Genomic DNA, 55577 nt, shown 5'->3' on the forward strand with positions numbered 1-55577 from the left:
ATCACGTGCTGCTCCAGGCCGATCTGACGGCGGTCGCGCCCGGCCCGCTGGAGAAGCACCTCGCCGACATGCTCGGGGTGCTCGCGGACGTGGAGTCCAAGGGCGGGGCGACCGTCTACCGGTTCACGCCCGGCTCGGTGCGGCGCGCCCTCGACGCCGGGCAGGCCGCCTCCGACCTGCACGCCTTCCTCGCCGCGCACTCCCGTACGCCGGTGCCGCAGCCGCTCGCCTACCTGATCGACGACGTGGCCCGCAGGCACGGACAGCTGCGGGTGGGCGCGGCCTCGGCGTACGTGCGCTGCGACGACGACGCCGTGCTCAGCGAGATCCTCGCCGACAAGCGGGCCGCGGCGCTGGGGCTGCGCCGGCTCGCCCCGACCGTGCTGGCCGCGCAGGCCGACCCCGCGGGGCTGCTGGAGGGGCTGCGCGCGATGGGGTTCGCTCCGGCCGCCGAGTCCGCCGAGGGCGATGTGCTGATCACCCGTGCCCTCGCCCACCGCACCCCGCCCCGCACCGCGCCCGAGCCGGTCCCGGACGGCCCGCCGGTCCCCGACGACACCCTCCTCGCGGCGGCGCTGCGCGCCATCCGGGCCGGTGACCTGGCCTCCACCACCCCGCGCAAGCCCGGCACGGCGCCCTCGGCCGACGGTGAGCTGCCCCGCACCGGTTCCGCCGAGACCCTCGCCACCATGCAGGCCGCCGTCCTGACCGGCGAGGCCCTGTGGATCGGCTACGTCAACGCCGAGGGCACCGCCAGCCAGCGGGTCATCGCCCCGATCCGCGTCGAGGGCGGCTTCGTCACGGCGTACGACCACACGGCGGACGAGGTCCGTACGTATCCGCTGCACCGGATCACGGGGGTCGCGGAGCTCGCCGACGACGTTGGCTGACGGCCGCCCCACCGGCCGGGCGTGTCTCACCCGTTCGGGTGTACGCCGGTCTTCATGCACGCCACGCCGGGGAGTTCCCTCCCTTGGGCGACCTTGCCGGGCGGGTCGCATCGCGCCGGGTGCCCGGGGGCAGCCACCGGGTGTCCTGTGAGCGCTGCCGAAAGGAAGTCCCAGCATGCGTGCTGCCCGTCGAGTCGCCGCCGTCCTGGCCACCGCCGCCCTGATGATGTTCGGCGGGCTCGCCACTCCGGCCGCGGCGGCCGGCATCGATGTCGCCGGTCTCGTCATCGAGACGCCGCAGATCTGACGCCGCGGATCTGAGCCGTCTCCGCGCACCCGTCGGGGCCGGTCCCCGCGTTCCGGGCCGGCCCGCGGTACGGCGTCCCCCACCGCTCCGTACGTGAAAGGGTCTTACGTGAAAGGGCCTGTCGTCCTCATGCGTGCAAAGCTCCCCGCCGTCGCTCTCCTCGCCGTCGCCGTCGTGGCCGTGTTCGCGCCGTCCGCCGCCGCGGCCCCGCCCGGGCTTCCGTTGCCCCTGCCGGGTGCCGGCCCCGAGTCCCTGGTCACGGAGGGTGTCTCCGTCGAGGGCCCGCTGATCAACAACGTCACTCTGCCCATGCCGAAGTAGTACGGCGTGTCCGGTAGCTGTCGCCGTCGAGCCGGACGAGTTCGGCGTGGTGGGCGAGGCGGTCCGTGAGCGCCGGGGCGGAGGCGCCGAAGACCTCGTCCCAGCGGCCGAGCGGACGGTCGCTGGTGACGATCAGCGAGGCCCGCTCGTAGCGGTGCGCGACCAGCTGGAAGAACAGGGCGGCGGTCGCCGCGTCGAAGGGCGTGTAGCCGACCTCGTCGACGATCAGCAGGGGGTGCGCGTCGAGGGCGGCCAGTTCCTCGTCGAGCCGGCCCGCGGCCCGGGCGCCGGACAGCCGGGCGGCCCACTCGGCCGCCGTCGCGAACAGCACCCGGTGCCCGGCCTGGCAGGCCCGCAGGCCCAGGGCGACGGCCAGGTGGGTCTTGCCGGTGCCGGGCGGGCCGACGAACACCACGTTGCGCCGGGCGGTGACGAAGTCCGCCTTGCCGAGCCGGGCCACGGTCTCGTGGTCGAAGCGCCGGGGGTGGTTCTGGTCGAAGTCCTCCAGCAACTTGCGCGCCGGGAAGCCGGCCGCGCGGATCCGGGCCTCGGCATCCGCGTCCCGCGCGAGTGGGTCCCGCGCGAGTGGTGGGGCCGCGACTGGCTCGGCCCGGCGCGGGGCGGGCAGCGCGACGGCCGGGGCCTCGGGCTGGTGCTCCTCGGGGGCGTGGCCGGTCCGGGAGGCGTCACCGGGAGAGCGGCCGGCTGCCGAACGGTCGGCATGTCCGCGATCGCTCTGCGCGGCCATCGGGCCCGACATGTACGCGAGGATCGCCGCCGAGACGATGAACGCCATGTGGATCACCGTCCCCCACAGCAGTGCGTGGTGGGAGGTGTGGTGGACGTCCACGAACATCTGGAGCAGGTGGACCGAGGAGATCCCGACGATCGCCGTGGCGAGCTTGACCTTCAGCACGTTGGAGTTGACGTGCGAGAGCCATTCGGGCTGGTCGCGGTGGCCCTGGAGGCCGATGCGCGAGACGAAGGTCTCGTAGCCGCCGACGATCACCATGATCAGCAGGTTGGCGATCATGACGACGTCGACCAGCTTGAGCACGGCGAGCATCACGTACGTCTCGGTGGCGTGCCCGCTCACGCACATCAGGATTAAGGTCCACAGCTCCTTGAAGAACTTGTAGACGTAGACGCCCTGGGCGGCCACCAGCCCGAAGTACAGCGGGGCCTGGAGCCAGCGGGTGGCGAACAGGGCGTATCCGAGCGTGGTCGTCGGCGTGTTCTGCACGGTTCGCCATTCTTCGTGGCCGCCGTCGAAAAACTGAATTCACACCACACGTTGGGATGAAAAGGCATTCAGTAGGACTGGAGCCGGTCCCTCGGCCGTGCACATCACACCACCCGAGGCGGACGATCAGGCACACTGGACGTTTGGCCGAGTCGTTCGAACCGTCCGAGCCGTCCGGCCACGGGAAAGGGTGCCGCGCGTGAATGGTCCGCTGATCGTCCAGTCCGACAAGACCCTGCTGCTGGAAGTCGACCACGAGCAGGCCGACGACTGCCGCCGGGCCATCGCCCCGTTCGCGGAACTGGAGCGGGCGCCGGAGCACATCCACACCTACCGGGTGACCCCGCTCGGCCTGTGGAACGCCCGCGCGGCGGGCCATGACGCCGAGCAGGTCGTGGACGCGCTGGTGCAGTACAGCCGCTACCCGGTGCCGCACGCGCTGCTCGTCGACATCGCCGAGACGATGGACCGCTACGGGCGGCTCACCCTGTCCAAGCACCCGGCGCACGGCCTGGTCCTGACCACCACGGACCGTCCGGTGCTGGAGGAGGTCCTGCGCTCGAAGCGGGTCGCCCCGCTGGTCGGCACCCGGATCGACCCCGACACGGTCGCCGTGCACCCCTCCGAGCGCGGGCAGATCAAGCAGACCCTGCTGAAGCTGGGCTGGCCGGCCGAGGACCTCGCCGGGTACGTCGACGGCGAAGCTCACCCGATCGAGCTGGCCGAGGACGGCTGGGCGCTCAGGCCGTACCAGAAGCAGGCCGTGGAGAACTTCTGGCACGGCGGTTCGGGCGTGGTCGTCCTGCCCTGTGGTGCGGGCAAGACGCTGGTCGGCGCCGGGTCGATGGCGCAGGCCAAGTCCACGACGCTGATCCTCGTCACCAACACCGTCTCCGCCCGGCAGTGGAAGCACGAGCTGGTGAGGCGGACGTCGCTCACCGAGGACGAGATCGGCGAGTACAGCGGGACGCGCAAGGAGATCCGGCCCGTCACGATCGCCACGTACCAGGTGCTGACGACGAAGCGGAAGGGCGTCTATCCGCACCTGGAGCTGTTCGACTCGCGGGACTGGGGGCTGATCGTCTACGACGAGGTGCACCTGCTGCCCGCGCCGGTCTTCAAGTTCACCGCCGACCTCCAGGCCCGTCGGCGTCTCGGCCTCACGGCCACCCTGGTCCGCGAGGACGGCCGCGAGTCGGACGTGTTCTCCCTGATCGGCCCCAAGCGGTTCGACGCGCCCTGGAAGGAGATCGAGGCGCAGGGCTACATCGCGCCCGCCGACTGTGTGGAGGTCCGGGTCAGCCTGACGGACGCCGAGCGGCTCGCGTACGCCACGGCCGAGACGGAGGAGAAGTACCGCTTCTGCGCGACGACCGACACCAAGCGGAAGGTCACCGAGGCGATCGTGCGCCGCTTCGCCGGGCAGCAGATCCTCGTCATCGGGCAGTACATCGACCAGCTCGACGAGCTGGGTGAGCACCTGGGCGCGCCCGTGATCAAGGGCGAGACGTCGAACGCGCAGCGGGAGAAGCTGTTCGACGCCTTCCGGGAGGGCGAGATCAGCGTGCTCGTGGTGTCCAAGGTCGCGAACTTCTCGATCGACCTGCCGGAGGCGACGGTCGCGATCCAGGTCTCCGGGACGTTCGGCTCCCGCCAGGAGGAGGCCCAGCGTCTCGGCCGGGTGCTCCGCCCGAAGTCGGACGGCCACCAGGCCCACTTCTACTCCGTGGTCGCCCGGGACACCATCGACCAGGACTTCGCCGCCCACCGGCAGCGCTTCCTGGCGGAGCAGGGGTACGCGTACCGGATCGTGGACGCGGACGAACTGCTGGCCGAGAGCTGAGAACGGCGGGTCCGCCGGCTCACTTGCGGCGGACCACGCCCACTTCCTCTCCGTACTGACCGAGGATGATCACGTCGAAGGCGGCGCCCGCGAAGACCTTGACGGCACGCAGGGCATCGCCGAGGCGGTGGCGGTGGCTGCCCGTCACTGCGGTGGCACCGGGCGGGCGGCCCGGGCCCGGGGCGGGGGAGACGGTTGCTGCGCTCATGTCTCCATGGTGCGTTTCCTCCCGTAAAGCCCGCGTCGGTCTCGGGACCGAACCTGCCCGCTCCGCCCGTACGCCTGCGGACCGACCCCAGCCCCTCAGGGAGAAGGCCCTCGCCCCCTAGGGGATGAGGGACGGGGGCCGGGAAAAAACCGTTGGCGGTCGTCTCCCCCGCCCGTCTAGGATCTCCGCTCTTGCCCGCCTCCCCGAGGGAGTGCCGCCGACCGGACGGAAACCGGCCGGCATCTCACCGCCATCTGTTCAGCAGGTCCTTTCGGAGGCACCCCCTTGTCCACGCCCGTCGACGACCCCCTCTCCCGCGAGCGCTCCCACCTCGCCGCCTCGCGTTCCGCCCTGCGTGCCATGCGCGAGGACGTCGAGGCCCTCGACATCAGCGACGTCACCGCGAACTGGGTCAACGCCGAGGTGCTGGCTCACCAGATCGAGGAACGCGTCAAGGCCCTGGCCGACCTCAGCGACACGCCGCTGTTCTTCGGCCGGCTGGACTATCTGCACGCGCCCGCGAGAGAAGAGGCGGAAGGGGCGGAAGGGGAACGCTTCTACATCGGGCGGCGGCATGTGCACGACGCCGACGGCGACCCCATGGTGATCGACTGGCGCGCACCCGTCTCGCAGCCGTTCTACCGCGCGTCCAAGAAGGACCCCATGGACGTCGCGCTGCGCCGCCGCTTCGGCTACACGGGCGGCGACCTCACGGCGTACGAGGACGAGCACCTGTCGGACCCGGCCGAGGCGGCGAAGACCAGCAGACTCCTCCAGCAGGAGATCGAGCGGCCGCGCGTCGGCCCGATGCGGGACATCGTCGCGACGATCCAGCCCGAGCAGGACGAGATCGTGCGCTCCGGCCTGTCCGGCACGGTGTGTGTGCAGGGCGGCCCGGGCACCGGGAAGACCGCCGTCGGCCTGCACCGGGTCGCCTTCCTCCTCTACGCCCACCGCGAGCGGCTGGCCCGCACCGGCACCCTCGTCATCGGACCGAACCGTTCCTTCCTGCACTACATCGAGCAGGTGCTGCCCGCCCTCGGCGAGCTGACCGTGCAGCAGGCCACCGTGGAAGACCTCGTGGCCCATGTGGAGATCAAGGGCACGGACGACGCGACGGCCGCCGTCGTCAAGGGCGACGCCCGGATGGCGCGGGTGCTGCGCAGGGCCCTCTACTCGCACGTCACGATGCCCACCGAGCCGGTCGTGGTGGTGCGCGGCTCGCGCCGCTGGCGCGTCCCGGCGTACGAACTGGAGGACATCGTCCGCCAGTTGCTGGACCGCGACATCCGTTACGGTGCCGCCCGCGAGGCCCTGCCGCAGCGCGTCGCGCACGCCGTGCTGGTGCAGATGGAACGCTCGGGGGAGGCACCGGACGACCGGGTGCAGGACGCGGTGGCCCGCAATACCGCGGTCAAGGCGGCGGTCAAAGCGGTCTGGCCGGCCGTCGACCCGGCGAAGCTGGTGCTGCGGCTGCTGTCGGACGCGGACTTCCTCGCCGAACACGCGGAGGGGATCCTCGACGAGGAGGAGCAGAAGGCGGTCCTGTGGGCGAAACCCGCGCGCAGCGTCAAGTCCGCCCAGTGGTCCGCCGCCGACGCCGTCCTCGTCGACGAGGCCACCGACCTGATCCAGCGCACGCACTCCCTCGGGCACGTCGTCCTCGACGAGGCGCAGGACCTTTCCCCCATGCAGTACCGGGCGGTCGGCCGCCGGTGCACCACCGGCAGCGCGACGGTCCTCGGCGACCTGGCGCAGGGCACCACGCCCTGGGCGACCCGCGACTGGCAGGAGGCCCTGGCCCACCTGGGCAAGCGGGACGCGGTGATCGAGGAGCTGACGGCCGGTTTCCGCGTCCCGACGGACGTCATCGCCTACGCCTCCCGGCTGCTGCCGCACATCGCCCCCGGTCTCACCCCGGTCGTGTCGATCCGCGAGAACCCGGGCCACTTCGAGGTCCGGAACGTCACCGCTACCGCCGATGTGGTCGGCGCCTGCCGCGAGTCGCTGCGGCACGAGGGCTCGACAGGCCTGATCGCGGCGGACGCCCGGGTCCCGGAACTGGCCCGCGCCCTGACGGAGGCCGGGATCCCGTACCTCGGCCCGGGCGAGGAGACCACGCGGGAAACCCGTCTGACCCTGGTCCCGGCGTCCCTCGCCAAGGGGCTGGAGTACGACTACGTGGTCCTGGACGAGCCGCGGGCCGTGGTCGACGGCGAGCCCGACGAGCGGACGGGGCTGCGGCGGCTGTACGTGGCGCTGACGCGAGCGGTGTCGGGTCTGATCGTCACGCACGCGGCGGGGCTGCCGCCGCAGCTGGCATCGCCCTGACCGCTCAGGTCGCGACGAGGCCGCCGTCGGCGTTGAGCACCGCGCCGGTGATGTAGCTGGCCTTGTCGGAGGCCAGGAACACCACGGCCTCGGCGATCTCCTCGGGCTCGCCGGCGCGGGTGAGCGGCGTGCTCCGGCTGAACTCGTCGAACATCTCGCCCACCGTGTCGACGGCCATGTCGGTGCGGATCGGGCCGGGCGCCACGGAGTTGACGCGGACGCCCGCCGCGCCGAACTCGACGGCCCACGACCGGGTCAGCGCGTCCATCGCGGCCTTGGAGGCGTTGTAGACGGAGCCGACCGGGGTGCCGATCTGCCCGGCGACCGACGACACGTTGACGATCGCGCCCTTGTTCCTGGCCACCATGGCCGGCACGAGCGCGGCCGTCAGGAAGTAGGTCGCACGGACGTTGATGTCGAACACCTGCGCGTAGCTGTCGAGCGACTGCTCGGGGGTCGTCGAGAACGGGAAGACGCCCGCGTTGTTCACGAGCACGTCCACCTCGCCGACCTCCTCGGCGAGCCTACGGACGTCGTCGATGTCGGCGACGTCCGCGACGACGAAGTGGCCCGTCCCGCCCGCCTGCTCGATCAGCTCGACGGTCTCCTTGCCGAGTTCGGCCCTGCGCCCGGTCACATAGACGGTGGCACCCGCCTCCGCGAGCTTGACCGCGATCGCGCGGCCGATGCCCGACGTGGCGCCGGTGACGAGTGCCTTCTTGTCCTGGAGTTCCTTGGTTGCCATGTCCGCCAATCTGGCCGTGCCAGATCGTCAGAGCATAATTTCCGTATATACGGCCTGGTCAGGTCGTGGGGAAGCCACCGTGTGCAGCCGCAGCCCGAAGTAGAAGCGCACGAACCGCGGCAGCCGGTAGCGGCCGAGTACGAGCGGCTCGATCAGGTGCACGCCCGCCAGTGACTCCAGCACCATCTCGATCTCACCGGGGTGGGCCCCGGACATCCGCGCCGCCTCGTGACTGTCGATCACCTCGGCGTCCTGGCGCGCGAAGCACGAGAGCATGTGCCGTTCCGGAGCGCTCAGTTGCTTCTCGGCCTCGATCAACGGGGCCAGCATCGCGGTGCAGTCGGGCGGGACCACGTCGGCGAGGCTGCTGTCCCGCTCCATCTGAAGCAGAACCATCCCGATCGTCCAGTGCGGACGCGAGGCGAGCCTGCCGCCCATCACCCTGATCGGGTGCGGCAGTCGCGAAAGGCGTTCCAGCAGTACCTCGGCCTGCTCGGGTTCCGCGTCCGCGCGTACCGGGCCGAGGATCTTGGCGAAGAACTCCCGCGCCTCCCGCTGGGTCAGCCCGGCGACCTCCAGCCAGGTCACCCCCGGCAGCTCGTTCAACCGGCGGACGCTCGTGAGGATCATCGCCGAGCCGGGCGTGGCGAGATCGCGGACGCTCGCCGCGTCCTGCACGTCGTCGACCACGACCAGGAACCGTTTGCCGCGCGCCTTCTCCCGCCACAGTGCGGCCTTGTCGCCGACGGGGTTCTCCACACCGACCGCGCGCAACAGCTCGCCCGCGACGTCCCTGCCCCTGACGAAGATCTGCCCGTCCGGGAAGCGGCGCTTGACGAGGTGGCCGATCCGGGTGGCCAGCGCGGTCTTGCCGCTGCCCCGCATACCGGTGATGCCCACGGTGCCCGGCAGCGTCCGCAGAGCCTGCGCGATCTCCTCGGCGCGGCCGGTGAAGTCGGGCAGATCCGGCAGCAGTTGCTCCGGCCTGCGCGGCAGGGTGAGGTCGCCGCCGAGGATCCGCGCGTGGACCTCGCGCAGCTCCGGCCCCGGTTCGAGGCCGAGTTCCTCGTTGAGGAGTGCGCGCACCCGGTGGTAGTGGTCGAGTGCCTCGCCCTGTCTGCCCTCCAGGTAGAGCGCGCGCATCAGGAGGGCGCGCGGTCGTTCCCTGAGCGGGAAGGCGGCGACGTGCTGCTGTAGCTCCAGCACGTCGAGCTCGCGTTCCAGGCAGTCCTCCCGCGCCTTGAGCCGGTGGTCGCCGAGCCGCACCCGTTGGGCGTCGAAGTAGGCGCTGCGCAGGCCCTCCAGGGGCTCGCCGCGGCAGTCGTCGACGATCTCCGCGCGGACCGTGTACCCGCCGTCCCTGGACTTCAGGTTCAGCTCCGGCAGCGTCTTGCGGATCTTGTACACGTACGTCCGCAACGCCATCACCGCGCTCGGCGTCGGGTCGTCCCAGACCATGCCGATCAACTGGTCGTTGCTCAGCCGGATGCCGTTGTTCAGCAGCAGCGCCGCCAGCACCGCCCGCTGCTGGCGCGGCCCCAGTCCGATCTCCTCGTCGTCGCGCCAGGCTCGTACCGGACCCATGAGTGAGAAGCGCAGGCTCATACAGCAGCACAACGCACGGGCGCATTCCCTGCTTCCCCGTATGACGCGGATGCGTTCGGCCGACGGGGTCGGGGTCACGCGGGGGTGGCGTCCAGGGCGGTCCGCCACCGGGCGACGGCTTCCGCCGACACCGGCGCCTCCCAGCCCTCCGGCCGGGCCGCACCGCCGATGTGGAAGCCGTCGACCCCGGCCGCCAGCAGCGCCGGCACGTGGTCGAGCCGGAGCCCGCCGCCCACCAGCAGGTGCTGCTCGTACCCCGGCTCCCCGCGGCGGGCCGCCTCCGCGAGCAGCACGGGGAGCCCGTCGTCGACCCCGTCGGCCGACCCGGCGGTGAGATACGTGTCCAGCCCGGGTATCCCGTCCAGCTGTTTGCGCAGGGCGTCGCGGTCGGCGGCCCGGTCGATCGCCCGGTGGAACGTCCAGGGGCAGCCGTCCAGGGCCCCGGCGAGCCGCTCCACCGCCGCCAGGTCCACCCCGCCGTCCGGGTCCAGGAACCCGAGCACGAACTCCCCGGCCCCGGCCTCCCGCAGCTCGGCGGCCACCCGGACCAGCCGGTCGACGTCCCCGGCCGCGAAGCCGTCGGCGAGCCGCAGCATCACCCGCAGCGAGAGGTCGACGGCCCGGCGGATCCCGGCGACGGTGGCGGCCGGCGGGGTGAGCCCGTCGGCCGCCATGTCGGTGACCAGCTCCAGCCGGTCCGCGCCTCCGGCCTGGGCGGCGACCGCGTCCTCGACGTCGAGGGCGATCACCTCCAGGACTGCACGCTTGCTCATGGGGCCCCTTCGTCGGCATGGAGTCGGCGTTCGGCGACAGGTCTAGTCCAATCAAAGACTACGCTGCCCAGTCGCGCCGCCTCCCACGCCCCGGTGAGGTGCCTCAGCCGAAGATGTTCAGCTCCTTCGCCTCCACCCCGGCCAGCTCGAAGCCCGGCGCCCCGTCGAGCGGCCGCCCGGTGTAGAGCCGCACCAGGGTCGGACCGTCCCCGATGAAGCGGCCCGGGGGCCGCTCGCCGCCGCTCTCCCCCAGCCGCAGGGGTTCGTCCTGGTCGTCGAGGTCGGCGTGCAGCGGCACGTGCCCCCGCTCGCGGGTGATCCGGGCGAGCAGCGCGAGCGCGTCCGGGAGTCCGGCCCCGCCGTACGCACCGGGCTCCCCGAAGGCCTCGCGCACGTCCCCGGCGTGCACCCACTCCCCCAGCGCGAGGCCGTCCAGTTTCCCGTCCGCCCGGGCGATCACGGGGCCCACCTCGAACAGACCGCGCTCCAGCTCGTCCACGATCCGCGCGTTGGTCCAGTCGTCGCGTTCGGCGATGTCCCGGTCGTTCGTGGCGGGTGAGAACACCCCCTCCTCGAACCGTTTCTCCACCACCCGGGTGAGCGCGGCCGAGCAGTGCGCCAGCACCGCCCGCACCGACCAGCCCGGACACGCGGCCACGGGCAGCGCGAAGTCCTCGTCGGCCCGGCTCCGCAGCAGCGGGATCAGCGCGTCACGCTCGATCGTGAGCAGCCGCCCGGGCTGCTCGGGGTCCCGTACGTCAGGCACATCAGCAGGAGTCGTCATGCCCCCACGCTAGGTGCCGTCCGGGGCCGGCGGGAGAATGACCCCATGGCCGACATCGACGCCCTCCGCGCCCGCTTCGCCCGCACCCTGGAAGCGGCCAGGGGCCCGGCCGCCGGTCCGGACCCGGTGCCCTACGCCGACAATCTGCTGGCCCGCTGGCAGGAGCCGCAGCGCCGCTACCACACGGTCGAGCACCTCACGGCGGTCCTCGACCGCGTCGACGTACTGGAGAAGTACGCGACGGACCCGGACGTGGTCCGGCTGGCCGCCTGGTTCCACGACGCGGTCTACCTCCCCGACCGCTCGGAGAACGAGGAACGCTCGGCCCGGCTCGCGGAACGCGCCCTCGCGGAAGCCGGGGTGCCCGACGCGAAGACCGCCGAGGTGGCCCGGCTGGTCCGGCTCACCGTCGGCCACGACCCGGCCGACGACGACCCCGACGGCCAGGTCCTGTGCGACGCCGACCTGGCGATCCTCGCCTCGCCCCCGTCGGTGTACGCCGCCTACACCACCGCCGTCCGCGAGGAGTACCACTTCGTCCCGAGTGACGCCTTCCGCACGGGCCGAGCCGCGATCCTGCGCCGACTGCTCGACCTGCCGAGGCTGTTCAGGACCCCGTACGGAGCGGCGGAGTGGGAGGCGACGGCCCGCTACAACCTGGCCGCCGAGCTGGAAATGCTGTCGCCCGGACCCCACGACCCCTCGTAGCCTGCCCAGCATGTGGACAACGGGTGCGGAACAGGTGGAGCGGGCCGTCGACGAGTGCGTCGGCCTTCTGGGGGCGGTCACCGACCGGGACTGGGAGGGGGTGCGGGCCGGGCGGCTGGAGTGGAGCTGCCGGGAGACGGCCGTGCACATCGCCGAGGATCTCATCGGGTACGCGGGGCAGTTGGCCGGGCGGGAGCCCGAGAGCTACACGCCCTTCGAGATGTCGCTGGAGGAGGGGACCGACAACGCGGGCGCGGTGCGGGTGATCCGCACGATGGGGGCCCTGTTCGCCGCCGCGATCCGCACGACGCCGCGCGAGGTGCGGGCCTTCCATCCGTATCCGTTCCGCAGCGCGAACCGTGAGGGGTTCGCGGCGATGGGCGTGGCCGAGGTGCTGCTGCACACCCACGACGTGGCCGAGGGGCTGGGCGTGGCGTTCGAGCCGGACCCGGAGCTGTGCGACTTCGTCCTCACCCGGATCTTCCCGCACGTGCGGCCCGGCCCGACCCCGTGGCGGACGCTGCTGTGGGCCACCGGCCGCGCCGGCCTGCCCGGCCGCGCCCCGGTCACCGCGTGGCGGTGGAACAACAACCACGTGATCCCCACCGACCGGCTCACGCTCCAGGGCGTCACCCCGGCGGCGGCGAACGACCTGGCCACCGTCGGCGACGGCGGCTTCGAGTGGATCGAGGGCGGCCCGATGGAGGGCACCCGGGTCGGTTCCGGCCTGGTGTTCAAGCAGTACGAGGACGGCGTCCACCGGCCGGAGTGGGGCACGTACGTACTGGTCCGCCGTGAGGACGGCCGCGCGCTCGGCGCCATGGGGTTCCACAGCGTCCCGGACGAGGCGGGCCGGGTGGAGGTCGGCTACGACCTGGTCGAAGCGGCCCGCGGCCACGGCTACGCCACCGAGGCGCTGATCGCGCTGTCGACGTGGGCGCTGAACCGGCCGGAGGCGCGGATCGTGGTCGCGAACGTCGAGCGGGACAACACGCCCTCGCACAACGTCCTCGCCCGCGCCGGGTTCAAGGCCGTCGCGGAGGACGACGAGCAGGTCACCTACGAACTGCGCGAACCCGGCGTCTGAGCCCGGCCCTTCGGCCGGCGCAGCCCCGCCCCGTGCAGCAGCCGCACCACCTCGCGGCTGCTGACCTCCACGGCCCCGGCCTCCACCGCGTCCGCGTACCGCCCGGCGGGGATGTCGTAGTGGTCGCGTTCGAAGGCGCGCCGGGGCACGCCGAGGCGTTCGGCGAAGGTGTGCAGTTCGTCGTAGGAGACGTCGCTGACCAGGTGCGACCACATGCGGCCGTGGCCCGGCCAGGTCGGCGGGTCGATGTAGATCGTCACCAGGGCCTCACGAGGACGCGGCCCCGCCGATGGCCTCGCCCAGCGATCCCACCGCGGCCACCTTCACGCCCGCCTCGCCGCACACCCAGTGCGGGTCGGGCCCCAACTCCGGCTGTACGTCCAGCGCGTGCGGGTCGCCGGTGCCGCACACCGGGCACAGCGGCCAGCGGCCGTAGCGCTCCAGCAGGGCGTCCTGCACGTCCTGGGCGACCAGACCGGCCACGTACGCGGCGCCTTCCGGCCACTGCTCGACCCACCAGCGCCGCTGCACGACGGACTCCTCCACCAGGGACACGACGTCCGCGTCGGCGACGCGTCCCGCCATGAGGTCGGCCAGCACGAGGGCGCGCGCGGCGTGCAGCGCCTGTTCCAGTGGGCTAGTGGGGTCCATGCCCCCATTGTGCGCACTCTTGACCGGGACACCGAGCCGAAAATATCTTTCAGGGGTGACCCGTGAAGTGAAGGAAACTTTCTCAGGTGGTCCCGGGCCCATGGTCGGCACGCTCGGCACCCCGCCCGCGCCCGCCGCCCTCGCGGCCAAGGTCCGCACCCTGGGCCCGTCGATGACGCGTTCCATGCAGCGCGTCGCCGAGGCCGTGGCGGGCGACCCGGCCGGCTGCGCGGCCCTCACGGTCACCGGCCTCGCCGAGCTCACCGGCACCAGCGAGGCGACCGTCGTACGCACCGCCCGGCTGCTGGGCTATCCGGGTTACCGGGACCTGCGCCTGGCCCTCGCCGGCCTCGCCGCGCAGCAGCAGTCCGGCCGCGCCCCGGCCATCACGACGGACATCGCGGTGGACGACCCGATCGCCGACGTGGTCGCGAAGCTCGCCTACGACGAGCAGCAGACCCTCGCCGACACCGCCGCCGGCCTGGACACCGTCCAACTGGGCGCGGCCGTCACCGCGCTGACCGGAGCCCGCCGCACCGACGTGTACGGGGTCGGGGCGTCCGGCCTGGTCGCCCAGGACCTCACGCAGAAGCTGCTGCGCATAGGACTGATGGCGCACGCCCACAGCGACCCGCATCTCGCCGTCACCAACGCCGTGCAACTGCGCGCGGGCGACGTCGCGATCGCCATCACGCACTCCGGTTCGACCGGGGACGTCATCGAGCCGCTGCGGGTCGCCTTCGAGCGCGGGGCGACGACGGTGGCGATCACCGGCCGCCCCGACGGCCCGGTCACCCAGTACGCCGACCACGTCCTCACCACCTCCACCGCGCGGGAGAGCGAGCTGCGCCCCGCGGCGATGTCGTCCCGGACCGGTCAGCTCCTTGTGGTGGACTGCCTCTTCGTGGGGGTGGCGCAGCGGACGTACGAGACGGCGGCGCCGGCGCTCTCGGCGTCGTACGAGGCGCTGGCCCACCGGCACCGTTCCTGAGGCCGCCGCCCCGCCCAGCACCGGAAAGACACGGAAAGAGCCGTCCATGACCTCCACCTCCGACCCCCGCGCCCCCCGCGACCTCAGAACCGAGCTGGAGTCCCTCACCACCGAGGCCTTCCGGCCCGAACTCGCGGACATCGACCGGCTGCCCACGCTCGACATCGCGCGGCTGATGAACGGCGAGGACGCCACCGTGGCCGGGGCGGTCGCGGCGCGGCTGCTGGAGATCGCCGCCGCGATCGACGCCGTGGCGGAGCGGATGGCCCGGGGCGGCCGCCTGGTCTACGCGGGCGCCGGTACGGCGGGCCGGCTGGGTGTCCTGGACGCCTCCGAGTGCCCGCCCACCTTCAACACCGACCCGTCCCGGGTGGTCGGTCTGATCGCGGGCGGTCCGTCCGCCATGGTCACCTCGGTCGAGGGCGCGGAGGACTCCCGGGAACTGGCCCGGGCCGACCTGGACGGCCTCGGCCTGGCCCCGGCCGACACGGTGGTCGGCATCTCCGCCTCCGGCCGCACCCCGTACGCCATCGGCGCCGTCGAGCACGCCCGCGAGCACGGCGCCCTCACCGTCGGCCTCGCCTGCAACGCCGCCAGCCCCCTCGCGGCCGCCGCCGACCACGGCATCGAGATCGTCGTGGGTCCCGAACTGCTCACCGGTTCCACCCGCCTGAAGGCGGGCACGGCACAGAAGCTCGTCCTCAACATGATCTCGACGATCACGATGATCCGCCTGGGCAAGACGTACGGGAACCTGATGGTCGACGTCCGCGCCTCCAACGACAAACTCCGCGCCCGCTCCCACCGCATCGTCGCCCTCGCGACCGGAGCCGACGACAAGGAGATCGAGGAGGCCCTCACCGCCACCGACGGCGAGGTGAAGAACGCGATCCTGACGATCCTGGCCGACGTGGACGGCCCGACGGCGGCGCGGCTGCTGGAGGAATCCGGCGGGCATCTGCGGGCGGCCCTGGCGGCGGCCGGCTGACTCGGCCGGTCCCGGCGAAGCGGCTGTTCCGGCGGAGCGGCCGGCCCCGCGTTCCTGGGCGCTCTACTGCCAGGTCGCGGTGTCGGGGTCGATGCCGTGGGCGCGCGCACTGGCGTCGACGATGCGACGGAACCACGTGGCGAGGCCGGGGCGGATGCCGTCGTAGTGGGCGGCGAATCCCGGATCGGCCTCGTACCTGCGCGCGAGGCAGACCTGCATCTCCCTGCTGAGGGGGAAGTACGAAGCGAACACCTCGCGGTGCCGCTCGACGAGCCGATCCGCTTCCGGGCTGCCCGGTGTGACGCCGGCGTCCATCGCGTCCCCGAGTGCGCGGTCGACGCCGGCCACCGCGTCGGTGACGGCCCGCCATTCCTCCGGACCGCGAGAGGCGGAGCGTTCGGCGTACTGCTGCCACTGCGTCGTGTCTCCGTAGCGCTGACGGGCTTGGGCGGGCCAGTCCGCGTTCCACTCGGGGCCGAAGAGCGCGGCCTGCTGCTCGGCGGTCAGCAGCAGGCCGCGCTCATGGGCGTCGATCATCCGGTCCAGCCCGGCGCTGAGCTGCTGGAGGCGCTCGATCCGTTCGGCGACCTGGCGGCGCTGCGCCCGCAACGCGCTCGGCACGTCCGCGGTCGAGTCGTCCAGGATGGCCCCGATCTTGTCCAGGCCGAGACCGATCTCCCGGTAGACGACGATGCGGTGCAGGCGTTCCAGATCACCCGTGGTGTAGAGCCGGTATCCGGCAGCGGTGCGCAGTGACGGTCGCGCCAGACCGATCTCGTCCCAGTGGTGCAGCGCGCGGACCGTCACGCCCAGCAGCGCCGAGACCTGACCGACGGTCAGGCCGTCGACGTCAGTGACTTCAGGCATGCTCCTCATTGTCGCCGCGACCGACGCCCGGTGGGGTGATGCCGACTGCTTCAAGGTCCTTCGCCTCCTGGCCGGCCGGATCGACGACCCTCGCCGCGGTGAAGACGATCCGTGCGTTCTCGGGGGTGATCACCTCCACGTCGCGGGTGGTCCAGGGGGTGTCCCGTGGACCGTCGACCGAGTCCGGCCGCAGCGCACGACAGGCCTCGGCGATGGAGTCGACCTGGTCGAGCACGCACGCGAAACTGACGCTCATCGCGGGTGCCCGCTCCGGAACGCTCTCCGCCGAGACGAGGAGTACGTCCTGGAACGCCCACCGGCGCAGGTGCACCACCGTGCCGGGGATGCTGAACAGCTGGAAGAACCCCAGCCCACCAGCCCAGAAGTCCGCCGAGGCCGCCAGATCGGTCGTGGGGATCGTCACGAACGCGGGCATCCCGTAGATGCCGCGGAACGGCTCCGGCGCGACCGCGTCGGGGCCGGGAGGGGGCACGGGACTCATCTCGAACGCGTTGTAGTAGTCGCTCATGCACCCCACCTTCCGGCCTCACGCAGCGTGAGGGTCAAGCCGGTTCGTGGAGCTGGTTCCGGGACCTCAGCCCCGGCGGCGCTGCCCGGCGTAGAAGGTGCCCGCGGCGACGAGCAGCGTCAGTGCGGCGCTGACCGCGAGCGTGATCTCGGTGGTGTTCCGCTGGTCGGGGCTGTCGGGCAGCCTGGGGTCGAGCAGCCCGAGGGGATCCTTGAGGATCTCGACGCGGTCGCCAGGCCGTGCCTGCCCGAAGCAGTTCTCCTGCTGGGACACCTCGTACGTCTTCCGGTCCCCGCCGAGCTCCCGAAGCGTGCAGAACATGTCCGGCCCGCGCCGCTGGTCCCGGTCGGCCACCCGGGTCACCACGGCGTCGACGGGCTCTCCGACGGCCTTCATGTACCCCTCGTACGCGGCGGGCCCGGCGAACAGCATCAGCGCGAAGCCGCCGAAGGAGACGAGCGTCGCCGCCCCGGCCCGGTGCCAGGATCCCCCGACGACACAGGCGGCGACCGCGATGGTCGCCAGCGCGACGACCACGCCGAGCCACGTCGCCCACTGCGCGAGCACGGAACCGAGCAGCAGCAGCGCCGGCACCAGCACGGCCCACAGCGCGGAACTGACGGCTTTGCGCCCACCGGACGGGACCGGCCCCGAAGTCCCCGTCCCTCCTGCGCCGTCGGCCGCCACAGCCGTGCTGGACGCGCTCATGTCCCGGGTCCCCCTGGTCACTCGGACGTTCGATGGCGCCCGCCACGATATACAACGCGGTCCGCGCCCCGGCTCACCGCAACCGCGCGAGCGTGCGGTCCCGCCGGAACGCCAGTTCCCGGGCAACGGCCCGGCCCGCCGCCACGCCGGCTGCTCGGACGGGTCGTCACGGTTCGCGGCTCCGGTGACGGCCTTCTCGTGGTCGACAATGGACGTATGAACCACGCCCAGCTCACCGCCCTAGGCCGTGCCCTCCGTCTTCTCGGGGAGCACGGCGAAGCTCTGGGGTCCGACACCCCGGACGCCAAGCTGCACGAGGTCAAGGCGGATCTGAAGCGGGCCTTGGAGCTGCTGGAGGAGAGCGTCACGGCCGCCAAGCCCACGACACGCTGCCCCGAGCATCCGAACGGCCCCGTCGACAAGGGCGCTCCCGACCTCTGTCTGCTGTGCGAGACGCGGCGCCGGGCCGCCCGCCGGGACGAGTTCAACGGGCCCGGCCCGAACCCCGAGCAGCCCGTCGAACCCGTGCAGTCCCGTTACGGCGTGCGAGGCGACCGCCCCCAGCCCCAGCAGCGCTGGCTGGCGGAGCTGTGGAACGGCCAGGCCTGGCAGTTGTGCGGCACCCCGCGCCGGGACCGCCGGGAGGCCGAGCTGTTCATCGCCGCGCAGCGCCGTGCGCCCCGGGCCGCGATGGCGTACCGGCTGGTGCACGAGTTCACCGACTACGAGGTGCTGCGGGTGTGGGGGACGCCGGTGCGGGTCGACATCGAGCCGATGGGCAACCTGTAGCGCGCCGCCGTTCCCGGGGGCCTGCCGGGTCGGTCGCACCGGCGGTCGGCCGGACCACCGGTGCGGGACTCCTCGGAGGAACCGCCCGTCACGGGCGGAACCCGGTCGTCGTCATGGATTCCGGGGTCAGCTGAGGGACTTCAGCGCCGCCGCGTCGTACGGCGCCAGCTCCTCGAAGCGGCCGTCGAGCACCTTCTGGGCCCACTGCGGGTCCTGGAGCAGCGCCCGGCCGACGGCGACCATGTCGAACTCGTCGCGCTCGAAGCGGTCGAGGAGGTTGTCGAGGTCGCCGACCTCGGCGCCCTGGCCCTGGAAGGCCTTGAGGAAGTCACCGTTCAGGCCGACCGAGCCGACGGTGATGGTGGGCTTGCCGGTGAGCTTCTTGGTCCAGCCCGCGAGATTGAGGTCGGAGCCGTCGAACTCGGGGACCCAGTAACGGCGGGTGGAGGCGTGGAAGGCGTCGACGCCGGCCGCCGCGAGCGGGGTCAGGATGGCCTCCAGCTCCTCGGGGGTCTCGGCGAGACGGGCGTCGTAGGCCTCCTGCTTCCACTGGGAGTAGCGGAAGATGACGGGGAAGTCGGCGGAGACGCTCTCGCGGACGGCCGCGACGATCTCCTCCGAGAACTTGGCGCGGGCGACCCGGTCACCGCCGTAGGCGTCGGTGCGGCGGTTGGTGCCCTCCCAGAGGAACTGGTCGAGCAGGTAGCCGTGGGCGCCGTGGAGCTCCACGCCGTCGAAGCCGATGCGCTCGGCGGCGGCCGCGGCCTCGGCGAACGCGCCGATGACGGCGTCGATGTCGGCCTGGGTCATGGCCTTGCCGGTGGGCTCCGTAGCGCCGATGCGCAGCCCGGAGGGGCCGACGGCGGGGGCGTCCGCGACCGGCGGCTCGCCCTGGTTGCGGACCATGCCGATGTGCCACAGCTGGGGCACGATCGTGCCGCCCGCCGCGTGCACGGCCTCGGCGACCTTCGCCCAGCCCGCGAGCTGCTCCTCACCGTGGAAGCGGGGGACGCGGTCGCTCTGGCCGGCCGAGTCGTGGCCGACGTAGGTGCCCTCGGTGACGATCAGGCCGACTCCGGCGGCGGCGCGGCGCGCGTAGTACGACAGCACGTCCTCACCCGGGACGCCGCCCGGGGAGAACATGCGGGTCATCGGTGCCATCACGATCCGGTTCGGGACGGTCAGACCGCCCAGCGAAACGGGCCGGGACAGGATCTCGGCGGCGCGGGATGCGGCGGAGGCAGAGACAGTCACGTGGGGACTCCTCGGGAGGTACCGGTCAGTATGTGCATACGCATTGGATGCACATTCCAACAGCCCCGCCCCGCCACGGCATCCCGCCCGTGCTGTGATCCCGCACACGCCCGAGGGCGGCACCCCCTGTCGGAACAGGGGGTGCCGCCCTCGGCAAGGACGTTGATCAGCCGTCAGGCGGATCAGAAGTCCATGTCACCGCCCGGCATGCCGCCGCCGGCGGGCGCGGCGGCCTTCTCCGGCTTGTCGGCGATGACGGCCTCGGTGGTGAGGAACAGCGCGGCGATGGAGGCGGCGTTCTGCAGCGCGGAACGGGTCACCTTCGCCGGGTCGATGATGCCCTCGGCGATCATGTCGACGTACTCACCGGTCGCGGCGTTCAGGCCGTGGCCGACGGTGAGGTTGCGGACCTTCTCCACGACGACGCCGCCCTCGAGACCACCGTTGACGGCGATCTGCTTCAGCGGGGCCTCCAGCGCGAGCTTCACGGCGTTGGCGCCGGTCGCCTCGTCACCGTCGAGCTCCAGCTTCTCGAAGACCTGGGAGGCCTGGAGCAGGGCCACGCCACCACCGGCGACGATGCCCTCCTCGACGGCCGCCTTGGCGTTGCGCACGGCGTCCTCGATGCGGTGCTTGCGCTCCTTGAGCTCCACCTCGGTGGCGGCACCGGCCTTGATGACCGCGACACCGCCGGCGAGCTTCGCCAGGCGCTCCTGCAGCTTCTCGCGGTCGTAGTCCGAGTCGCTGTTCTCGATCTCGGCGCGGATCTGGTTGACGCGGCCCTGGACCTGGTCGGCGGAGCCGGCACCGTCGACGATGGTCGTCTCGTCCTTGGTGATGACCACCTTGCGGGCCTTGCCCAGCAGGTCGAGCGTGGCGTTCTCCAGCTTGAGGCCGACCTCCTCGGAGATCACCTCGCCGCCGGTGAGGATGCCGATGTCCTGCAGCATCGCCTTGCGGCGGTCGCCGAAGCCCGGGGCCTTGACGGCGACGGACTTGAAGGTGCCGCGGATCTTGTTGACGACCAGGGTCGACAGGGCCTCGCCCTCGACGTCCTCGGCGATGATCAGCAGCGGCTTGCCCGACTGCATGACCTTCTCCAGGAGCGGGAGCAGGTCCTTGACGTTCGAGATCTTGGAGTTCGCGATCAGGATGTACGGGTCGTCGAGGACGGCCTCCATACGCTCCATGTCGGTGGCGAAGTACGCCGAGATGTAGCCCTTGTCGAAGCGCATACCCTCGGTGAGCTCCAGCTCCAGACCGAAGGTCTGGGACTCCTCGACGGTGATGACGCCTTCCTTGCCGACCTTGTCCATGGCCTCGGCGATGAGCTCGCCGATCTGGGTGTCGGCGGCGGAGATGGAGGCCGTGGAGGCGATCTGCTCCTTGGTCTCGACGTCCTTCGCCTGCTCCAGCAGGGCGGCGGAGACGGCCTCGACGGCACGCTCGATACCGCGCTTCAGGGCCATCGGGTTGGCGCCGGCGGCTACGTTGCGCAGACCCTCCTTGACCAGGGCCTGGGCGAGAACGGTCGCGGTGGTCGTACCGTCACCGGCGACGTCGTCCGTCTTCTTGGCGACTTCCTTGACCAGCTCGGCGCCGATCTTCTCGTACGGGTCCTCGAGCTCGATCTCCTTGGCGATGGACACACCATCGTTGGTGATCGTGGGGGCGCCCCACTTCTTCTCGAGGACGACGTTGCGGCCCTTGGGGCCGAGCGTCACCTTGACGGCGTCCGCGAGCTGGTTCATGCCGCGCTCGAGGCCGCGCCGCGCCTCCTCGTCGAACGCGATGATCTTGGCCATGTGAAGTGGTCCCTCCAGGACTGGGGGTGATTACTTCGGACCGCGCCCGCGCCCGCGACGGACGGCTCGCCAGCCTCGTGGTTCCTTCCCACCCGGCCTGCGGGCCTCACCGACCCGGTCCTTACGTTGTCACTCTCACCTTCAGAGTGCTAACGCAATGATTAGCACTCGGGCATGGCGAGTGCAAGCGCCTCCCGTGGATCGGGCGGGGCCGTCAGCCACCCGCGAACACCGCCCGGCAGCCCTTTCGAACAGGCCGAAGGGCCCGTACCCCGGGGGGTACGGGCCCTTCAGAGAAGACCTGCCGCTTGCGGTCTGTCGTGGTCGCGCGTTCAGGCAGCCACGCGAACCATGTCGGCCTGTGGGCCCTTCTGGCCCTGCGAGATCTCGAACTCGACCCGCTGGCCCTCTTCAAGGGTGCGGTACCCGTCCATCTGGATCGCGCTGTAGTGGACGAAAACATCCGCACCACCGTCGACCGCGATGAAGCCGTACCCCTTCTCCGCGTTGAACCACTTGACGGTGCCCTGAGCCATGCCTAACTCCCCTATTACTGGCCCTTGCACAGACCCGCACTTCGCGGATCCGGGTCAGACCTCACCCCCCACGGATTGGGGGCGTGCGCCGGAACGCGTCGACCGCGGCTGAATGTATCTGTCCAACTGCCGTCTGCAACAGGTCAATCGGACGAGAATTCCGGACGCGCGGCATCCGGAATGTGGGGAGAATTCGTGTGACTTCAGGGCAAGTCGGGCCACACAAAGGGAACAAAAGCCGCGAAAGACACTCACACTTTGGCTACATCTTGTCGGGCGCGCGGCAGGAATTCAGGGCTCACGATCACGAGATCGGGAGCGTGTTCCCCAACTGTACCGCGCTCAACCACACAGAATTGCCCCCTCCGCTTCTCTCACGGAGGGGGCAATTCGATGAACTCTCGGTAACCGGCGTTACTCCGGGTAACAATCAAGCCGGTCGGCCGGTTCAGCCACCGGCGACCGCCGGGATGATCGACACGCCGGCACCGTCCGGCGTCGCCGTCTCAAGACCCTGCTCGAACCGCACGTCGTCGTCGTTCACGTACACGTTGACGAACCGCCGCAGCTTGCCCTGGTCGTCCAGGACGCGGGCGGCGATCCCGGTGTGGTTCTTCTCGAGATCGGCGATGACCTCCCCGAGGGTCGCCCCGTCGGCGGACACCTCGGCCTGACCGCCGGTGTAGGTACGCAGGATGGTGGGGATGCGGACGGTGACGCTCATGACTTCAAAACCTCCAGTTGGGAATCGCCCTCAGGGGCGCGGGGAACTGCGCGACCAGCCCCCCACCGGCCCGCAGCGAACAACGATCAGACGAGCCCGGCATCCCGGAACGAGTCCAGGTTGGGCCGAATGGTCGCAGTCAGCCCCGTGCCCGCCACCGCGTCCAGCGTCTTCAGACCATCCCCGGTGTTGAGCACGACAGTGGTCTTGGTGGGGTCGAGCACCCCGTTCTCGATCAACTTGCGCGCAACACCCACCGTCACACCCCCGGCCGTCTCCGCGAAGATCCCCTCGGTCCGCGCGAGCAGCTTGATCGCATCCACGACCTGCTCGTCGTTCACGTCCTCCACCGCACCACCCGTACGGCGCGCGATGTCCAGCACGTACGGCCCGTCCGCCGGGTTGCCGATCGCCAGGGACTTGGCGATGGTGTCCGGCTTCTGCGGGCGGACCACGTCGTGCCCGGCCTTGAACGCCGTCGACACCGGCGAACAGCCGAGCGCCTGCGCACCGAAGATCTTGTACGGCTTGTCCTCGACCAGCCCGAGCTTGATCAGCTCCTGAAGACCCTTGTCGATCTTCGTGAGCTGCGAGCCGGAGGCGATCGGCACGACCAGCTGGTCCGGGAGCTGCCAGCCGAGCTGCTCGCAGATCTCGTACGCGAGGGTCTTCGACCCCTCCGCGTAGTACGGACGCAGGTTGACGTTGACGAAGCCCCAGCCCTCGCCGGCCGGGTCCCCGATGAGCTCCGAGCAGAAGCGGTTCACGTCGTCGTAGTTGCCCTCGATGCCGACGAGCTCGCCGCCGTAGACCGCGGCCATGACGACCTTGCCCTGCTCCAGGTCGTGCGGGATGAACACGCAGGAGCGGAAGCCGGCGCGGGCCGCCGCCGCGCCCACCGCGCCGGCGAGGTTGCCGGTGGAGGAGCAGGACAGCGTGGTGAAGCCGAAGGCGCGGGCGGCCTCCAGGGCCTGGGCGACGACGCGGTCCTTGAAGGAGTGCGTCGGGTTGCCGGAGTCGTCCTTGACGAAGAGCTTGCCCGCGTCGACGCCGAGCTCGCGCGCCAGGTTGTCGGCCTTGACGAGCTGGGTCCAGCCCGGGTTGATGTTCGGCTTGTCCGCCACGTCGGCCGGGACCGGCAGCAGCGGGGCGTAGCGCCAGATGTTCGCGGGGCCCGCCTCGATGCGCTTGCGGAGCTCTTCGGTGTCGTAGGCCGAGAAGTCGTAGGCGATCTCCAGCGGGCCGAAACACTCCTCGCATGCGAAGACCGGGCCGAGGGGCACGCGGTGGCCGCACTCGCGGCAGCTCAGGGCGGCGGCGGGGCCGAGGTCGACGGTGGTGTTCGTGGTGCTTGCAACAGTCTGCGCAGCCATATGAGGCGAGGCCCTTTCTCCTCATCTTCCTCACGACGCATCTCGCCGTGAGACGGATTTGGCACCTTCCCTAGTCGGGAGCCTCGCGAAGTGGTCGCCAGTGACCTACGAGTACCGACTGGAGGGTTGCCGGGGCTTCATCGGGCCGTTTCCCTCTGCCCCTCTGGATGAGCTGTATGTGGTTGTAAACAGCGGTTGACCCCGGACATGCGTTGGTCACCCGCGTTGTTCAAGACTGTAACCGACGACCAGGACAGTTGAGATAGTCGTCCGAACCGCGAGATGGATCACAGGTCCGTCCCGCCGAGAGAACCCAGAGGAGCGCCACGGTGCTGGAAGAAGTCGAGCGCTGGCTGAGCACCCGTTCCTGGTCCGCGGCCGATCGCCCGCTCCACCAGATACTGGCAGCCAAGCAGCGCACGGGCCAGACGGTCAGCGTCGTACTGCCCGCGCTCAACGAGGAGGAGACCGTCGGCGACATCGCCGCCGTCATCCGCCACGACCTGATGCGGCAGGTCCCGCTCGTCGACGAGCTGGTCGTCGTCGACTCGGGCTCGACCGACCGTACGTCGGAGGTGGCCGCCGCCGCGGGCGCGACGGTGGTGCACCGGGACGCGATACTCCCGCGCCTGCCGGCCGTGCCCGGCAAGGGCGAGGTGCTGTGGCGTGCGCTGCTCGCGACCAGCGGGGACGTCGTCTGCTTCGTCGACGCCGACCTCAGGGACTTCTCGTCCGAGTTCGTCTCCGGGATCGTGGGCCCGCTGCTCACCGACCCGGACGTCGACCTGGTGAAAGGCATGTACGACCGCCCCCTGGGGGGCGCCAGCGGGCAGGGCGGCCGGGTCACCGAGCTGATGGCCAGGCCGCTGCTCAACATGCACTGGCCGCAGCTGGCCGGGTTCGTGCAGCCGCTCGGCGGCGAGTACGCGGCCCGCCGCTCGCTGCTGGAGCAGCTGCCGTTCCCCGTCGGGTACGGCGTCGAGCTGGGCATGCTGGTCGACGCCCTGCACCTGGTGGGGCTCGACGCACTCGCCCAGGTGGACGTCGGGGTGCGCAAGCACCGGCACCAGGACGGGCAGGCGCTGGGCCGGATGGCCGCCGCGATCTACCGCACGGCCCAGCTGCGGCTGGCCCGCGGGCACCTGGTCCGGCCGTCCCTGACCCAGTTCGAGCGGGGCGAGGACGGCTTCGAGCCGCGTACCTACTCGGTGGACACCGAGGAGCGTCCGCCGATGGTGGAGATCGCCGAGTACCAGGCGCGGCGGGCGGCCTGACCGGGGCCGTTTTCGGCCGGGTGGGGCAGGTCCGTACGTTTGAGCGTTTCCTGGCCGGGCTAGGTTGAGGCTTATGGCTTCAACGTACGGTGCTGCCCAGGTGCTGGTGGCCTCCAACCGCGGCCCGGTCTCTTACACGGTCGGCGAGGACGGTTCGCTGAACGCCAAGCGCGGCGGCGGCGGGCTGGTCTCCGGGCTCTCCGCGATCGGCTCGGACGCGGACGCGCTGTGGGTGTGCTCGGCGCTGTCCGACGGCGACCGCGAGGCGGTCCGGCGTGGCGTCGGCGAGGACGGCGTGCGGATGCTGGACATCCCGGCCGACGTGCACGCGGACGCGTACAACGGCATCGCGAACTCGGTGCTGTGGTTCGTGCACCACATGCTGTACCAGACGCCGCTGGAGCCGGTCTTCGACGCGGAGTTCCGGCGGCAGTGGACGTCGTACGAGACGTACAACCGGGCGTTCGCCGAGGCGCTGGCGGAAGAGGCGGCGCAGGGCGCGGCGGTCGTGGTGCAGGACTACCACTTGACGCTGGTGCCGGGCATGCTCCGCGAGCTGCGGCCCGACCTGCGCATCGGCCACTTCTCGCACACGCCGTGGGCGCCGCCCGAGTACTTCCGGATGCTGCCGGACGACGTGGCCGGGCAGGTGCTGCGCGGCATGCTGGGCGCGGACCGGCTGGGCTTCCTCACACGGCGCTGGGCGGACGCGTTCGAGGCGTGCGCCGAGCGGTTCGCCGGCGGGCTCGGCGGCACGCGGATCGGCGTGCACGGGCTGGGGGCCGACGCGGACTTCCTGCGCAAGCGGGCGCACGAGCAGGACGTCGAGGAGCGGATCGTGGCGCTCCGCCAGGAGATCGGCGAGGGCCGACGCACCATCGTCCGGGTCGACCGCACCGAGCTGTCGAAGAACATCGTCCGCGGCCTGCTCGCCTACCGGCGGCTGCTGGAGACCCATGCCGAGTGGCGCGAGCGGGTGGTGCACGTCGCCTTCGCGTACCCGTCGCGGCAGGACCTCGCGGTGTACCGGGACTACACGGCGGAGGTGCAGCGGCTGGCGGACGAGATCAACGCCGAGTACGGGACACCGGGCTGGACCCCGGTCGTCCTGCACGTCAAGGACGACTTCGCCCGCTCACTGGCCGCGTACCGGCTGGCCGACGTGGCCCTCGTCAACCCCATCCGCGACGGCATGAACCTCGTCGCCAAGGAGGTCCCGGTGCTCTCCGAGACCGGCTGCGCGCTGGTGCTGTCGCGGGAGGCCGGGGCCTACGAGGAGCTCGGCGAGGACGCGATCACGGTGAACCCCTACGACGTCACCGGCACGGCGACGGCCCTGCACGAGGCCCTGTCGATGGGCCCGGGGGAACGCGCGGAACGCGCCAAGCGCCTCGCGGCGGCGGCCACCGCACTGCCGCCCGCGCAGTGGTTCCTGGACCAGCTCGACGCGCTGAGGAGCTGATCATCATGACCGGCTCGTCCCCCGGCCCCACGCTGCCGGAACCCGCCACACAGCCCGGGCGCGAAGGTCTCGACGCCCTCCTCGCGCATCCGGGCAAGGCCCTGATCGGGCTCGACTTCGACGGAACGCTCGCCCCGATCGTGGCCGACCCCGAGAAGGCCCGGGCCCACCCCGAGGCCCTGTCCGCGCTGGCCGCGCTCGCGCCGAAGGTCGCCGCCGTGGCGGTGATCACGGGGCGGCCCGCCGAGGTGGCGGTGCGCAACGGCGGATTCGCGGACGTACCCGGGCTGGAACACCTCGTCGTCCTGGGGCACTACGGCGCCGAGCGGTGGGACGCCCGCAGCGGCCAGACCAGCGCCCCCGAACCGCACCCCGGCGTCGCCGCGGTCCGTGCCGAGCTGCCCGAGCTCCTCGACCGGCTCGGCGCCTCGCAGGGGACCTGGATCGAGGAGAAGGGCCGGGCGGTGGCCGTGCACACCCGCCGGGCCGCCGATCCGCAGGCCGCCCTGGACTCCCTGCGCGAACCGCTCGCCGGACTGGCGTCCCGCCACGGCCTGATCGTCGAGCCCGGCCGCATGGTCCTCGAACTCCGCCCGCCCGGCATGGACAAGGGCGTCGCGCTCACCGCCTTCGCCCGCGAGATCACCGCCGGATCCGTCCTCTACGCCGGCGACGACCTGGGCGACCTCCCCGCCTACGCCGCCGTCGAAAAACTCCGCTCGAACGGCACCCCGGGCCTACTGGTGTGCAGCGGCAGTGACGAGGTGACCGAGCTCAGGGATCGGTCGGACCTCGTGGTGGACGGCCCACAGGGTGTGGTGCACCTACTGCGAACTCTGGCAGCCCGACTCGGCTGACCGTCGTCACGAACAGTGGGGCACGCCCTCAGGGGCGCGGGGAACTGCGCGGGCGCAGCCCCTCAGGGGCGCGGGGAACTGCGCGAACAACCACAACGCTGCCCGCACCCGCACCCGCACACCACGCCTCAGCGCTCCCCCCGCCGCATCTCCCGCACGCGCCGCAACCGATTCACCGTCACCGGGTCATGGGCCAACGCCCGCGCATCGTCCAACAGCGCGTTGAGCAGCTGGTAATACCGCACAGGCGCAAGCCCCAACTCCTCCCGCACCGCCCGCTCCTTCGCGCCGGGCCCGGGAAACCCACGACGTTCGAGCGCGAGGATCTCCCGCTCCACACGCCCGAGCCCCATCCCGTCGTCGTACTCCTCGTCCATGCCCGGCACGGTAGCGCCCCCCACCGACAGCGGCAGCGCCACCGGCACTACTCCGCGTTCTCCGCCCGGCTCGCCTCCGCCTGGAGCCGGCTGAGGACGCCCGAGGGGCTGCCACCGGGAGCGACCGCCTTGCCGATCTGCTGCTTCACCTGCGCGCTGACCTCGGCCCAGGAGGTCTTGCCGGCCGGGTACAGCTCGGAGGACGGCAGCTCGTCCAGGAACGTCCTGAGGTGCCGGTCCTGGCCCGAGGCGGCCATGGCCGAGGACGCGGAGCTGGTGACCGGCAGCAGGTCGTACTCCCGGGAGAAGGCCAGCACGTTCTTCTCGCTGTAGACGAAGTCGAGGAAGTCGCCGACCTGGTCGCGATGCCCGTTCTTGCGGAACGCCGTCATCCAGTCGGCGACACCGAGCGTGGAACTGGTCGTCCCCTCCTTGCCCGGCGTCGGCACCATGCCGTACTTCACGCCCGCCTTGGCGGCGATCTTCGCCAGGGACGGGTGCCCGTTGAGCATGCCGACCTCGCCCTTGGCGAAGGCGGCGAACGCCGCGGCCCGGTTGAGCTCGCCGGGCGCGACCGGCCCGGTCAGTCCCTTGCCGACCAGGTCGTCCTTCAGCCAGGAGAAGGTGTCGATGTTCTCCGGGGCGTCGATGCCGTAGCTGTCGACGCTGTCGGTGTAGCCGCCCCCGCCGCTGAGCATCCACTGCATGGTCTCGGCCTGCGCCTCCTCCGGGCCGAGGGGCAGCGCGTAGGGGTACTTCACGCCGTCGGCCTTGAGCGCCTCGGCGTCGTCGGCCAGGTCCTCCCAGGTCTCGGGCGGCGTGATCCCGGCCTTGGCGAAGAGGGTCTTGTTGTAGAAGAGCACACGCGTGGAGGAGGCGAACGGCATGCCGTACTGCACGCCCTTGACCTGTCCCGCGGTGGCCAGCTGCCCGACGAAGTCGGCCTGCACGGGTATGGAGAGCAGGTCGTCTGCCTTGTAGAGCTGGTTCTCGGCCGCGTAGTCGGCGTACGCGCCGATCTGCGCCATGTCCGGCGGGTCACCGGCGGCGACCATCTCCCGGACCTTGCGGTCGACGTCGTTCCAGGAGTAGACGCTGACGTCGATCTCCACGTCCGGGTGCTCGGCCTCGTACTCCTTGACGAGCTTGTCCCAGTACTTCCGCGAGCTGTTGGCCGCGTTGTCGCCGTAGTCGGCGGCGACCAGCTTCAGTGTCAGGTCGGCGGAGCCGCCCGTCATGCCGCAGCCGCCGAGGACCGCCGTCATGCCCAGCGCGGACACCACCGCGATCGTTCCTGCCATCCGCCGCCGCTGCACCGCTGTTCTTCCCCACCCTGGCGTCGCCGCCCGTTACCGTGGCGTTGCCGCCACCGAAAGTTTTCGATATTCGGAATAAGGTCTACACCACGTGAGTGGACTAGACCTCTTGCGGGTCCCCGGGTCACACTGTTCTCCGTGAGACATGTCATCGCCCTCGACGTGGGCGGCACCGGGATGAAGGCCGCCCTGGCCGGGCCGGGGGGCGAGGTACTGCACCGGGCCCGCCGTGCCACCGGACGCGAGCAGGGCCCGGAGGCCGTCGTCGCGGGCATCCTCGACTTCGCCGCCGAGCTGCGCGCCTACGGCGCCGAGCACTTCGGCACACCCGCCGAGGCCGCCGGCGTGGCCGTCCCCGGCATCGTCGACGAGGCCCGGGGCGTCGCCGCCTACGCGGCCAACCTCGGCTGGCGTGACGTCCCGCTGCGCGACCTGCTGGCGGAGCGGCTGGGCGTTCCGGTCGCCCTCGGCCACGACGTGCGCACCGGCGGCCTCGCCGAGGGCCGGGTCGGCGCGGGGCGGGGCGCCGACCGGTTCCTGTTCGTCGCGCTGGGCACCGGCATCGCGGGCGCCATCGGCGTCGACGGCCGGGTCGAGGCGGGCGCGCACGGCTTCGCGGGCGAGATCGGCCACATCGTCGTACGCCCCGGCGGCACCGCCTGCCCGTGCGGACAGTACGGCTGCCTGGAACGCTTCGCCTCGGCGGCGGCGGTGAGCGAGGCCTGGGCCGCGGTCTCGGGCGACCCGGGCGCGGACGCCGCCGACTGCGCGAAGGCGGTGGACTCCGGCGACCCGAAGGCCGAGGCGGTCTGGCAGGAGGCCGTGGCCGCCCTGGCCGACGGCCTGGTCACAGCTCTGACGCTGCTGGATCCCCGCACCCTGATCATCGGGGGTGGGCTGGCGGAGGCGGGAGAGACGTTGTTCACGCCGTTGAGGGAGGCCATCCGGCAGCGGGTCACCTTCCAGAAACAGCCGTCACTCGTCCCGGCGGCGCTGGGTGACACGGCCGGATGTCTCGGTGCTGGGCTCCTGGCCTGGGATCTCCTCGACCACACCGACCGCATGGAGGTAACCCCCTGATGATCAACGCCTCAGGGGCGCGGGGAACTGCGCGACAAGCCCCCACGTACCCGCACCCCGCAACGGCCGGACACCCCACGGTCCTCACCGGCGCGACAGTGGTACTCCCCACCGGATCCGTCGAAAACGGCCAGGTGACGATCGAGGGCACCCACATCACCCGGTCGGCACCGGACAACGCCGAGGTCGTCAACGTCCCCGGCCACTACGTCATCCCCGGCTTCGTCGACCTCCACAACCACGGCGGCGGCGGAGCCTCCTTCACCTCCGGGTCGGTCGACGACATCCTCAAGGGCATCCACACCCACCGCCTGCACGGCACGACCACCCTGGTCGCCTCCACCGTCACCGGCGACATGGACTTCCTCACCCGGCGCGCGGGCCTGCTGAGCGAACTGGCCGAGCAGGGCGACATCGCCGGCATCCACTTCGAGGGCCCGTTCATCTCCCCCTGCCGCAAGGGCGCCCACTCCGAGGACCTCCTGCGCGACCCGGACCCCGCGGAGGTCCGCAAACTGGTCGACGCGGCCCGGGGCCGGGCGAAGATGCTCACGCTGGCCACGGAGCTCCCCGGCGGCCTGGACTCCGTACGCCTCCTGGCCGAGCACGGCGTGATCGCGGCGATCGGCCACACGGACGCGACGTACGAGCAGACGGTCGAGGCCATCGACGCGGGCGCCACGGTCGCCACCCACCTCTTCAACGCGATGCCGCCCCTCGGCCACCGCGCCCCCGGCCCGATCACGGCACTCCTGGAGGACGACCGGATCACGGTGGAGCTGATCAACGACGGCACGCACCTGCACCCCGCCGCACTCCAGCTGGCGTTCCATCACGCGGGCGCAGGCCGGGTCGCGTTCATCACGGACGCGATGGACGCGGCCGGTTTCGGCGACGGCCGTTACTGGCTCGGGCCGCTGGAGGTGGAGGTCGCCGACGGCGTGGCCCGCCTGGTGGCGGACGGCACGATCGCCGGCTCCACCCTCACCCTGGACCGCGCCTTCAAACGGGCGGTCACGGTCGACGGCCTCTCCGTCGAGGACGCCGTGACGGCCCTCTCCGCGAACCCGGCCCGCCTGCTCGGCATGGACGACCGGATCGGCTCCCTGGAGCCCGGCAAGGACGCCGACCTGGTGCTCCTGGACGCCGACTTCGACCTGAAGGGCGTGATGCGCCGGGGCGAATGGGTGGTCCCTCCCCAACTGGGCTGATCCATCCCACAGTCGAGAGACGGTGGCCGACTCCAGGACTGGGCCGACCGCCGTCTCTTTGGCATGATCAGGGAACGTTCACGGCAACAAGCGCGTCTGGGGGAGGTCCGCCCGGTGATCCTCACGGTCACGCTGAACACCGCTCTCGACATCACCTATCGCGTACGGTCCCTCAGGCCGCACGCCTCCCACCGCGTCTCCGAGGTGACGGAACGCCCCGGCGGCAAGGGTGTCAACGTGGCCCGGGTGCTCGCGGCGCTCGGGCACGAGGTGACGGTGACCGGGTTCACGGGCGGGGCGACCGGCCGGGTCGTGCAGGAGAAGCTGGCGTCGGTACCGGGCGTGGTCGACGCGCTGGTCCCGGTCGCGGGCCCGACCCGCCGCACCATCGCGGTGGTCGACGGACAGACCGGCGACACGACACAGCTGAACGAACCCGGCCCCACGATCACACCGTCCGAGTGGTCGGCCTTCCAGGAGGCCTACGAGCACCTGCTCGCCTCCGCCTCGGCGGTGGCCCTGTGCGGCAGCCTCCCACCGGGCGTACCGGTCGGCGCCTACGCGGGCCTGGTCCGCACCGCCCGTTCCTCCGGCATCCCGGTGCTCCTGGACACCAGCGGCGAACCCCTGCGCCGGGGCGTCGCGGCCCGCCCCGACATCATCAAGCCGAACGCCGACGAACTGGCCGAACTCACGGGCTCCCACGACCCCCTGCGAGCCACCCAGGACGCCCGCCGCCGGGGCGCGGGCGCGGTCGTGACCTCCCTCGGCCCCCGAGGCCTCCTCGCCGCCACCCGAGACGGCCGCTGGCACGCCACCCCACCGGCCCCGGTGCGAGGCAACCCGACGGGCGCGGGCGACTCGGCGGTAGCGGGCCTGCTCTCCGGCCTGACCGAACACCTCCCCTGGCCGGCCCGCCTGGCCCGGGCGACGGCCCTGTCGGCGGCGACGGTGCAGGCGCCGGTGGCCGGGGAGTTCGACCGGCGGCTGTACGAGGAACTGCTGGGGCGGGTCACGGTGAACGGAGAGGTCAGCGCAGCCTGAGCCGGGCTACGTCCGAAATACACCTGCTTCCCATACTGCATGACGTCTAAGATCACCGGCGACCAATGATCTACCTCTCACAGGGGGAACACATGCGCAAGTCGACGGTGATCAGGCAGCTCGCAGCTGCGGGCATGGCATCACTTGCACTCGCTCTCTCCACGAGTTCCATAGCCTCGGCGGAGACCGTTCGAGCGGGTGTCTGGCAGAAGGACGGCCACGACTTCACCATACGGACGAGTGCCAGCGTCTCTGCCTCCAAGATCGCTACCATCAAGGATCCCGACACAAGGGTTCCTTGCGGCGGGGAAAGGTGTACCCGGAACAACAACGGGGGGAACTACACGTGCTGGTCCGGCGGCCCTTCCGACAATGACTGGCTCAAGGTCCATTGGGCAGGCAGGACTGGCTGGGTTGCTGCCATGTGTGTCGAAGCCGGACGAATCTAACGGCGCAATGAGACGGCCGTCGCAGACACTGCGACGGCCGTCTCAGGATTGCACGAACCTTAATCCTTGACCTGGCCCGCCTTCAGCCACAGCTGGTCCAGCAGGACGTTGCACTTGTCGCCGTCCTGGCAGGAGACCGTGATCGTGTTGGTGCCCTTGTTGAGGGTCGGCCAGGCGTAGGTCTTCGTCCACCCCTTGGCGAAGTCGCCGTCCGAGGTGTGCGTGAAGTTGCCCATGTTCAACTTGCTGCCGAAGGGCTTGCCGTTGACCGTGAGCGTCATCTCCTGGTCCTCGTCGACCGTGCTGAAGCCCGCGAAGAGGGTGTATTGGCCGTCCTTCGGAATGCCGTTGACGGTCCAGGTGACCGAGGAGCCGACCTGGTTCAGGTTGCCCACGTAGATGCCGCCGTCGGATTGGGCGCCCTTGACGTCCTGCGCGAGGGTCGCACCACCGCCGAGGCGCAGGGCCTTGGCGTCGATCGTCGGCAGGTCCGCCTTGCTCTCGCCGCCGCCCTTGCTCTTCGACGGGCTCGGCTTCGACTCCTGGGACTGGGTCGGGGTCGTGCCCACCTCGTCGGACGCGTCGTCCTTGTCCTTGTCCCCGCCCAGCATGGCCACGCCGATGCCGATGACGACCGCGGCGACCACCGCGATGGCACCGATCAGGAGGCCCTTGGTGTTCGGGCCGCGGCCACCCCGGCCGCCGCCACCGCCACCGGCCGGCATCTGCTGCTGAGCGGTAGGAGCACCGCCGGGCAGCGTCTCCGGCGCCGCGTAGTGCGCGTTCGGCTGACCGTAGCCGCCGCCCTGCTGCTGCGGAGCCTGGCCGTACGCCGCGGTCTGGGTGGCCTGCGACTGCTGGCCGTACTGACGTGTGCCGACCGCCCGCACCCGGTTGACCGAGTTCGGGTAGCCGTAGCCCCCGGACGGCGGCTGGGCCCCGTTGGCCTGCCCGTCGGCGTAGAGATAGCCGAACGGGTCGTCGTCCTCGGGCGTGCTCGCGCCGTTGCTGCCGGGCGTCATCCCTTGGTCTCCTCAGTCAGGTGCGGTGCGAAGAAGTACGAGTAGAGAAAGCGAGCCTACCCGCTCCCAGTGACCCAAACGGGTGACTCAGACCGCACACACTCGCTGACCTGGGACTCACCCGGCGCGTCTGTGTTGTTTGGGACGAGATCGTTTCTCGACGTACATCCGCTCGTCAGCGGATTTCAACACTTCGTCCGCCGTCATTCCACAGTGTGCCCATCCGATGCCGAAACTGGCGCCCACCCGGACGGCCCGCCCCTCGGCGCGGATGGGCTGGATGATCTCGTTGCGGAGGCGGACCGCGAGGTCCTGGGCATCGGCCCGGCCGAGCCCGTCGGCCAGGATGACGAATTCGTCACCCCCGAGCCGGGCGACGGTGTCACCGTCGCGGACGCCGTTGCTCAGCCGCTGGGCGACCTCGATGAGAACCGCGTCACCCGCGTTGTGCCCGAACCGGTCGTTGATCGACTTGAAGCCGTCGAGGTCGCAGAAGAGCACGGCGAGGCCCTTGGTGCCGTCGTCGTGGTCGCCGTCCGGGGCGACGGTGTGCACATGGTGGTCGTAGGCGTCGTACGGCTCGGTACCCGGCCCGCCGAAGTCGAAGCCCTGGCCGACCACGTCGAATGCGGGGTGGCCGTAGGCCGCGTCGTGGGACTCGGCGACCGCGGAGTACGGGGACGCGGCGCGCTGACACAACCGCGCGGACAGGCGGGAGCGGAGTTCGGCGGAGTTCGGCAGGCCGGTGAGCGAGTCGTGCGAGGCCCGGTGGGCGAGCTGGAGCTCGCGGCGCTTGCGCTCCTCGATGTCCTCGACATGGGTGAGGAGGAAGCGGGGGCCGTCGGCGGCGTCCGCGACGACGCTGTTGCGCAGCGACACCCAGACGTACGTGCCGTCCCGGCGGCCGAGGCGGAGCTCCGCGCGGCCGCCCTCCGCCGAGGTGCGCAGCAGGGTGCCTATGTCCTCGGGGTGGACCAGGTCGGAGAAGGAGTAGCGGCGCATCGCGGACGCGGGGCGGCCCAGGAGCCGGCACAGGGCGTCGTTGGTGCGCAGGATCCGGCCGTGCTGGTCGCCGCCCATCTCGGCGATGGCCATCCCGGAGGGCGCGTACTCGAAGGCCTGCCTGAAGCTCTCCTCACTCGCCCGCAGCGCCTGCTGCTCGCGCTCCAGCCGGACGAGGGCGCGCTGCATGTTGGCGCGCAGCCGGGCGTTGCTGATCGCGATGGCGGCCTGGAAGGCGTACATCTGGAGCGCCTCGCGGCCCCAGGCGCCGGGGCGGCGGCCGTTGCGCGGCCGGTCCACGGACAGCACGCCGATCAGCTCGCCGCACGTCCCGCTGCCCTGCGGCCCGGGCGCGTACATGGGCGCGAAGAGCCGGTCGGCCGGATGCCACTCGTCCTCGAAGCGGGGTGCGGGGCCGTCGGTGTACCACTGCGGGACGTCGTCGTCGTCGAGTACCCAGCCCTCGGTGTGCGGTATGAACACCAGGTCGCCCCAGCGCTCGCCCATGTTCAGGCGGCGGTCCCAGGACTCGCGCGAGCCGACGCGGCCGGTGATGAGCGCCTCGGCGGCGGGGTTCCCGGCGAAGGCGGCGACGACCAGGTCGCCGTCGGGCCGGACGAGGTTCACGCACGCCAGCTCGTACCCGAGGGCGGTGACCACGCCCTCCGCGACGGTCTGCAGTGTGTCCGCCAGGCTGCGGGCCGTGTTCATGTCGGCCATGACCTGGTGCAGTTGTCGCAGGGACGCAAGACGGACGTAAGGCTCCGACTCGGTCTCCATGCTCGCCCTCCCCCCGAGTACCTCGCAGCGAATCAAGAATCAAGGGTTCTCATCGGCGTACGTGCTGGCAGCTTCCCCGCCACTGAATCACAGCGCGCTGCTCACTCGGTACACAGGGTCAACAATTCCTGCCCCTTGTGACTCAAGTCACAGGCAAACCTGAACAATTGAGTGGAGTTTCTGCGTTTTCCCGGTGCGCGCAGTGAGCCCACTTTTTATGGCGTTGCGCACAACGTCACAAGAGAGTCGCGGTCACAAGAGAGTCGCGAGAGATCGGTCGCGGGTCCTAAGACCGTGATAGGCCGGGAGCCCGATGCGGGACGCGCGGGACGGAGATTAGCGTTTCCGGTGTGCCGAACACTCCCCCTGCCACGTCCCCGATCATTCCGTCGCCCGCCTCCGGGCATGCTGAGGGGGTGAGCAACGACGAGTTCCGCGCCGCCATGTCCCGGCTGGCTTCGGGCGTGGTCCTGGTGACCGCGCGAGAGGCGCCGCTCGACCCGGACGACCCCGGCGCACCGAGCGGCGAGGACGTGGGCATGACGGCCACGGCCTTCATGTCGGTGTCCCTGGACCCGCCCCTGGTGCTGGTGAGCCTGCGCGAGGGCTCCCGCATGGACGATCTGCTCGCCGAGCAGGACCTGTGGGGCGTCTCCGTCCTCGCCGAGAGCCAGCGGCACATCGCCGGACGCTTCGCCATGAAGGGCCGGGTCAGCGACCGCCTGCTGTTCGCGGACATCCCGTACACGCGGGGCGAGTACACCGACGCGCCCCTCGTCGGCGGCGCCCTGGCCGTCCTGGAGTGCCGCACCGAGCAGCGCGTACCGGCCGGGGACCACGTCCTGGTGATCGGCCGCGTCCTGACGGCCCGCGTCCCGAGCGCGGACGGCGGGCCGCTGACGTACTTCCGGGGCCGGTACCGCCACTTGGCCTGAGGACCTGAGGAATCGACCTGAGGAATCGACCTGAAGAAACCGTTCGCCGGGGGGCGGGCCGCCTGCCTACGGTGCGCGCATGACGACGACCGGCCCGCGCCTCGAAGAGATCACCCCCGGGAACCTGGACGCCGCCCTCGGCATCCGGGTCCGCCCCGGCCAGGAGCACGCGGTCGCCCCGGTCGTGAAGTCGCTCGCCGAGGCCTACGTCCATCCCGGCGTCGCCTGGCCCCGGCTGATCGTCGACGGCGACCGCCCGGTCGGCTTCCTCATGGCCTTCCTCGACACCGACTGGTACCAGGACGGCAGCGTGCTCCGCTCGGGCCTGTGGCGGCTGAACATCGCGGCCGGGGAGCAGGGGCGGGGATACGGCCGTTTCGCCGTCGAGTCGGTCGCCGGGGAACTGCGCCGGCGCGGCACCGAGGAGCTCTACGTCACCTGGCACCCGGGCCCCGACGGCCCGGAGGGCTTCTATCTGGGGCTCGGCTTCCGGACGAACGGGGAGACCAGCGGGGACCAGACGGTAGGGGTCCTGGACCTGGCCTAGGGTCTGTCGTTCGGATCACGACGCAGACGCGGTGCCGAACGACAGCCCCTAGCTCCAGTCCCGCGCCGAGCGCCCCCGCTTGGTCTGCGAGCGCTGCTTCTTCTCGCGCAGCCGCCGCTCGTTGATGCCGCGTGGGATCCGAGTCGGCCTGCGGGGCTTGGGCGGGGGTGCGGTGGCCTCGGCGAGGAGCGCGGCGAGGCGTACGGCGGCGGCCTCACGGTTGCGCCACTGGGAGCGGTGCTCGGAGGACCGCACGGTGACGACCCCGTCGGCCAGCCGCCCGGCCAGCCGCTCCAGCGCCCGCTGCTTCCACACCTCCGGCAGCGCCTCGGTCCTCGCCAGGTCGAAACTCAGCTCGACCTTCGAGTCACTGGTGTTGACGTGCTGTCCGCCGGGCCCCGAGGAGCGCGAGAAACGCCACATGAGCTCGGCCTCGGGCAGGGAGACGGAGCCGCGGATGACGTGGGGACCAGACATACCGTCCATGTTCCCGCTCCTGTCCGGTCCACGTCACCCGAATATCCGAGGTAAAGAAAGTAAAGGGACCAGGAACCTCTCGTACGTCCCTCGACGTTCATAGGGATAGCTGTAGCTTCTTGCCGTACGTATACGAGGGAAGGGACTCCCAACAATGGCTGTAAGCCTGTCCAAGGGTGGCAACGTCTCGCTCACCAAGGAGGCTCCGGGCCTGACCGCTGTCACCGTGGGCCTCGGCTGGGACGTCCGCACCACCACCGGCACGGACTTCGACCTCGACGCGTCCGCGATCGCGGTGAACAACCAGGGCAAGGTCTACTCGGACGCCCACTTCGTCTTCTTCAACAACAAGCAGACCCCGGACAACTCGATCGTCCACACCGGCGACAACCGCACGGGCGAGGGCGCCGGCGACGACGAGGCGATCAACGTCAACCTGGCCGCGCTCCCGGCCGACATCGACAAGATCGTCTTCCCGGTCTCGATCTACGACGCGGAGAACCGCTCGCAGAACTTCGGCCAGGTCCGCAACGCCTACATCCGCATCGTCAACCAGGCCGGCGGCGCGGAGATCGCCCGCTACGACCTGTCGGAGGACGCCGCCACGGAGACGGCCATGGTCTTCGGCGAGCTCTACCGCAACGGCGCCGAGTGGAAGTTCCGCGCGGTCGGCCAGGGCTACGCCTCGGGCCTGGTCGGCATCGCCCAGGACTTCGGCGTCAACGTCTGACGAACCTCCTCCCCTCAAGGGCATGCCCCCAAGGGCATGCCCTTGGGGGCGCGGGGCTGAATCGATCTGCGGCTCCGCCGCGTGGGCGCGACCAGCCACGAACCACCCGCACCCGACAACGCTGGTAACCGCCGCGGCGCTCCCCCTCACCCCCGCTCCGGCTTCCCCGCCCCGTGCAGCCACTCCTCCCAGACCCCTTCGAAGTCCTCCCCGGGCGCCTGCTTCTCGACGTACGCCGTGAAGTCGGCCGTATCGGCGTTCCCGTGCCGATACTGCTCCGCCCACCCCCGGAGGATCCGCCAGAACCTGTCGTCACCCACGACCTGCCGCACCTTCTGCAACACCATCGCCCCCCGCAGGTACACCGGCGGGTCGGAAATCCGCGCGGCGTCCGGCGGCTCCGCGGGCGGAAACTCCCAGATATCCTCGGCGGCCTTCTCGCTGTCGAAGTAGTCGCCGGAGTACAGCGCGTCGAAGGTCTCCTGCGCGCTCTCGCCGCCGTGGTCCTCCTGCCACAGCCACTCCGCGTAGGTCGCGAAGCCCTCGTTGAGCCACATGTCCCGCCAGCTCTCGGGCGTCACGGAGTCGCCGTACCACTGATGGGCGAGTTCATGGACGAGGAGCGTGAGGTCGGGGGCGCCGGGGAAGACAGGGCGGCTCTGGGTCTCCAGGGCGTAGCCGACTTTCGGCGCGTGGTCGACGATCGCGCCGGTGGCGGAGAACGGGTACGCGCCGAACCTCCGTTCCGCCCAGCGCAACACCTCCGGGATCCGCGCGAGCACCGGCCCGCTCGCCTCCGCCTCCGCCGGGTCGACGGCCGTGTACACGGGCAGGCCGTCCCCCGTCCTGGAGCGGCCGATGTCGAAGCGGCCGATCGCGAGCACGGCGAGGTAGCTCGCCATCGGCTCGCCGGTGTGCCAGCGGAAGGTCGTACGGCCTCCCGAGCTCGTCTCGCTCCGCAACTCCCCGTTGGACACGGCCCGCAGGCCCCGGGGCACGGTCACGGTGAGGTCGTAGGCCGCCTTGTCGGAGGGGTGGTGATTGCCGGGGAACCACGCCATCGACCCGACCGGCTCGCCGAGGGCGAGCACCCCGTCGGAGGTGCGCAGCCAGCCCTCCTGGGAGCCGTCCGGGTCGGTGACGGTCTCCGGGACGCCGGAGTAGCGGACCGTCACGCGGAACGTCTCGTCCCGTTCGATGTCGTCGTGCGGCCGGACGGTGAGTTCCTGCCCCGCCCGGTTCCAGCGGGCCGTCTCGCCGCCGACGGTGACCTTTTCGACCTCCAGGCCGCGCAGGTCGAGGTCGAAGGCGGAGAGGTCCTGGGTGGCGCGGGCGGTGAGGATGGCCGTGCCGGTGAGGTGGTGCGTGTCCGGGGCGTAGGCGAGGCGCAGTCCGTAGTGGGAGACGTCGTAGCCGCCGTTACCGGCCTTCGGGAAGAACGGGTCGCGTACGCCGGAGCCGCCCGGGGTGCCGTGGACCCCGGCGCAGGCCGTGAGGGCGAGAGCGGAGACGAGCAGGGCGGGGACAAGACGTACGAACCGGGCCACGCTCCCGATCTTATGGGGGGCGTGACAGCATCACACCGTGCTCGACATCGGCTACGCCCTCTCCAACCGCTTCCCCGACCCGCCGCAGACCGACTACCGCCGCGCGGACGTCCACGCCCTGCGGCACGACCTGTTCTGCGGTGACGTCTACCTGGCGGACACCAAGACGGATCACGAGGTGTCCACAGCCTGGGGATGGGTGCCGGTGCTCGACTTCGCGTGGGCGCTGTGCGACATCGTGGAGCGGATCGACCGGGACCCGGCGGGCTCCCGGGCCTCACGTCCACAACGGGCGGAGCTGGACTTCACCGAGTCGACCGACCGGCTCCTCTTCGAGCGCCGCTTCGGGTGGGTGGACATCGAGGCCGACTGGATGCGCGCGGAGGAGCCCCCGCTCACCGTCTCCCACTCCGAACTGCGCCGCGAGGCCCGGGACTTCCTCCACGACCTGATCGCCGACCTCACCGACCTGCACGACGACCTCGCGGAGAACCCGGCGATCTGGACCCTCCAGGCACGCTTTCCCCGCCTCCCGTAGAGGACAGAACACGGCCAGCGCGCCGACTGAACGCTGGACAGAACGCGGTCGGTCAGGGTCAGTCCTCCACCCGGATCCCCCACTGCACCGCCAGCACCGGCGCCAGATCCAGCAGTTGGGTCGTACTGATCACCGCCCCCGCCAGCCGGTCCAGGCCCCGGCTGATCTCCAGTGACGCGGCCCCGCGCAGGTCCACGTCGGTGAGGGTCGCCGCATGGAGATCGGCGCCCTTCAGCGCGCAGTCCACGAACTCCACGCGCTCCAGACGGGCGCCACCGAAGTCCGGCTCGACGAGGACGCAGCCCTCGAAGACGACGTCCCGGAGCCGGGCCGTGCGCAGATTCAGATAGTCGATCTTGCCGCCGCGGATCAGCACCCTCTCCAGCACCGCCCCGTGCAGCTGCGGCCCGCCCAGACGGGCGTCGGTCAGCTCCACGTCCCGCAGGGTCGCCTCGGCGAGGTCGGCGCCGACGCCCCGGACGCCGGTGAGGGCCGAGTCCAGGATGCGGGCATGCCGCAGCCGGGTCTCGTCCAGGGCGCAGCCGGTCAGCGCGCAGTCCATGAAGCGGGCGCCCGAGCCGTCCTGCCCGCCGAGATCCGCGTCCCGGAACTCCAGCCCGTCGTAGTCCCCGTCCGCCTCCAGCGCACCGCCCCCGTACGCCTCCAGCACGGGCAGCCGCACCTCCGGCCGCCGCGCGCCCTTCACACCCGTACCGCCCGCCGCTCTCCTCGCCATGCCCCCATGCTGCACCCCTCCACTGACAACACCGGTTGACCTGCGCGAATCCCGGCCATGTCACATTCCGGTGCCCCCTGGCGGTCGTACTTCCAGAAGGCGAACCCGACCAACCAGGGAGATCCCCAGCCATGCACCGCATCACCGTCATCGGAGGCGGCTTCGCCGGCCTGACCGCGGCCATCACCGCCGCCGAGGCCGGCGCCGAGGTCACCGTCCACGAAGCCCACCACACCCTCGGCGGCCGGGCCCGCACCGCCGAGGGCCCGTACCGCACGAACGAGGGCCCGCACGCCCTCTACAACGGCGGTCCGCACTGGACCTGGCTCAAGCAGCGCGATCTCATCGGACCGCTCGCCCCGATCCCGCCCCTGGAGGCCGCCCGGCTCCGGCTGCGGCACCACGGCGTGCTGCGCCGCACCCCGCCGTTCCCGATGCTCAAACTGCTGCGCCGGACCGTCCGGCAGGCACCGGTGGGCGCCGACTTCCTGACCTGGGCGACCGGTGTCGCGGGCGAGGAGGGCGCCCGGGCCGCGGCCAACTACTCGGCCGTCGCCCTCTTCCACCACGACCCCGGCTCCCTGTCGGCCGCGTTCGTGCAGGAGAGGCTGCGCCGCGCCACCAAGCTGCCGCCCGAGGCGCACTACCCGCGCGGCGGCTGGGCGACGCTCATCGACCGGATGGCCGCCCGCGCCTGGAACCTGGGCGTCCGGATCGAGACCCTGTCCCGGGTCGACGCGCTCCCCACCGACACACCGGTCGTCGTCGCCACCTCCCTCGACGCCGCCCGGCGCCTCCTCCAGGACTCCTCGCTGACCTGGCCGAGCGGCCGTACCGCCCTCGTCGACCTCGCCGTGCGCACCCGGCGCGGGGACGCGTTCGCGGTGTCCGACCTCGACGCACCCGGCTGGCTGGAACGGTTCACCGCCCAGGACCGCAGCCTCGCCCCGGCCGGAGAGCAGCTCATCCAGGGTCAGATCCCCCTCGCCCCGCGGGAGTCGAAGGCCGACGGCACCGCCCGCGCCGAGCAGCTGCTCGACCTGGGCTTCCCGGGCTGGCGCGAACGGGTCACCTGGCGGCGCGAGTCCGTCGCGGGCGGCCGTACGGGCGCGGTCGACCCGCCCGGCACCTGCTGGCGCGACCGGCCCGCCGTGGACCGGGGCGACGGTGTCTACCTCGCCGGTGACCAGGTCGCGGCCCCCGGCGTGCTGTCGGAGGTCTCCTTCAACAGCGCCCTGACGGCGGTGTCCCTGGCCCTCGGCCGACGGGACCTTGACCTCAAGCATGCTTGAGGTTGAAGGCTGGGGCGCAGACCACGACGACACGAGGAGCCCCATATGCGCGCCATTCGCCTGCACGCTTTCGGCCCGGCCGAGAACCTCACCTACGAGCAGGTCGAGGACCCCCGCCCGGGCCCCGGTCAGGTCCGTATCGCCGTACGGGCGGCGGGCGTCCACCTCCTGGACACCGCCCTGCGCGAGGGCGCACAGGGACCGGCCCCCGAGCCGACTCCCCTGCCCACCGTCCCCGGCCGCGAGGTCGCCGGAGTCGTCGAGTCCCTGGGCGAGGGCGTCGCGGACCTCTGGCTCGGCAAGCGGGTCGTCGCGCACCTCGGCTTCGTCCCCGGCGGCTACGCCGAACTGGCGGTCACCGAGGCCGAGCGGCTGCACGAGATCCCGGAGAACCTCGACTTCGCCGAGGCCGTCGCCATGATCGGCACGGGCCGTACGACGCTGGGGATCCTCCAGTTCGCCGACCTCGGCCCCGACTCGGTGGCCGTCGTCCCGGCCGCCGCGGGCGGTATCGGCACGCTGCTCGTGCAGTACGCCAAGAACGCCGGCGCCACCGTCGTCGGCCTCGCGGGCGGGCCGGAGAAGGTCGCCCGCGTGCAGGCGAACGGCGCCGATCTCGCCGTCGACTACACGGACCCGGCCTGGCCCGCGAAGGTCCGTGCCCACCTCGGCGGCCGGAGCGCCACCGTGGTCTTCGACGGCGTCGGCGGCGACGTGGCCCGCGAGGCCGTCGCCCTCCTCGGGCCCGGCGGCGCGCACATCGTCTTCGGCTGGTCCGGCGAAGGCATCCACGACGGCGAGCCCTACCTCGTCGAGGGCCTCTCCGAGCAGGTCCTCGGCCCGGTCATGCTCCAGAAGGCCGGCGGCCCCAACCCTGTACGCACCCTCGAACTGCGCGCCCTGGCCGAGGCAGCGGCCGGCCGCCTCACCCCGGCCGTCCAACGCTTCCCCCTCCGCGAGGCCGCCGCCGCGCACCGGGCGCTGGAGACCCGGGGCACGACGGGCAAGGTCGTCCTGGAGCCCTGACACGACATCGAGGAGGGCCCCTCGAAGGTGAATTCGCCTTCGAGGGGCCCCCTCGTCACCAGCGCTTGCGCGCGCTCACCGCTCACGCAGATCAGCGGGCGACCGCCTTCGTCGCCGTGCTCACCGCCGACCCGTCCTTGTGCCCCGCGCGATGGGCCGTCACCCTCACGGTGATCTTCTTGCCCTGCTGCGCCGCCTTCAGCACCAGCGAGGACTTCGTCGCCCCGCTGATCGCCGTGCCGTTCGCGTACCACTGGTACGAGAGGGAGGACACCGCCGGGCTCCACGTCCCGGCCGACGACGTCAGCGTCCTGCCGACCGCGACCGTCCCGCTGATCACCGGCGGCTTGGTCGCCTTGGGCGCGTCGCCCTTGGCCACGGTCACCGACGGCGAGGACGCCGACCCGCTCTGCCAGCCGCTCCTGACCGCCGTCACGGTCACGCTGATCTTCTTGCCGGCCCGCGCCGCGGGGATCCGGTACGCCGACGCCGTGGCACCGGCGATCGCGGCCCCGTCCGCCTTCCACTGGTAGGTGTACGTGGTCGGCGCGGCCGACCAGGTGCCCGGCGCGGCAGTGACCTCGGCACCCACCTTGGGCGTGCCGGTCACCTTCGGTGCCGCCGTGTTCTCCAGCCTGGGCCGGGGCGTCACGGTGAAGGTGCCGCGCTGGAACTCCCAGCCGCGGGTGATCACGCTGACGTTCCAGGTGCCGGTCGCCGCGCCCGTCAGGTCGACGGTCGCGGTCACCGTCCGGTTGTCCGCGGCGACCGAGTCCGCCTCCGCCGTGATCGTCTTGCCGGCCTGGCTCAGCCGGACCGTGACGTCCTTCCCGAGCGCGGTACCGGTGACCGTGAGCTTCACCTTGCCGCCGGCGGCGCCCGTGTCCGGGCTGACGGCGGTGACGTCCGTCTTCTCCGTGCCGCACAGCGCGGACGAGCAGATGAGTTCGGCGCTGTAGGCCGTGCTCGACGCCTTCTCCGGCAGGCCGAGCAGGAACAGCGACGGCGCGCTCCCGGAGGACGAGCCCTGGACGGCGCAGTCGTAGCCCTCCGGGATGAAGCGCGTGCAGCCGTTCTTCCAGGTGGACGTGGAGTACAGCACGGGTACGGCCTTGACGTCGGCGCCCGCGGTGTCCTTGATGTCGGTTTCGAACCGGTCGAAGCCCGCGGTGGGCAGCGCCGCGCACACGGCGGTGCGCGACTCGTCCAGCGTGCCGGTGACCGGCCCGTATCCGAAGGCCACCGACGGCACCTTCACGCACTCCGGGGCGGGCCCGTCGGCGGTCGCGATCCGCAGCCGGTCCAGGCGGTACTCGGGCGCCGCCTTCAGATGGACCGGCGTCTGCACGAGCACCTGGTGGGTGGTCGAACCGCTCACCGCACAGGACGTGTTGCGGAAGGAGCACTCCACACGGCCGTCCCCGGCGACCACCGCGCTGTTGGCGGTGCCGAGCGCGTCCCGCACGTCGACGTGTACGACGTCGGTCGCCGCGCCGGTGGTCACCTGGTGGCAGTTGATGGTGCCCGGCGCCGCGTACGGGCTCTTCAGGGACGCCCCGCCGACCTTCACCGCGGCGGTCTCGGCACAGCCGGCGGTGGATGCGCCCTCCGTGACGTCACGCCGGGTCAGGGAGTACGTCGCGGCCTCGTCCCGGCCGGTCACCAGCACGGTGTGGGCCTTGCCCGGGGTCAGCGAGCAGATCGTCCAGCCGTCGGTGGTGGCGTAGCGGTCGCAGACGCGCTTGCCGTCGGAGTCCAGCACCGAGAAGCCGGCCGGAGCGGTGCCCGAGGTCGCGGTCAGCTGGAGCAGTTCCGCCTTCGAGTGCGCGTCGGCCGGGATGCCCAGGCAGTGCGAGAAGACGCCGTCGCCCGTGGTCAGCGTGGCCTTGGCGCCGCCCGGGGCGAAACTGCCCGCGGGCAGGGCGGGGCAGCCCTCGGCGGCGTCGGTGCGGTGGAAGGCGACCCGGTAGGGGCCGGTGGCCGTATCGCCGCTGTCCTCGGTGTGCACCAGCGCGCGGAACGGTGCCTCACCGGTCAGCGCGCAGTCGCCGTCGCGGAGCGCCTCGCTGTCGCACTGCGGGGTGCCCGCACGATCCAGAACCTCCACCTCGGGGGTCAGCCCGGCCGAGGAGTTCGCGGTGAGCGCGGCGATCCGGGCGTCCTTCGGCGCGGGCAGCGTCAGGCAGTCGTACTGCCCGGCCGTGCTCAGCTCGCCCTTGTACAGGCCGGTCCCGATCTCCTCGCAGCCGGCGTCGGAGGCCCGGTCGAACACGACCAGCCGGTCCCGCGAGGCCTCGAAGGGGTAACTGCCCAGGACGGCGGTGTGCGTACCCGCCACACGGATCCGGCACGGGTCGGTGCCGGAGTCGCACACGGTCAGTCCCTCGGCGTCGTACACCCGGACCGCCCCGGCCGACCGGTCCTCGTCCACGGCGTGCACGGTGTACGGCCCGGCCCGACCGGCGGCGAAGGTGTAACAGAGGTCGGTGCCGAAGTCCTGCGGCTTCAGCGGCCCGTACGGCAGGACGGAGGCGGTCGTGCAGCCCTGCGGGTCGTTCAGCCGGCGCACTTGGAGCGCGTAGGCGGCGGGGAAGCCGCCCTCCGAACGCGAGACGGTCGACAGCACCCGGTAGGGGCCGTCGCCGGGCAGCACGCAGCTGTCCTCGCCGTCCTCGGGGAAGCGCTCGCAGATCCGGGCACCGGTCTCGTCGGTGATCCAGGCGACCGACTCGCCGTACACCTTCCGCTGTAGGTTCAGCTTGATCCGGTCACCGGGCCGGGCCTCGAAGGCCTGGCAGTCCACGGCCAGCGGGCTCGCCGCGCTCCGGATCACGGCCGGCTGGTCCCAGCCGGTGCCGACGGGCCCGGCGCAGCCACGGGTGTCCGAGCTGAGCGGGACGACGGTCAGTTCGGCCTTCTCGTCGTCCACCCAGCCGCTGTTGACGACCTTGAGGGTGTACGTACCCGCCGCGGGCACCTGGCACCAGCCCTCGGTGCGGGCCTCGTCGGCGTAGCAGTCGACCTGGGCGCCCTCCGCGTCGTACAGCTCCGCGTGGGCGTTGTTCCCGCTGTCCTTCAGGGTCACCAGGTGCGGACCGGCCGAGCCGGCGGTCACGGTGAAGCAGGCGCTGCTCTGCGCCGGAACGGTCGCCCTGCCGACAGCCTCCCCCGGGTCGCCGAACGGCGCGAGCGCGAGCGGCGCGCACTCGGGCCCGTCGGCCTGGGCGGCCTCGGCCGCGGCCCCCACCGCGGTCCCCGCCCCCGTCAGGCTCAGCAGCGAGACGAACAGCGAGACGGCGACGGCGGACGCGACACCCCGCCCCCGTCTCGGTCTGGGGCTCGATCTCGGTCTCGGTCTCGGACGCACGTCGGTTCCCGACACGGCAATCCCCCCTGGATCAATGGTCGTTGGCGAGATGCTCGCACACAGGTACGACACACCGCCCCCGAGATACGGCCTCCTCGATCCACTCCGGCCCACTCCGGCCCCGCGCAAATTCGCGTGCCCCACCCGGCCCGCCCCGCTACGGTGCGGCGAGTGATCGACATTCCCCGGGAACTGGCGGCATCACAGGAGAAGTACAACGGCGAGGCGGGCCGCGCCTTCATCGCGGGACTGCCGGACCTGACGGCCGGCTTCCTCGACCGCTGGGAACTGGCCCCCGACGGACCCCCCATGCACGGCGTCTCCGCCCTCGTCCTCCCGGTGCTCCGCCCCGACGGCACCCCCGCGGTCCTCAAGCTCCAGCTCCTCGACGAGGAGAGCGAGGGCGAACCGGTCGCCCTGCGCGCCTGGGACGGCGACGGAGCGGTCCGCCTCCTCGACCACGACGAGCCCACCGGCACCATGCTCCTGGAACGCCTCGACGAGAGGCGCATGCTGTCCCACGAGCCGGACACCCACCGGGCCGTCGTCACCATCGCGGAACTCCTCGCCCACCTCACCTCCTTCCCCGCCCCGCCCGGCCTGCGCCACCTCGGCGACATCGCCCGCGCCATGCTCGACCGGACCCCGTGGGCGCTGGCCCGCATCCCCGACCCCGCGGCCCGCCGCCTCGTCGCCGACTGCGCCGCCGCCGTACGCGAGGTCGCGGACGAACCCGGCGACCGCCTCCTGCACTGGGACCTCCACGACGAGAACGTCCTGGCCTCCCACCGCGCCCCCTGGCTCGCCATCGACCCCAAGCCCCTGGTGGGCGACCCCGGCTTTGAACTCTGGCCGGCCATCGACAACCGCTACGACCCCGACGACATCCTCTGGCGCTTCGACGCCATGACCGACACCCTCGCCCTGGACCGCCCCCGCGCCCGGGCCTGGACCCTCGGCCGCCTCCTCCAGAACGCCCTGTGGGACATCGAGGACGACCGCCCCCTCGACGACGACCAGCTGGAAATCGCCCGCAGACTGAAATAGCCCAGGCCCGGAGTAGAGCTAGATCCAGTCACAGCCTGAGGGAGATTGAACTTTGACCATATGCCCGAACAAGTGACATGAATTCCCTTTCGTTGACATGAAGGTCCAGCTGGCCAGGAGAGGGGAGGTTGGAGCGCCCGAATTGACTCGCGCGCGACAACTCGCTAATTTCCACGATCGCTTGCATCGAGCGAACTCCGTGCTTGTACCGAGGAGCTCGCAAAAAGGCGTTGAGTACGCCGTCGTCAATGTTGATGACACCATCGCGCTCAAGCTTGAGCTTCTCGTCCGCAAGCCACGAGCGGAGGAGAATTGCACGCCGGATAATATAGTAACGATCATCCTCGCCCTGCGGATCAGTACCGAGCAGATTTATGTGACCCCGTATCCTGCTGAGGAAATCCGGCCCTTTCGCATCCCTAAACCGTGGTTTCCTCTCAAAAGAGAGCAAGCTATCCGAGGTTCCTCCAGCAAACACGAACAATGCCTGACCGACTGGATGCTCGACCTCACCTTCCCTGAACTTCCCATCTTGCATGGGGTACAGGAAATAACGAAGCCAGCCCAAGTCCCCGCCATACTCCGAATCGAACTCATCCCAGAAAACGATGGGGAACAGACCGCGAAGTCCGTCATCCCTGACGACATGCAAGGCATCCCACAGATCATCAACAGACCCAAATTGCGAAAGATTGAACTCTCGAAACTCATGACGGAAATCCAGTGATTTTACTACCTGCTTCACAGCATACGATTTTCCGCTCCCTGGCGCCCCGAAGACGGCTATGGATATCGGTCGAGGCTTCGCCAGTGTCGCCCGCCCCCAGTATCCTCGAACGAGATTGCGTATGGACTCAAAGCTCTCGATCTCTTTCCGGTCAACTGTCAGCAGGTCGCCGTACTCGCCAACCGGAACGTTGGGCAACGCTATGTCGACACCGTACCTGACGATGTTTTCGGCCACCGTTTGGACGTCTTCGGGGAGACTTCCCAGTATTGACCACTTGGTCGGGATGAACTCGGGCGGACGCCGAGTCGGATTCGGCACGCGAGCCATACCGAAGTTCCCGCTGTGCCACCCATCATCCAAGACCTTGTTTATATTGTCCTTCACAGTTGGTATCGGGAAGCTGATTGCCGGCATCCCACTCATGGTCTGGCTGGTGATGTACCCCTTCCGGTAGGCCGCTCTCATGGCTTCAAGAGCTGCTTGAACTGCGATATCGACACGAAGGTTCGAATCACCCTCCAAGCAGTGGTCCATGACTCTCTTGGCGAGTGCCGCCGTGAGTGTGGTCGTAAAGCCCCACATACCTCCCTGCTTGAACTCTGACGTGTCTTCCATCCCTTTGCGATCAAAGTACAGCGTGAAGTCATTCCGGTCGCGATCGTAGAGCAGCGCACCGACCGGCCCAAATGAGGCAATAACATATCGGCATGCAGGGAGTCCGGTATTGCTGAGGATCGCTGTCGCACAATCCTCAGCGGTCCTTTCCCATGAAAGATTCTTGCTGATCTCGATCGTCGGGTCATACCGGAGATCTTCAGCGGTGGTAACAACGATCAACCTGTCAAGGCGTGCCTCGCTGCTGCTAAGCCTCTCCCACAGTTCTCCCCTGGCTATGCCGGCATCGCCCCTGTCTCCCTCGCCGTGTCCCATTTCAACAATCACCCACGGGACGGTCCCCCCTTCGTTCTCTATCGAAAGCGGCCAACATTGAGCCTTATGGCTGGACCTGTAGCCCACCCCCGCATCTTCGATTACGACTACGTCCGGGTTGTCTATATCATTCTTGATCTCGTAATCGAGATGCTCCTCCTCCGGCGAGGAGGGAGTCAGGCCACCGCAGTTTGTTGGCCGGGGACTGTAACCCTGAATTTGTGTTTGCCGCCAGCCCTTCGCACCCTCCTCCGCTTCCAATTTCTTGATGGTCATGAAGTAGTGATGATACTTATTGAAGCTCTTGTCTTCGAAATGCTCCCCCCACTCTGGCGACGCCACCTCGAATTCCGTGGGCTTGATTTCTCGAATAATGTTGTCCAAAAGCCATGCCCCGCCTTCCAGCGGCCTGACGCCTACCCTGTCCTGGTTGTACCACTTCCCCACCGGGTCTCCCAGTGATTCTTTCTTCGATGCACTGGTCAGCGCCCACCCTATGACCGCGTCACCAGACACAACTATGTAATGTTCAGCGGAAGTCATCGCTATACATCTCCCGCAGCCTGGTTCTTTCGGAGTTCAAGCCACAACTCCATTCCAACACTTCTGCGGCCTTCACGCCATCGGAGCAACTCCCCCTTTTAGTTGATGCGTCGACAGATGAATCAGAAGATATTTGGGCGCTCTAACTCTTCAAGGGGTGTCTTTTCTCCGGAAGGCGCCAGGGTGCGCAGCCCGGTGTTCCGGGCTTGCCGATCCGGTCCTCGGCCCCGGTTCGCAGCCGGTGACGGAGCTCGACACCTTCAAGCCGGCCCGGGCCCCGCCCCGGAACCGCATCTGAGACCACATCTGAGACCGTGGCCCGCAACGTGTGCCGCTGCCGCATCCGCTTACCACGAAACCCCAGGTCAGATGAGTTTGACCTGGGGTTTCAGCGGAGCCCCCTGTCGGATTCGAACCGACGACCTACGCATTACAAGTGCGTTGCTCTGGCCAGCTGAGCTAAGGAGGCGCCGCGTACTACAACGCCGTACGCGAGGCGCCACCACTGTACACAGAGCCTGTTACCCCGAGCCACGAAGTTCCGGTCGGGCCGGGCTCAGTCGACCTCGTACTCGAAGCGGTACGTCACCGCCGTCTCACCGTGCCGGGCGGTGAAGCCGCCCTTCCCCTTCAGTCCGGTCAGCTCCCCGCTGCCCGACCCCGGCACCACGTCGAAGGCGCAGTGCACGGTGCCGTCCTCGTCGAACCACCCCCGTTCCTCGACGGCGAAGCCGCCCTCGCGGCCGTCGACGCGGCCGGTGATCAGCTCCATGCCGCTGAAGGAGCCGGTCTTGGCGGTGACGTAGACGATGGAGTACTCGCAGATCGTCCCGGCCGCCTCGACGCCCCCGCTGAAGGTGTTCCGTACGGAGGCGTGCGCGAGGCGGGGGTTCGTGTCCTCGCCTGGGCCGATCACCTTTTCCTGCCAGTCGGCGAAGGTGAACTGACCGGTCGTGGTGGTGGTCTGGGAGGCGGGCATGGGTGGGTCCTCTCGGTTCGGGAGCACGGTGCGCGGCCCCGTTCGGCCTGGTGAGACGACTTTCGCCGCCGTACCTGACATCTCCTGTCAGGTACGGCGGCGTACGCCCGACAATGGCCCTCATGCGCGCCGACCGGCTCCTCTCCCTGCTCCTGCTGCTCCAGAACCGCGGGCGGATGACCGCGTCCGAGCTCGCCGCCGAGCTGGAGGTGTCGGTGCGCACCGTCTACCGGGACGTCGAGGCGCTGGGCGCGGCGGGGGTGCCGGTGTGTGCGGACCGGGGTCCGGAGGGCGGCTACCGGCTGATGGACGGGTACCGGACGCGGCTGACGGGGCTGACCGACGCCGAGGCGGGTTCGCTGTTCCTCGCCGGGATGCCGGGGCCGGCGCGGGACCTGGGACTGGGGGCGGTGCTGGCGAGTGCCCAGCTGAAGGTGCAGGCGGCGCTGCCCACCGAGCTGGCCGGGCAGGCGCGGCGGGTGCAGGAGCGGTTCCATCTGGACGCGCCGGCCTGGTTCCGGGAGGCCGATCCGGTGCCGTGGCTGGAGGCGGTCGCGGCGGCCGTGTGGGAACAGCGGGTGCTGCGGGTGCACTACCGGCGGTGGCGGGGCGAGGTGCGCCGGGAGCTGTGGCCGATGGGACTCGTCCTGAAGGGCGGCATCTGGTACCTGGTCGCCCTGGCGGAAGAGGCCGTGCGGACGTACCGGGTGTCGCGGGTGCTGGCCGTCGAGGAGACCGGGGAGGTCTTCGAGCGTCCGGCCGGGTTCGATCTGGCCGCCCACTGGGAGGAGTCCTCCCGGCGGATGGAGGCCGCTCTCCGGCAGGGCGTCGCGCGGCTGCGGATCTCGCCTCGGGCCCAGCGGCTGCTGCCGATGCAGTTCGGGGCGGCGGGCGCCGAGGCGCTGCGCGACGCGGGCGTGCCGGACGAGGAGGAGTGGGTGGAGGTGGAGCTGGCCGTGGAGGCGGAGGCCGTGGCGGTCGGTGATCTGCTGCGGCTCGGGGCGGAGGCGGAGGTGCTGGGGCCTCCTGACCTGCGACGAGCCGTCATGACGACGGTGGCGGCGCTCGCGGACCGCTACCAGGGCCTCGCCCCGGGCGTCGACCAGGGCCTCGAAAATTTCCGCGAAGTTCACAGGCCCGGAGGTACTGACAGACCAGGTGAACGCCAGGTACCGTCCTGAGCCAGTTCACACGTGTGGACTACACCACAACGGAAATCCGTCGTGGCACCACCTTCCTACTCGGATCGTCCGGCACGTTCCTGCCGGTAGAAGGGGTTCACTGATCATGGCCACTGTCTCGTTCGACAAGGCGACCCGGGTCTACCCGGGCTCCGAGAAGCCCGCTGTCGACGCGCTCGACATCGACATCGAGGACGGCGAGTTCCTCGTCCTCGTCGGCCCGTCCGGCTGCGGCAAGTCCACCTCGCTCCGCATGCTCGCGGGGCTCGAGGACGTCAACGCCGGCTCCATCCGCATCGGCGACCGCGACGTCACGCACCTGCCGCCGAAGGACCGGGACATCGCCATGGTGTTCCAGAACTACGCGCTCTACCCGCACATGACCGTCGCCGACAACATGGGCTTCGCGCTCAAGATCGCCGGCGTCAACAAGGCGGAGATCCGGCAGAAGGTCGAGGAGGCCGCGAAGATCCTCGACCTCACCGAGTACCTGGACCGCAAGCCGAAGGCCCTCTCGGGTGGTCAGCGCCAGCGTGTCGCGATGGGCCGCGCCATCGTGCGTGAGCCGCAGGTGTTCCTCATGGACGAGCCGCTGTCCAACCTGGACGCCAAGCTCCGTGTCTCCACGCGTACGCAGATCGCCTCGCTCCAGCGCCGCCTGGGCATCACCACCGTCTACGTCACCCACGACCAGGTCGAGGCCATGACGATGGGCGACCGTGTGGCGGTCCTCAAGGACGGTCTGCTCCAGCAGATCGACACCCCGCGCAACATGTACGACAAGCCCGCCAACCTCTTCGTGGCCGGCTTCATCGGCTCCCCGGCGATGAACCTCGTCGAGGTCCCGGTGACCGACGGCGGCGTGAAGTTCGGCAAGTCGGTCGTGCCGGTGCAGCGTGACGCGCTCAACGCCACCAGCGACAAGACGGTCACCGTGGGTGTCCGCCCCGAGCACTTCGACGTCTCCGACGCCGAGCAGGGCCTCGCGGTCACCGTGAACGTCGTCGAGGAGCTCGGCGCCGACGCCTACGTCTACGGCACCGCCAAGGTCGGCGACGACTCCATGGACCTCGTGGTCCGCGTCAACGGCCGCGACGTCCCGGAGAAGGGCAGCCAGCTGCACATCGTGCCCCGCTCCGGCGAGACCCACGTGTTCTCGACCTCCACGGGCGCGCGCCTCTCCGACTGACGACGGCTGACGTCGTCCGACGACTGACGACGTCCGACGGCAACGGCGAACACCCGACACCGGGTGAATCACCCGAGTTGACGAAGAGGGCCCCGCAGAGCGCTGCGGGGCCCTCTTTCGCTGTCTCCGGATACCCCGGCAGACCGGACATTTCGAGCGCTGTGCGTCAACGCTCTACCCAAAAAAGGAGGCTCTCTCATCCCCCGAACCGGTGACTAAATGTCTACAAACCATTACTGGGCGCTACCCTCACTCGCGTGAAGCACTCCAACACCCAACAGACGCGACGCGGCCGGGGCCCCGCCCGCCGGATCGGCCGCACCCTCGCTTTCGTCCTGCCCGTCGTCCTGGTGCTCTCCGGGACCCTCGCGGTCACCCGAGTCAACTGGTCGGGAAGCCCCTCCGACCCGGTGCTCACCGCCGCGGACACCGCCACGTCCGCCGGCACCCCGCGGGCCGTCAAGCGCGCCCCGCAGGAGGTCCTGCGCGACAAGCTGCTGACCGAGCTCCAGCAGCAGAACCCGGGCGTCGCCCTCACCCACCTCCAGCAGGCCGTCAACGACCGCCCGTCGCTGGCGAAGCACTGCGCGTCCATCGCCCGCGCCCTCGGCCAGGCCGCCGTGCGGGTCTACGGCCCGACTCGCGCCCAGTCCTACGCCCGCCCGGTCTGCGACACGGCCTTCGCCACGGGGGTCGCGGCGGCGCACAGCTGAGCGCGCACCCGGAGCCGACCGCAGGCCCAGAGCTGCTGAATGCCCGGGCGGGACGCCACGTACAGTTCGGTCTCATGAGCGATCCGAGCGCCGCGTCCCGCCCCGTGCAAGCCGTGGTACTGGCCGGCGGCCAGGGTTCCCGGCTGCGCCCGTACACCGACGACCGGCCCAAGCCGATGGTCGAGATCCCCGGGACGGGGACTCCGATCATCGGCCATCAGCTTTCCTGGCTCGCCGAGGAAGGCGTGACGGACGTGGTGGTCTCCTGCGGCCACCTCGCCGAGGTGCTCCAGAAGTGGCTGGATACGGCCGCTCTGCCCGTCTCCGTCACCACCGTCGTGGAGTCCGAGCCCCTCGGCCGTGGCGGCGGCCTCAAGTACGCCGCCACGCATCTGCCCCACCCGGACCAGCCCTGGTACGCCACCAACGGTGACATCTGGACGCGGTTCTCACTGCGGGACATGGCGGACTTCCACACCGAGCGTGACGCGATCGCGACGGTGGCGCTGGCGCGGCCGCGGCTGCCGTGGGGGGCGGTGAAGACCGACGGGTTCGGGCACATCACCGACTTCATCGAGGCTCCGCCGTCGACGTTCGAGATCAACGCGGGGGTGTATGTGTTCTCCCCCGAGTTCGCCGGGCTGCTGCCGGATCGGGGGGATCATGAGCGTACGACGTTTCCCCGGCTGGCGCGGGAGCAGCGGCTGGCGGGGTTCACGATTCCGCAGGGGTCGTATTGGCGGGCGATCGATACGGCGAAGGATCTGACGGAGGCGGCGAAGGAGCTGGCGGCTTCGGGGCGTTGAGAGCTCGGGGGCTGACGTTTTCTCGCGGCTGCGGGCTCGTCGTGGCTTGTCGCGCAGTTCCCCGCGCCCCTGAGGTTCGCTGCTCCCCCGTGCGTCAGAAGCCGCGCGCCCCTGAGGCCCACCCGCACCCCCGCGCCTCAGAAAGGCCACGCGCCCCTGAGGGGCGCCGCACCCCCGTGTGTCAGAAGGGCCCCGCACCTCGAAGGTGCGGGGCCCTTTGTCGTGGTGGTCGGTGGGTCAGCCCAGGAGGCCGCCGACCAGGCCCGGTTGGCCGGAGGACGAGGAGTCGTCGCCGGTGCCGCCGGTCGAGCCGGAGCCGCCCGTCGTCGA

54 protein-coding genes, 1 tRNA gene and 1 riboswitch (2 of these 56 cut by a window edge) are annotated in these 55577 nt (G+C 70.8%); of the genes, 27 read left to right on the forward strand and 28 right to left on the reverse strand.

Features of this window, described 5'->3' with window-relative positions:
* The 3 genes from ABEA82_RS19140 to ABEA82_RS19150 form a co-directional block, all read left to right on the forward strand.
* Positions 1 to 890: the 3' end of a helicase-associated domain-containing protein gene (locus ABEA82_RS19140; protein ID WP_345662761.1), read on the forward strand. It extends 1648 nt beyond the left edge of the window; only the last 890 of its 2538 coding nucleotides appear in the window; its start codon lies off the left edge, out of view; it ends in the stop codon at positions 888 to 890.
* 175 nt (positions 891 to 1065) lie between these two features.
* Positions 1066 to 1197 carry a hypothetical protein gene (locus ABEA82_RS19145; protein ID WP_345662762.1) on the forward strand — a complete coding sequence of 44 codons (132 nt, stop codon included), beginning with the start codon at positions 1066 to 1068 and terminating at the stop codon, positions 1195 to 1197.
* A 129-nt stretch (positions 1198 to 1326) separates the two neighbouring features.
* Entirely contained in the window at positions 1327 to 1518 is a 192-nt protein-coding gene (locus ABEA82_RS19150) for a hypothetical protein (protein WP_345662763.1), read from the forward strand.
* On the opposite strand, the gene istB is transcribed toward ABEA82_RS19150, so the two are convergent.
* A complete protein-coding gene (gene istB, locus ABEA82_RS19155) occupies positions 1496 to 2761 on the reverse strand; it encodes an IS21-like element helper ATPase IstB (RefSeq protein ID WP_345662764.1) in 1266 nt (421 codons plus the stop codon). The genes ABEA82_RS19150 and istB overlap by 23 nt on opposite strands.
* 199 nt (positions 2762 to 2960) lie before the next feature.
* Here istB and ABEA82_RS19160 point away from each other — a divergent pair, with 199 nt between their 5' ends.
* Positions 2961 to 4604, forward strand: a complete 1644-nt coding sequence (locus tag ABEA82_RS19160) for a DNA repair helicase XPB (RefSeq protein WP_345662765.1) — start codon at positions 2961 to 2963, stop codon at positions 4602 to 4604.
* A gap of 19 nt (positions 4605 to 4623) precedes the next feature.
* Here ABEA82_RS19160 and ABEA82_RS19165 read toward each other — a convergent pair whose 3' ends face one another.
* Positions 4624 to 4812 carry a hypothetical protein gene (locus tag ABEA82_RS19165; RefSeq protein ID WP_345662766.1) on the reverse strand — a complete coding sequence of 63 codons (189 nt, stop codon included), beginning with the start codon at positions 4810 to 4812 and terminating at the stop codon, positions 4624 to 4626.
* 285 nt (positions 4813 to 5097) lie between these two features.
* Between ABEA82_RS19165 and ABEA82_RS19170 the strand changes: the two genes are divergently transcribed.
* Complete coding sequence (locus ABEA82_RS19170) at positions 5098 to 7143, forward strand: HelD family protein (protein WP_345662767.1); 2046 nt, start codon at positions 5098 to 5100, stop codon at positions 7141 to 7143.
* 4 nt (positions 7144 to 7147) lie between these two features.
* Here the strand turns inward: ABEA82_RS19170 and ABEA82_RS19175 are convergent, their stop codons facing one another.
* The 4 genes from ABEA82_RS19175 to ABEA82_RS19190 form a co-directional block, all read right to left on the reverse strand.
* Positions 7148 to 7888, reverse strand: a complete 741-nt coding sequence (locus ABEA82_RS19175; RefSeq protein ID WP_345662768.1) for an SDR family NAD(P)-dependent oxidoreductase — start codon at positions 7886 to 7888, stop codon at positions 7148 to 7150.
* 27 nt (positions 7889 to 7915) lie between these two features.
* Positions 7916 to 9472, reverse strand: a complete 1557-nt coding sequence (locus ABEA82_RS19180; protein WP_345662769.1) for an AfsR/SARP family transcriptional regulator — start codon at positions 9470 to 9472, stop codon at positions 7916 to 7918.
* Between the two features lie 95 nt (positions 9473 to 9567).
* On the reverse strand, positions 9568 to 10266 hold the full coding sequence (locus ABEA82_RS19185) for a copper homeostasis protein CutC (protein ID WP_345662770.1): 699 nt from the start codon (positions 10264 to 10266) through the stop codon (positions 9568 to 9570).
* 103 nt (positions 10267 to 10369) lie between these two features.
* A complete protein-coding gene (locus ABEA82_RS19190; protein WP_345662771.1) occupies positions 10370 to 11050 on the reverse strand; it encodes a maleylpyruvate isomerase family mycothiol-dependent enzyme in 681 nt (226 codons plus the stop codon).
* Positions 11051 to 11095: 45 nt separating this feature from the next.
* Between ABEA82_RS19190 and ABEA82_RS19195 the strand changes: the two genes are divergently transcribed.
* Both ABEA82_RS19195 and ABEA82_RS19200 read left to right on the forward strand, forming a co-directional pair.
* Positions 11096 to 11758, forward strand: coding sequence for an HD domain-containing protein (locus tag ABEA82_RS19195; protein WP_345662772.1), 663 nt, complete (start codon positions 11096 to 11098; stop codon positions 11756 to 11758).
* A 34-nt stretch (positions 11759 to 11792) separates the two neighbouring features.
* Entirely contained in the window at positions 11793 to 12845 is a 1053-nt protein-coding gene (locus tag ABEA82_RS19200; protein WP_345662940.1) for a GNAT family N-acetyltransferase, read from the forward strand.
* Here ABEA82_RS19200 and ABEA82_RS19205 read toward each other — a convergent pair.
* Together ABEA82_RS19205 and ABEA82_RS19210 are read right to left on the reverse strand one after the other, a co-directional pair.
* Positions 12818 to 13105: a DUF4031 domain-containing protein gene (locus tag ABEA82_RS19205; RefSeq protein ID WP_345662773.1), complete on the reverse strand. Its 288-nt coding sequence runs from the start codon at positions 13103 to 13105 to the stop codon at positions 12818 to 12820. The genes ABEA82_RS19200 and ABEA82_RS19205 overlap by 28 nt on opposite strands.
* 7 nt (positions 13106 to 13112) lie before the next feature.
* A complete protein-coding gene (locus ABEA82_RS19210; protein ID WP_345662774.1) occupies positions 13113 to 13496 on the reverse strand; it encodes a hypothetical protein in 384 nt (127 codons plus the stop codon).
* Between the two features lie 55 nt (positions 13497 to 13551).
* On the opposite strand from ABEA82_RS19210, the gene ABEA82_RS19215 reads away from it, so the two are divergent.
* Together ABEA82_RS19215 and murQ are read left to right on the forward strand one after the other, a co-directional pair.
* Positions 13552 to 14487, forward strand: a complete 936-nt coding sequence (locus ABEA82_RS19215) for a MurR/RpiR family transcriptional regulator (protein WP_423655642.1) — start codon at positions 13552 to 13554, stop codon at positions 14485 to 14487.
* Positions 14488 to 14533: 46 nt separating this feature from the next.
* Complete coding sequence (gene murQ, locus ABEA82_RS19220) at positions 14534 to 15475, forward strand: N-acetylmuramic acid 6-phosphate etherase (protein ID WP_345662775.1); 942 nt, start codon at positions 14534 to 14536, stop codon at positions 15473 to 15475.
* A gap of 63 nt (positions 15476 to 15538) precedes the next feature.
* Here the strand turns inward: murQ and ABEA82_RS19225 are convergent, their stop codons facing one another.
* The 3 genes from ABEA82_RS19225 to ABEA82_RS19235 all read right to left on the reverse strand — a co-directional run bounded on the left by ABEA82_RS19225 (position 15539) and on the right by ABEA82_RS19235 (position 17579).
* Positions 15539 to 16342, reverse strand: a complete 804-nt coding sequence (locus ABEA82_RS19225; RefSeq protein ID WP_345662776.1) for a MerR family transcriptional regulator — start codon at positions 16340 to 16342, stop codon at positions 15539 to 15541.
* The gene (locus ABEA82_RS19230) at positions 16335 to 16871 is read right to left on the reverse strand and encodes a VOC family protein (RefSeq protein WP_345662777.1); all 537 of its coding nucleotides are present in this window, start codon (positions 16869 to 16871) and stop codon (positions 16335 to 16337) included. Before ABEA82_RS19230 ends, ABEA82_RS19225 begins: the two co-directional genes overlap by 8 nt.
* 66 nt (positions 16872 to 16937) lie before the next feature.
* On the reverse strand, positions 16938 to 17579 hold the full coding sequence (locus tag ABEA82_RS19235) for a hypothetical protein (RefSeq protein WP_345662778.1): 642 nt from the start codon (positions 17577 to 17579) through the stop codon (positions 16938 to 16940).
* 216 nt (positions 17580 to 17795) lie between these two features.
* Between ABEA82_RS19235 and ABEA82_RS19240 the strand changes: the two genes are divergently transcribed.
* Positions 17796 to 18368: a hypothetical protein gene (locus ABEA82_RS19240; protein ID WP_345662779.1), complete on the forward strand. Its 573-nt coding sequence runs from the start codon at positions 17796 to 17798 to the stop codon at positions 18366 to 18368.
* A gap of 126 nt (positions 18369 to 18494) precedes the next feature.
* Here ABEA82_RS19240 and ABEA82_RS19245 read toward each other — a convergent pair whose 3' ends face one another.
* From ABEA82_RS19245 to thrC, 5 genes are all read right to left on the reverse strand, one after another.
* Positions 18495 to 19622, reverse strand: a complete 1128-nt coding sequence (locus ABEA82_RS19245) for an NADH:flavin oxidoreductase (protein ID WP_345662780.1) — start codon at positions 19620 to 19622, stop codon at positions 18495 to 18497.
* Positions 19623 to 19804: 182 nt separating this feature from the next.
* On the reverse strand, positions 19805 to 21427 hold the full coding sequence (groL, locus tag ABEA82_RS19250) for a chaperonin GroEL (protein WP_053672570.1): 1623 nt from the start codon (positions 21425 to 21427) through the stop codon (positions 19805 to 19807).
* A gap of 332 nt (positions 21428 to 21759) precedes the next feature.
* Positions 21760 to 21963, reverse strand: coding sequence for a cold-shock protein (locus ABEA82_RS19255; RefSeq protein WP_003949956.1), 204 nt, complete (start codon positions 21961 to 21963; stop codon positions 21760 to 21762).
* Positions 21964 to 22411: 448 nt separating this feature from the next.
* Positions 22412 to 22687 (reverse strand): ubiquitin-like small modifier protein 1, encoded by a 276-nt coding sequence (locus ABEA82_RS19260; RefSeq protein ID WP_030243208.1) that lies wholly within the window; start codon positions 22685 to 22687, stop codon positions 22412 to 22414.
* Between the two features lie 86 nt (positions 22688 to 22773).
* On the reverse strand, positions 22774 to 24060 hold the full coding sequence (gene thrC, locus ABEA82_RS19265) for a threonine synthase (protein ID WP_345662782.1): 1287 nt from the start codon (positions 24058 to 24060) through the stop codon (positions 22774 to 22776).
* Between the two features lie 18 nt (positions 24061 to 24078).
* A riboswitch (SAM riboswitch) is annotated at positions 24079 to 24234 on the reverse strand.
* A 155-nt stretch (positions 24235 to 24389) separates the two neighbouring features.
* Here thrC and ABEA82_RS19270 point away from each other — a divergent pair.
* From ABEA82_RS19270 to otsB, 3 genes are all read left to right on the forward strand, one after another.
* Positions 24390 to 25334, forward strand: a complete 945-nt coding sequence (locus ABEA82_RS19270) for a glucosyl-3-phosphoglycerate synthase (RefSeq protein WP_345662783.1) — start codon at positions 24390 to 24392, stop codon at positions 25332 to 25334.
* Positions 25335 to 25407: 73 nt separating this feature from the next.
* A complete protein-coding gene (locus ABEA82_RS19275) occupies positions 25408 to 26796 on the forward strand; it encodes an alpha,alpha-trehalose-phosphate synthase (UDP-forming) (protein ID WP_345662784.1) in 1389 nt (462 codons plus the stop codon).
* Positions 26797 to 26801: 5 nt separating this feature from the next.
* Complete coding sequence (gene otsB, locus ABEA82_RS19280) at positions 26802 to 27653, forward strand: trehalose-phosphatase (protein WP_345662785.1); 852 nt, start codon at positions 26802 to 26804, stop codon at positions 27651 to 27653.
* Between the two features lie 128 nt (positions 27654 to 27781).
* On the opposite strand, the gene ABEA82_RS19285 is transcribed toward otsB, so the two are convergent.
* Both ABEA82_RS19285 and ABEA82_RS19290 read right to left on the reverse strand, forming a co-directional pair.
* Positions 27782 to 28030, reverse strand: a complete 249-nt coding sequence (locus ABEA82_RS19285) for a DUF3263 domain-containing protein (protein WP_345662786.1) — start codon at positions 28028 to 28030, stop codon at positions 27782 to 27784.
* Between the two features lie 47 nt (positions 28031 to 28077).
* On the reverse strand, positions 28078 to 29331 hold the full coding sequence (locus ABEA82_RS19290) for an ABC transporter substrate-binding protein (protein WP_345662787.1): 1254 nt from the start codon (positions 29329 to 29331) through the stop codon (positions 28078 to 28080).
* Between the two features lie 153 nt (positions 29332 to 29484).
* Between ABEA82_RS19290 and ABEA82_RS19295 the strand changes: the two genes are divergently transcribed.
* The 3 genes from ABEA82_RS19295 (at position 29485) to ABEA82_RS19305 (ending at position 32681) form a co-directional block, all read left to right on the forward strand.
* The gene (locus tag ABEA82_RS19295) at positions 29485 to 30426 is read left to right on the forward strand and encodes an ROK family protein (RefSeq protein WP_345662788.1); all 942 of its coding nucleotides are present in this window, start codon (positions 29485 to 29487) and stop codon (positions 30424 to 30426) included.
* Positions 30426 to 31637 (forward strand): N-acetylglucosamine-6-phosphate deacetylase, encoded by a 1212-nt coding sequence (gene nagA, locus ABEA82_RS19300; RefSeq protein WP_345662789.1) that lies wholly within the window; start codon positions 30426 to 30428, stop codon positions 31635 to 31637. The genes ABEA82_RS19295 and nagA overlap by 1 nt, the downstream gene beginning before the upstream one ends.
* Positions 31638 to 31751: 114 nt before the next feature.
* Entirely contained in the window at positions 31752 to 32681 is a 930-nt protein-coding gene (locus ABEA82_RS19305; protein ID WP_345662790.1) for a 1-phosphofructokinase family hexose kinase, read from the forward strand.
* Between the two features lie 508 nt (positions 32682 to 33189).
* Here the strand turns inward: ABEA82_RS19305 and ABEA82_RS19310 are convergent.
* Entirely contained in the window at positions 33190 to 34152 is a 963-nt protein-coding gene (locus tag ABEA82_RS19310; RefSeq protein ID WP_345662791.1) for a carbohydrate-binding protein, read from the reverse strand.
* A gap of 117 nt (positions 34153 to 34269) precedes the next feature.
* The gene (gene cdgB, locus ABEA82_RS19315; RefSeq protein ID WP_345662792.1) at positions 34270 to 35934 is read right to left on the reverse strand and encodes a diguanylate cyclase CdgB; all 1665 of its coding nucleotides are present in this window, start codon (positions 35932 to 35934) and stop codon (positions 34270 to 34272) included.
* 350 nt (positions 35935 to 36284) lie between these two features.
* Between cdgB and ABEA82_RS19320 the strand changes: the two genes are divergently transcribed.
* Together ABEA82_RS19320 and ABEA82_RS19325 are read left to right on the forward strand one after the other, a co-directional pair.
* Positions 36285 to 36869: a flavin reductase family protein gene (locus tag ABEA82_RS19320; RefSeq protein ID WP_423655679.1), complete on the forward strand. Its 585-nt coding sequence runs from the start codon at positions 36285 to 36287 to the stop codon at positions 36867 to 36869.
* A gap of 79 nt (positions 36870 to 36948) precedes the next feature.
* Positions 36949 to 37416 carry a GNAT family N-acetyltransferase gene (locus ABEA82_RS19325; protein WP_345662793.1) on the forward strand — a complete coding sequence of 156 codons (468 nt, stop codon included), beginning with the start codon at positions 36949 to 36951 and terminating at the stop codon, positions 37414 to 37416.
* A gap of 48 nt (positions 37417 to 37464) precedes the next feature.
* Here ABEA82_RS19325 and arfB read toward each other — a convergent pair whose 3' ends face one another.
* Complete coding sequence (arfB, locus tag ABEA82_RS19330) at positions 37465 to 37902, reverse strand: alternative ribosome rescue aminoacyl-tRNA hydrolase ArfB (RefSeq protein WP_345662794.1); 438 nt, start codon at positions 37900 to 37902, stop codon at positions 37465 to 37467.
* Between the two features lie 145 nt (positions 37903 to 38047).
* Here arfB and ABEA82_RS19335 point away from each other — a divergent pair, with 145 nt between their 5' ends.
* Positions 38048 to 38623, forward strand: coding sequence for a TerD family protein (locus tag ABEA82_RS19335; protein ID WP_031113707.1), 576 nt, complete (start codon positions 38048 to 38050; stop codon positions 38621 to 38623).
* Positions 38624 to 38769: 146 nt separating this feature from the next.
* Here the strand turns inward: ABEA82_RS19335 and ABEA82_RS19340 are convergent, their stop codons facing one another.
* On the reverse strand, positions 38770 to 40170 hold the full coding sequence (locus ABEA82_RS19340; RefSeq protein WP_345662795.1) for a M1 family metallopeptidase: 1401 nt from the start codon (positions 40168 to 40170) through the stop codon (positions 38770 to 38772).
* 37 nt (positions 40171 to 40207) lie between these two features.
* Here ABEA82_RS19340 and ABEA82_RS19345 point away from each other — a divergent pair, with 37 nt between their 5' ends.
* On the forward strand, positions 40208 to 40708 hold the full coding sequence (locus tag ABEA82_RS19345; protein WP_003991150.1) for a hypothetical protein: 501 nt from the start codon (positions 40208 to 40210) through the stop codon (positions 40706 to 40708).
* Between the two features lie 58 nt (positions 40709 to 40766).
* On the opposite strand, the gene ABEA82_RS19350 is transcribed toward ABEA82_RS19345, so the two are convergent.
* Positions 40767 to 41444, reverse strand: coding sequence for a pentapeptide repeat-containing protein (locus ABEA82_RS19350; protein ID WP_345662796.1), 678 nt, complete (start codon positions 41442 to 41444; stop codon positions 40767 to 40769).
* A gap of 131 nt (positions 41445 to 41575) precedes the next feature.
* On the opposite strand from ABEA82_RS19350, the gene ABEA82_RS19355 reads away from it, so the two are divergent.
* Positions 41576 to 42736, forward strand: a complete 1161-nt coding sequence (locus tag ABEA82_RS19355; RefSeq protein ID WP_345662797.1) for an NAD(P)-binding protein — start codon at positions 41576 to 41578, stop codon at positions 42734 to 42736.
* A gap of 45 nt (positions 42737 to 42781) precedes the next feature.
* A complete protein-coding gene (locus ABEA82_RS19360; protein ID WP_345662798.1) occupies positions 42782 to 43762 on the forward strand; it encodes a zinc-binding dehydrogenase in 981 nt (326 codons plus the stop codon).
* 91 nt (positions 43763 to 43853) lie between these two features.
* On the opposite strand, the gene ABEA82_RS19365 is transcribed toward ABEA82_RS19360, so the two are convergent.
* Complete coding sequence (locus ABEA82_RS19365) at positions 43854 to 47129, reverse strand: Tat pathway signal protein (protein ID WP_345662799.1); 3276 nt, start codon at positions 47127 to 47129, stop codon at positions 43854 to 43856.
* Positions 47130 to 47291: 162 nt separating this feature from the next.
* Between ABEA82_RS19365 and ABEA82_RS19370 the strand changes: the two genes are divergently transcribed.
* Complete coding sequence (locus tag ABEA82_RS19370; protein ID WP_425588540.1) at positions 47292 to 48176, forward strand: aminoglycoside phosphotransferase family protein; 885 nt, start codon at positions 47292 to 47294, stop codon at positions 48174 to 48176.
* Between the two features lie 28 nt (positions 48177 to 48204).
* Here ABEA82_RS19370 and ABEA82_RS19375 read toward each other — a convergent pair whose 3' ends face one another.
* The 3 genes from ABEA82_RS19375 to ABEA82_RS19385 all read right to left on the reverse strand — a co-directional run bounded on the left by ABEA82_RS19375 (position 48205) and on the right by ABEA82_RS19385 (position 51358).
* Positions 48205 to 50379: a P-loop NTPase family protein gene (locus ABEA82_RS19375; protein WP_345662801.1), complete on the reverse strand. Its 2175-nt coding sequence runs from the start codon at positions 50377 to 50379 to the stop codon at positions 48205 to 48207.
* Positions 50380 to 50774: 395 nt separating this feature from the next.
* A tRNA-Thr gene (locus ABEA82_RS19380) sits at positions 50775 to 50848 on the reverse strand.
* A gap of 87 nt (positions 50849 to 50935) precedes the next feature.
* Entirely contained in the window at positions 50936 to 51358 is a 423-nt protein-coding gene (locus ABEA82_RS19385) for a DUF3224 domain-containing protein (protein WP_345662802.1), read from the reverse strand.
* Positions 51359 to 51480: 122 nt separating this feature from the next.
* On the opposite strand from ABEA82_RS19385, the gene ABEA82_RS19390 reads away from it, so the two are divergent.
* From ABEA82_RS19390 to ABEA82_RS19405, 4 genes are all read left to right on the forward strand, one after another.
* A complete protein-coding gene (locus tag ABEA82_RS19390) occupies positions 51481 to 52539 on the forward strand; it encodes a helix-turn-helix transcriptional regulator (RefSeq protein ID WP_345662803.1) in 1059 nt (352 codons plus the stop codon).
* A gap of 106 nt (positions 52540 to 52645) precedes the next feature.
* Positions 52646 to 53728: an ABC transporter ATP-binding protein gene (locus ABEA82_RS19395; RefSeq protein WP_345662804.1), complete on the forward strand. Its 1083-nt coding sequence runs from the start codon at positions 52646 to 52648 to the stop codon at positions 53726 to 53728.
* A 257-nt stretch (positions 53729 to 53985) separates the two neighbouring features.
* Positions 53986 to 54441: a hypothetical protein gene (locus ABEA82_RS19400; RefSeq protein WP_345662805.1), complete on the forward strand. Its 456-nt coding sequence runs from the start codon at positions 53986 to 53988 to the stop codon at positions 54439 to 54441.
* A 74-nt stretch (positions 54442 to 54515) separates the two neighbouring features.
* Entirely contained in the window at positions 54516 to 55247 is a 732-nt protein-coding gene (locus tag ABEA82_RS19405; protein ID WP_345662806.1) for a nucleotidyltransferase family protein, read from the forward strand.
* A 237-nt stretch (positions 55248 to 55484) separates the two neighbouring features.
* On the opposite strand, the gene ABEA82_RS19410 is transcribed toward ABEA82_RS19405, so the two are convergent.
* A protein-coding gene (locus ABEA82_RS19410) for a DoxX family membrane protein (RefSeq protein ID WP_345662807.1) crosses the window boundary here: on the reverse strand, positions 55485 to 55577 show its 3' portion. The gene runs 1662 nt beyond the window's last position; the window shows 93 of its 1755 coding nt (coding positions 1663–1755); its start codon lies beyond the right edge, outside the window; it ends in the stop codon at positions 55485 to 55487.

This window comes from Streptomyces venetus, from assembly GCF_039540295.1.
GTDB lineage: Bacteria > Actinomycetota > Actinomycetes > Streptomycetales > Streptomycetaceae > Streptomyces > Streptomyces venetus.

What these genes read in the sequence shown, in the direction of transcription:
- groL (WP_053672570.1), bottom strand. Translation starts at nt 21,427, where the DNA reads ATGGCCAAGATCATCGCGTTCGACGAGGAGGCGCGGCGCGGCCTCGAG.
- nagA (WP_345662789.1), top strand. Translation starts at nt 30,426, where the DNA reads ATGATCAACGCCTCAGGGGCGCGGGGAACTGCGCGACAAGCCCCCACG.
- arfB (WP_345662794.1), bottom strand. Translation starts at nt 37,902, where the DNA reads ATGGACGGTATGTCTGGTCCCCACGTCATCCGCGGCTCCGTCTCCCTG.
- ABEA82_RS19310 (WP_345662791.1), bottom strand. Translation starts at nt 34,152, where the DNA reads ATGACGCCCGGCAGCAACGGCGCGAGCACGCCCGAGGACGACGACCCG.
- ABEA82_RS19405 (WP_345662806.1), top strand. Translation starts at nt 54,516, where the DNA reads ATGAGCGATCCGAGCGCCGCGTCCCGCCCCGTGCAAGCCGTGGTACTG.
- ABEA82_RS19390 (WP_345662803.1), top strand. Translation starts at nt 51,481, where the DNA reads ATGCGCGCCGACCGGCTCCTCTCCCTGCTCCTGCTGCTCCAGAACCGC.
- ABEA82_RS19260 (WP_030243208.1), bottom strand. Translation starts at nt 22,687, where the DNA reads ATGAGCGTCACCGTCCGCATCCCCACCATCCTGCGTACCTACACCGGC.
- ABEA82_RS19375 (WP_345662801.1), bottom strand. Translation starts at nt 50,379, where the DNA reads ATGACTTCCGCTGAACATTACATAGTTGTGTCTGGTGACGCGGTCATA.
- ABEA82_RS19180 (WP_345662769.1), bottom strand. Translation starts at nt 9,472, where the DNA reads ATGGGTCCGGTACGAGCCTGGCGCGACGACGAGGAGATCGGACTGGGG.
- ABEA82_RS19165 (WP_345662766.1), bottom strand. Translation starts at nt 4,812, where the DNA reads ATGAGCGCAGCAACCGTCTCCCCCGCCCCGGGCCCGGGCCGCCCGCCC.
- ABEA82_RS19175 (WP_345662768.1), bottom strand. Translation starts at nt 7,888, where the DNA reads ATGGCAACCAAGGAACTCCAGGACAAGAAGGCACTCGTCACCGGCGCC.
- ABEA82_RS19335 (WP_031113707.1), top strand. Translation starts at nt 38,048, where the DNA reads ATGGCTGTAAGCCTGTCCAAGGGTGGCAACGTCTCGCTCACCAAGGAG.
- ABEA82_RS19225 (WP_345662776.1), bottom strand. Translation starts at nt 16,342, where the DNA reads ATGCCTGAAGTCACTGACGTCGACGGCCTGACCGTCGGTCAGGTCTCG.
- ABEA82_RS19395 (WP_345662804.1), top strand. Translation starts at nt 52,646, where the DNA reads ATGGCCACTGTCTCGTTCGACAAGGCGACCCGGGTCTACCCGGGCTCC.
- ABEA82_RS19210 (WP_345662774.1), bottom strand. Translation starts at nt 13,496, where the DNA reads ATGGACCCCACTAGCCCACTGGAACAGGCGCTGCACGCCGCGCGCGCC.
- ABEA82_RS19360 (WP_345662798.1), top strand. Translation starts at nt 42,782, where the DNA reads ATGCGCGCCATTCGCCTGCACGCTTTCGGCCCGGCCGAGAACCTCACC.
- ABEA82_RS19185 (WP_345662770.1), bottom strand. Translation starts at nt 10,266, where the DNA reads ATGAGCAAGCGTGCAGTCCTGGAGGTGATCGCCCTCGACGTCGAGGAC.
- otsB (WP_345662785.1), top strand. Translation starts at nt 26,802, where the DNA reads ATGACCGGCTCGTCCCCCGGCCCCACGCTGCCGGAACCCGCCACACAG.
- ABEA82_RS19290 (WP_345662787.1), bottom strand. Translation starts at nt 29,331, where the DNA reads ATGGCAGGAACGATCGCGGTGGTGTCCGCGCTGGGCATGACGGCGGTC.
- cdgB (WP_345662792.1), bottom strand. Translation starts at nt 35,934, where the DNA reads ATGGAGACCGAGTCGGAGCCTTACGTCCGTCTTGCGTCCCTGCGACAA.
- ABEA82_RS19145 (WP_345662762.1), top strand. Translation starts at nt 1,066, where the DNA reads ATGCGTGCTGCCCGTCGAGTCGCCGCCGTCCTGGCCACCGCCGCCCTG.
- ABEA82_RS19325 (WP_345662793.1), top strand. Translation starts at nt 36,949, where the DNA reads ATGACGACGACCGGCCCGCGCCTCGAAGAGATCACCCCCGGGAACCTG.
- ABEA82_RS19255 (WP_003949956.1), bottom strand. Translation starts at nt 21,963, where the DNA reads ATGGCTCAGGGCACCGTCAAGTGGTTCAACGCGGAGAAGGGGTACGGC.
- ABEA82_RS19350 (WP_345662796.1), bottom strand. Translation starts at nt 41,444, where the DNA reads ATGGCGAGGAGAGCGGCGGGCGGTACGGGTGTGAAGGGCGCGCGGCGG.
- murQ (WP_345662775.1), top strand. Translation starts at nt 14,534, where the DNA reads ATGACCTCCACCTCCGACCCCCGCGCCCCCCGCGACCTCAGAACCGAG.
- thrC (WP_345662782.1), bottom strand. Translation starts at nt 24,060, where the DNA reads ATGGCTGCGCAGACTGTTGCAAGCACCACGAACACCACCGTCGACCTC.
- ABEA82_RS19150 (WP_345662763.1), top strand. Translation starts at nt 1,327, where the DNA reads ATGCGTGCAAAGCTCCCCGCCGTCGCTCTCCTCGCCGTCGCCGTCGTG.
- ABEA82_RS19385 (WP_345662802.1), bottom strand. Translation starts at nt 51,358, where the DNA reads ATGCCCGCCTCCCAGACCACCACCACGACCGGTCAGTTCACCTTCGCC.
- ABEA82_RS19230 (WP_345662777.1), bottom strand. Translation starts at nt 16,871, where the DNA reads ATGAGCGACTACTACAACGCGTTCGAGATGAGTCCCGTGCCCCCTCCC.
- ABEA82_RS19355 (WP_345662797.1), top strand. Translation starts at nt 41,576, where the DNA reads ATGCACCGCATCACCGTCATCGGAGGCGGCTTCGCCGGCCTGACCGCG.
- ABEA82_RS19240 (WP_345662779.1), top strand. Translation starts at nt 17,796, where the DNA reads ATGAACCACGCCCAGCTCACCGCCCTAGGCCGTGCCCTCCGTCTTCTC.
- ABEA82_RS19275 (WP_345662784.1), top strand. Translation starts at nt 25,408, where the DNA reads ATGGCTTCAACGTACGGTGCTGCCCAGGTGCTGGTGGCCTCCAACCGC.
- ABEA82_RS19195 (WP_345662772.1), top strand. Translation starts at nt 11,096, where the DNA reads ATGGCCGACATCGACGCCCTCCGCGCCCGCTTCGCCCGCACCCTGGAA.
- ABEA82_RS19235 (WP_345662778.1), bottom strand. Translation starts at nt 17,579, where the DNA reads ATGAGCGCGTCCAGCACGGCTGTGGCGGCCGACGGCGCAGGAGGGACG.
- ABEA82_RS19285 (WP_345662786.1), bottom strand. Translation starts at nt 28,030, where the DNA reads ATGGACGAGGAGTACGACGACGGGATGGGGCTCGGGCGTGTGGAGCGG.
- ABEA82_RS19190 (WP_345662771.1), bottom strand. Translation starts at nt 11,050, where the DNA reads ATGACGACTCCTGCTGATGTGCCTGACGTACGGGACCCCGAGCAGCCC.